Origin of the sequence: Pseudonocardia sp. DR1-2 (assembly GCF_023717215.1) — a bacterium.
Classification (GTDB): Bacteria; Actinomycetota; Actinomycetes; order Mycobacteriales; family Pseudonocardiaceae; genus Pseudonocardia; species Pseudonocardia alni.
Genome location: NZ_JAMQOF010000014.1, coordinates 1 through 57,671, shown reverse-complemented (window position 1 = coordinate 57,671; position 57,671 = coordinate 1). Strand labels below are relative to the sequence as shown.

The window sequence follows — 57,671 nt, the reverse complement described above, 5'->3', positions numbered from 1 at the left end:
CGTCGACCGCGAACGGCCCCACCGCCGACGACAGGTTCCCGCAGTTGGTCGAGTGGTCCACCACCGCGGTGCCCACGTCGACCTGGGAGAAGGCGTACTCGACGTCGACGTCCGGCTCCCCGGCCTGCCGCACGACGACGACCTTGGACAGCGACGACAGACCACCGCCCATCCCGTCGAGCTGGCGGCCGTGGGGGTCGGGGCTGCCCAGCGCCGCCAGGAACAGGGCGTCCCGCTCGGCGCCGTCCGCGGGCAGGTCACGGTCGTGGAAGAACAGCCCCTTGCTCGTGCCCCCGCGCACGAACACCGCGGGTACCCACCGCTGCGTCATCACGCTCCCCGTCCCACGGCCGCTCAGCTTCCCGGCCGGAACCGGAACGCCGCGTTCCAGATCGCGAGCGCCTCGTCCTTGCGGGCCAGCTGGTCGGCGAGGGTGAACGGCTCCACGCCCGGTGTCCCCAGCTGGGGCAGGCCGAACGGCACGTCGGGCAACGGGCCGAGGTCGGTGCGGGCCGGGACGTAGGCCTGCGCGGCGGCGAACCGCTGCGCCGCCTTCGACATCGACCAGTTCACGAACACCCGGGCCGCCGGGTTCTCCAGCCCCACCGGCGTCATCCCCAGGCTCAGCACCGCCAGCGACAGCTTCGCGTCGGGATCCTCGGGCACGACGAAGGTGATCGGGGCGCCCGCCCGCCCGGCCGCGAACGCCACGTCCGCCGGGAAGGTGCCGACCGCGATCTCCCCGCGGGCGAGCGCGTCGGCCTGCACCGCCACGCCGGCGTCGAAGACCCGGACCCCGTTCGCGGCCATCCGCTGCCAGTACTGCGGCCCGAAGTGCCGGTTCACGAAGTCGGTCGGCGCGGACCCCGCCCCGGTCGGCCGGGCGGTGCCCAGCCTGCCGTCGCCCCACCGGGGGTCGAGCAGGTCCGCCCACCGCCGCGGGGCCTGTTGCGGCGGCACGACGCGGTTGTTGTAGGCGAAGGCGTAGGCCATCGAGTAGCAGGAGATCACCGGACGACCGGCCTGCATCGCACCGGCGGCGACGAGCGCGTCGACCGACGGCGGATCGTAGGGCACGAGCACCCCGGATCGGGCCAGCCGGTCGGCGAAGGCCGGGTCGGCGGTCCTGATCACGTCGGCGTCGAGCCGGTCCGCGCCGGCCAGGCTCTGCACCCGCTCGGTCATCTTGGCCGTGGCGAGCCGGGTGAAGGTCAGCGGGATCCCGGTCTCCTCGGTGAACCGCTCGCTGATCGCGGTCTCCGACTGCTGGCTGCCCGACGTGTAGAGCGTGACCGAGCCACCCCGGGCCGCCTCGTACAGCTCACGGTCGGCGACCAGCTCCCCGTCGATCCGCAGGCCGTCGGACCGGTCCACCGCCGCCGGAGGGGCGATGTCGGTGGTGCTGGACGCCGCGGTACCGCACCCGGTCAGGCCGAGCAGCGCCCCGACCAGCACCGTCAGGACGACGCCGCGTCCGCGGAGGATCCGTGTGTCAGACATTGGTCTGTCCCCCGAAGCGCCGCGGCAGGTAGGAGAGCACCATCATGATCGCCACGTAGATCACGCTGAGCACGGCGGCCTGCTGCAGCGCACCACCGTTCTCGAATTGGTCGAAGATGGCGATGGACAGGATGTTGGTCCGGCTCGTGTAGATGAGCAGCGGCACCGTGAGCTCCCGCATGCTGAGCATGAGCAGCAGCAGGAACGTCGAGGACAGCGCGACCCGCAGCAGGGGCACGGTCACGTGCAGCACCGCCCGCGGCCGGTTCGCGCCCAGCATCACCGCGCTGTCCTCCAGGTCGCGGTCGGTCGAGCGGATGGCCGCCGCCATGCTGCGCAGGCCCTGCGGCATCTGGACCGCGACGAAGGCGATCATGAGCAGGGCGAGGGTCCCGTAGAGCGGGACCGGCATCGTCAGCCAGGTCCACAGCAGACCCATGCCGAGGACGATCGCCGGGATCGCCAGCGGCACCATCGACACCCCCTCGAGCAGGCCGCCGCCGGCGGCACGGGTCCGGTGGACCGAGTACGCGACGAGGAACGCCAGCACCGTCCCCACCGCGGCCGCGACGACGCTCACCAGCACGCTGTTGGCGGTGACCGTCGCGAACAGGCTGGAGCTCACGACCTGGGCGTAGGCCGTGACGTCCAGTGCTCCGGGTGCCGCCAGCTCGGCGAACGACTCCATGTAGGCCGAGCGGCGCACGGAGACCAGCACGAGGGCCAGGACCGGGAGCACGATCGTCAGGACGAGGTAGACGAGTGCTGCGGCCAGTGCGGGTCCGCGCCAGCGCCCCAGCGCGACCCGGCGGGCACGCACCCCCTTGCCGGACACCGTGGTGTAGGAGCGCCGCGCGAGGGCACGGCGCTGCAACCAGGTGACCACCGCCACGACCGCGACGAGGACGACCGCGATCGCGGCCGCCTCGTTGCCGCGCACCGGGGAGTCGTTCATCAGCTGGTAGAGGTAGGTCGGCATGGTGTCGACGCCCGCCGGCGTCGCGAGCACCTGCGCGACCGGGAAGTTCTCCAGGATCAGCACGAAGACCAGCAGCCCGGAGCCGAGGACCGCCGGCATCGCCAGCGGCACCGTGACCTCGCGCAGCATCCGGAGGGTGGACCCGCCGTGGATCGAGGCGGCGTCCTCCAGGTCCGGGTTCATCATCGACATCGCGCTGTGGATCAGCAGGAACGGGTACGGCGCGTAGAACAGCGCCAGCACGAACAGGGTGCCGCCGAGGCCGTACAGGTCCACCGACAGCGGCAGGCCGAGGTCCCGGAACCCGATGTTGAGCAGTCCAGAACGCGGGCTGCCCAGCATCGACCACGCCAGCGCCCCCACGTAGGACGGCAGGAACAGCGGCATCAGCCCGATCGCGAACACCAGGCCGCGGCACCGGATGTCGGAGCGGGCGGCGAGGAACGCCAGCGTCCCCCCGATCAGCAGCGCCAGCGCCGTCCCGCCCACGGCGATGACCAGGGAGTTGACCAGGCCGGCCAGGAAGGACTCGTCGGCCAGGATCGCGAAGTTGCCGAGGGTCGGGGCACCCGGCGAGCTGCCCGGTCGCGGTGAGTTCGTGCTGAACGCCGCGACCAGGATGTAGGCCGCGGGCAGCACGATCATGACGGCCAGCAGGAGCAGGAGCGGGCCGCTGAGCGCCCAGCGGCGCCGGTGCCGGGAGCCGCGGCCCGCGGCCCGCGGCGGCGGTGCCTGCCCAGTGGCGACGGCGGCCCCGGCCTCCGGATCGCCGGAGGCGCTCGAACGCGGGTCGGTCAGGGTCACGCCGCCCACCCCTCGACGGAGGTGCGGGCGTCGTCGACCTCGGCCGGCAGGACCTGGACATCGTCCGGGTCGACCGTGACCCGCACGGACGCCCCGGGCTCGATCCCGGCCACCGACGCGGAGGGCCGGACCGAGTCGACGAGCAGCCCACCGGGCAGGGCCACCGACATCCGGGTCAGCGCCCCCTGGTAGCTGCGGGCGCGCAGGACACCGTCCAGCTCGTTCACCCCCGGCGTCCCCGGCGCCGCTCCGGCGGCCACCACGACCGCCTCCGGCCGGACGCAGGCGCTGCGGTCCTCGACGGCGCCCCGGTGCGCGGTGTGCAGCGCGACGTAGTCGGCCAGCCGGACGACGCCGTCGCCGCCCTCCTGCACCGGGTACACGTTCGACACCCCGAGGAACTGCGCGATCGACACGCTCGCGGGCCGCGAGTAGAGCTCCTCCGGGCTGCTCAGCTGGGTGATACGGCCGCGCTGCATGATCGCGACCCGGTCCGCCAGGGCCAGTGCCTCGGTCTGGTCGTGCGTGACGTAGATGCTGGTCAGGTTCTGCTCCTGCTGGATGCGGCGCAGCTCCACCCGCAGGTCGTCGCGCAACCGCGCGTCCAGGTTGGACAGCGGCTCGTCGAGCAGCAGCACGGCGGGGCGCATCGCGATGCTGCGCGCGAGCGCGACCCGCTGCATCTGCCCTCCGGAGAGCTTGCTGGCGCCCCGGTCCGCCAGGTGGTCGAGTCCGACCGACGCGAGCACCTGCCGGGCGGTCACCCGCGCCGCCGCCCGGTCGACACCGGCCATCCGCAGCGGGAACAGGACGTTCTCCTCCACCGTGCGGTGTGGCCAGACGGCGTAGGACTGGAACACCATCCCGACGTTGCGCCGGTGCGCGGGTACCGAACTGCCGGCCGCGGCGTCGAACACCGTGCGGTCGCCGATCGTGATGGTCCCGTGGGTGGGTTCCTCGAGACCCGCGATGCAGCGCATGGTGCTCGTCTTGCCGCAGCCGGACTGTCCGAGCAGGACGATCGACTCCCCCGCGGCGACGTCGAGATCGAGATCCCGAACGGCCACGGCTCCGCCGTAGTCCAGGACGAGGCCCCGTACGGTTACCTCCATCGTGCTTCCTCCTCGAAGCTGCGGGACGGGCCCGTGGGCCGTCCCGTGTGCGGTGGTGGGTGGTGCTCGGACCGGCGGAGCCCCCGCCGGACGGCGGCTCAGGTGACGAGCCCCCGCACGAAGTCGGCGCCGATCCCGCCGTGGCGGAACAGCTCCCACTCCACGGGGGTGTCCAGCCGGACCAGCACCCGGAAGCTCCTGGTGCCGCCGGTCCCACGGGCGGTGACGGTCAGGTGGCGCGGGCGGGTGCCGTCCGCGAGGCCGGTGATCGCGTACGTCTCGCGGCCGTCGAGGCCCAGGGTGTCCGTGGATTCACCCCCGGCGAACTGCAGCGGCAGCACACCCGTCCCGACCAGGTTGGAGCGGTGGATACGTTCGAAGGACCGGGCGAGGACGGCCCGGACACCCAGCATCCGGGTGCCCTTGGCGGCCCAGTCCCGCGACGACCCGGTGCCGTACTCGCTGCCGGCCAGGACGACCAGCGGAGTCCCGTCCGAGCGGTAGCGCTGCGCCGCCTCGAACACCGTCGTCCGCTCGCCGGAGGGCAGGTGGACGGTCGTGCCGCCGGGGGCGTCAGGGGTCAGCCGGTTGTGCAGGTGCGGGTTGGTGAACGTGCCCCGCACCATGACCTCGTGGTTGCCGCGGCGGGCGCCGAAGTTGTGCAGCCCGGCCGCTCCGACACCGCGGCCGAGCAGGTACCGGCCCGCATCGGACTCCGGCCGGATGGGCCCGACCGGGGAGATGTGGTCGGTGGTGACGAAGTCGTCCAGGTGCAGGAGCGCCCGGGCACCCGTCAGGTCCTCGGGCACCGGATCCATGCGGTCGACGTCGTCGAAGAAGGGCGGCCTCCGGATGTAGGTCGAGGACTCGTGCCACCCGACGCCGGCCCCGGACGGCGCGAGAGCGTTCCACCGTTCGTCGCCGTCGAAGACGTCCCGGTACCGGTCGCGGTAGAGGTCGGCGCTCAGGACCTCGTCGGTCAGCCTGCGGATCTCGTCATCGGTCGGCCAGAGGTCGGCGAGGTGGACCGGCCGGCCGTCGCCGTCGACCCCGAGCGGATCGGTGGCGACGTCCACGACGGTCGTGCCGGCCAGCGCGTAGGCGACGACCAGCGGCGGTGACGCCAGGAAGCTCATCCGCACCTCGGGGTGGATCCGCCCGGCGAAGTTGCGGTTGCCGCTGAGCACCGCCGCCACGTCCAGATCACCCTCGCGCACGGCACGCCGGACCGACTCGTCGAGCGGACCCGAGTTGCCGCTGCACGTGGTGCAGCCGAAGCCCACGAGCTGGAAGCCGAGCGCGTCGAGGTCGGTCTGCAGCCCGGCGGCCGCCAGGTAGCCGGCCACGACCGCCGACCCGGGCGCGAGGGAGGTCCGTACCCACGGCTTCGGGCGCATCCCGCGGCGCACCGCGTTGCGCGCCAGCAGGCCCGCGCCGATCATCACCGCCGGTGCCGAGGTGTTGGTGCAGCTCGTGATCGCGGCGATGACGACGGATCCGTCGCCGATCGCCTCCGGCGGCGTCGCCCCCGCGGCGGGCACCACGCCGACCCCGCTCCCGGCCCGCGGTCGCCGGGCCCCGGCGACCGCGGCGGGCACATCGGACGGCGACAACCGGTCGTGCGGGCGGAACGGGCCCGCGACCGAGGGCCGCACCCGGGCGAGGTCCAGCTCGACGACCCGGTCGTAGTCGGCCTCGGAGCCGGGGTCGCCCCACAACCCCTGTTCACGGGCGTAGCGCTCCACGAGCCGGATCTGCGGCTCGGGACGCGCGGTGAGCCGCAGGTACTCCAGCGTGCGGTCGTCGACCGGGAACAACGCGCAGGTCGAGCCGTACTCGGGACTCATGTTCGCCACGGTCGCCCGCGCCTCGACCGGCAACGCGGCGACGCCGGGGCCGAAGAACTCCACGAAACCCGCCACGACGCCGACCCCGCGCAGGGTCTCGGTCACCGTCAGCACGAGGTCGGTCGAGGTCACGCCCGGCCGCGGCGCGCCGGTGAGACGCACGCCGACCACCGCCGGGACCCGCATCGACAGGGCACGGCCGAGCATCGCGGCCTCGGCCTCGATGCCCCCGACCCCCCAGCCCAGGACACCGAGCCCGTTGACCATCGTCGTGTGCGAGTCGGTGCCGACCAGGGTGTCGGGGAACGCCTCGCGCCTCCCGGCGCCGCCCGGGCGCCCGGTCACGACGGTGGCGAGGTGCTCGAGGTTGACCTGGTGGCAGATGCCGTGCCCGGGCGGGACGATCCGGAAGTTGTCGAACGCCTCCTGCGCGCCCCGGAGGAACGCGTAGCGCTCGGCGTTGCGCGCGTACTCCAACCCGGTGTTGACGGCCGCCGCGTCCGCCCGGCCCGCGACGTCGACGATCACCGAGTGGTCGACCACGAGGTCGGTCGGGACGCGCGGAGCGACCAGGGCGGGGTCCCCACCCAGCTGCGCCACACGTTCCCGCATCGCGACGATGTCGAGAACGACCGGGACACCGGACAGGTCCTGCAGCAGCACCCGCGACGGGGTGAAGGCGACCTCGGGACCCGGCTCACCGGGGCGCCACGCGCGCAGCGCCTCGATCCGGTCGGCGGTGACGTCCTCGCCGTTCTCGTTGCGCAGGAGGTTCTCCAACAGCAGCCGGAGCGACAACGGGAGCCGCGCAGCGGTGGAGAGCCCGGCGAGGCTACGGATCTCCCACGCCCCGCCGTCGACCTTGAGCTCCGAACGCGTGCGGAAAGAGTCACGCATCGACGCACCTGACGGGGCGGAAAAGGTGTCTCATCTGCTGTCTCCAGTCTGTATACAGCTTGGATGTAGGAGGTACCGCGATGGTGTACAGTTCCCGGGCAGATGTCAACGGTCGCCGGGGGGAAGCAGATGACAGCGGACCGCAGTCAGGGGCAGCGGACCTACGAACGGCTGCGCGACCTGATCGTGGACTGGGAGCTCCCGCCCGGTGAGCACCTCAGCGAGGTGCGGATGTCGCGTGAGCTGGGGGTGTCGCGCACCCCGCTGCGGGAGGCCCTGCACCGTCTGGACCGCGAGGGGCTGGTGCGCATCACGGCCGGCCGGGGTGCGGTCGTCAGCGAGATCGCCATGCAGGACGTGGTGCACCTGTTCCAGATGCGCGAGGCCGTCGAGCCCTACGCCGCGCGGTTGTGCGCCCGCCGCCCGCGACGCGAGGTCTTCACCGAGCTGGCGACCGCGTTCGCCGGGCAGCGGGCCGATCTCGGCGGCACCGGCCCCGGCGACGACTACCGGCGCTACACCGAGCTGACCTTCGCCCTGGACGAGGCCGTGGCCGACGCGGCGCGCAACCCCTACGTCGTCGAGGCACTGCGTGGTCTCCGCGGACACCTGCAGCGCCTCCGGTTGCTCGCCCGGCGGCGCCCCGAGCGGATGCTGCAGACCGTCGGCGAGCACGTGGCGATCTGCACCGCGATCGCCGACGGCGACGAGACCGCCGCGGCCGACGCCACCGCCACGCACATCGCCAACAGCCTGCAGAACATCCTGTCCGTGCTGGCGGAGGACACCGGGGTCGGCGCGTCGGTCGACCTGCACGCCCTCACGTCACGCGGCTGAGCCGAAGGAGACCCGCCATGAGCACGCCCCCCTCCGCAGCCGCCCGCCTGCGCTCGCTTCTCGCCCACCGCGGGGGCGTCCTGCTCCCGGGCGTCGCGAACGCGCTCGCCGCCCGGATCGTGGAGGACCTCGGCTTCGACGCCGCCTTCGTCACGGGCGCCGGGATCACCAACACCCACCTCGGGCTGCCCGACCTCGGTTTCCTGTCCCTGCCCGAACTGACCGCCCACGTCACGGCGATCGCCGAGGTGACCGACCTGCCACTGGTCGTGGACGCGGACACCGGGTTCGGCAACGCGGTCACCGTCGGCCGGGCGATCACCACCCTGGAGCGTGCCGGGGCGGCGGCGATCCAGATCGAGGACCAGATCAGCCCCAAGCGCTGCGGCCACTTCGACGGCCAGCAGGTCGTCCCGGCCGCCGAGATGGTGCAGAAGATCGCGGCGGCGGCCGACGCCCGCCGCGACCAGGACACGCTGATCGTCGCCCGGACCGACGCCCGCGCCGCCCACGGGCTGGGCGAGGCGCTCGACCGCGCCGGGGCCTACGCCGACGCCGGCGCCGACGTCCTGTTCGTCGAGGGCGTCCGCGACCGGGACGAGCTGGTCGCGGTCGGCGCGGTCCGGCCGGAGGTGCCCAAGGTCGCGAACATCGTCGAGGGTGGGAAGACTCCGATGCTGCCCCGGGCGGAGCTGCACCGGATGGGCTTCGCGGTGGTCCTGTACGCGAACGCCGCCCTGCAGGCCTCTATCCGGGGGATGCAGGACGTCCTCGGCAGGCTCCGCGACGACGGCACCCTGGCCGGCGCACACGGTCTGCTGACCCCGTTCGGCGAGCGGCAGCGCCTCGTGGGCAAGGCCGTGTTCGACGCAGCGGAGGCCCGCCTCGCCACAACGACGGGCGCAGCCCCCTCGGGCCCACCCGTGCGGTCCTCGGCCTGAGTCCGGCGCGGCCCCGGTTCACATCGGGTCCGGGAACATCCGCACGGCGGTGACGTCGTCGCCGGCCGGGACCCGGTCGAGGCCGACCATCCGGTCGACGACCATGTTCTGGAAGCGGTGGACGGGCTCCTCGAAGCGGAAACACATCCGGCCGCCGCGGAAGGCCGGGTCCGCCAGGCCCTGCTGGACCCGCTCGACGATGTCCAGGTCCTGGCGGTTGACCAGGTCCCAGAACGCCTCGAGCTGGTCGAGCCCCGCACGGCCGTCCTCGTCGTCGACGAACTCGGGATGGGTGAGCAGCACCGCGGTCTCCTCCGTCCGGTCGGCGGCCACCGGGCGGTTGAGCAGCACGAAGGCGTGGTTGGGCAGCACCACCAGCGCGCAGCTGGGGAACAGCCAGACGAAGCGGCCGCTGTCCGCGTCGTCGGGGCCGAGCGTGCTCAGCGGCGCCGGGCCGTCCCAGCCGCCTGCCGCGGTGTTGCGCGACACCGGGGTGGTGCACATGCCCGTGTACATGCCGGGGCCCTGCCAGCGGTAGTGGTCGGAGAACCGGGAGACCCGGTTGAGCTCGGGATGCACCCACGGCAGGTGGTAGTACTCCATGAAGTTCTCGCCGACGAGCTTGTAGTTGGCCGCGACGTCGTAGCGGCGGCGACGGCGGGGCGACCAGGCCTCCAGCCGGTGGTCGGCGAACCGGGCGGGCAGGTCACCGAGCTGCTCGCGCAACGGGCCCGGGTCGCGGCCGAGGTGGACGAACAGCAGGAACCCCCAGCTGTCGACGGCGACGGGGAGCAGCCCCTGGTCGGCGCGGTCGAAGCCGGTGGCGACCGAGGTGTCGAACACGGGCTCCTGCCCGGCCGGGACGTCGGAGCCCTCGAACAGCGGGGTGCCCAGGCACGCGCCGTCGGTGTCGTAGGTCCAGCTGTGGTACGGACAGCGGATGCGGCCGCGCCTGCCGACCTCGCGGGCGTCGGCGTCGAGCAGCCGGGTGGCGCGGTGGCGGCAGACGTTGTGGAAGGCGCGCAGCTCACCGTGCCGGTTGCGGGTGACGATCACCGACCGCCCCGCGACCTCGACGACGACGCAGGCGCCGTGCCGGTCGACGTCGGCGGTGAGGCCGACCGCGACCCAGCCGGTCCCGAACACCCGCTCCCGTTCGAGGGCGAAGAACTCCGGCGAGGTGTAGGCGTCGGGCAGCAGGGTCGACGCCTGGTCCACGGGGAGGCGGGTGTGCCGGTAGGTGGCCTCGTCGCCGAACGTGGCGGGGTCGACCGGCCGGGCGGGCAGGGCGTCGTGGGGGGCGGGCGCCGGGCCCGGGGTGACCGGGAGGTCGATGCTCACGGGGGTCTCCTCTCGTCGCGGGGCGGACGGGCTCAGGTGTGGAAGCTGCGTGGGAAGGCGGGGTCGGTCAGCGCGGGCCGGGTGACGGAGAAGGCGTCGACCGGATGCGCCGGCTCCGTGCCGAGAGCGAGGTCGGTGAGCAGCCCACCGATCAGCGCGGCGAACTTGTACGCGTGCCCCGCCCCGATGGCGACGACGACCTGCGGGGTGCCGGGCAGGGTGTCGAGGACGAAGTCCTGGTCCGGCGGGACGGTGTAGAGACAGGTCCTCGAGTACAGCTCCGGACCACGGAACCGCGGCAGGTGCCGGGCGAGGAAGGCGTCGTAGCGCGCGCGGCGGACCGGGTCGGGGTCGAACGAGCGGCCGTCGGCGGTGGTCTCCTCGCCGCCCATGTGCTGGCCGAGCTTGGTCGCGACCTCGCCGTACACCGGGAAGCCGTAGAAGTTGTGCTCGCCGTGCCACATGAACACCGGGAAGCGGCCGGGCGAGAACTCGGCCAGGTGCGGGGTCGCGTAGTAGGTGACCTGCTCGCGCAGCACGGTCAGCGGCAGCCGCAGCCCGACCCCGGCGAGCAGCTGGTTGGTCCAGGCGTCGGCGGCCAGCACGACGCGGTCGGCGCGCAGGGTGCCCCCGTCGGTGACGACCGCGACCCCGCCGCCGTCGGCCCGGATCGACCGGACCGGGGTGTGCGGGCGGACCTCGGCGCCGTGCGCTCGGGCCAGCGCGACGTGCACCGCGTTCGCCCGCGCGGCGTCGACGATGCCGGAGTCCTCCTGGTACAGGGCCTGCTCGCCACCGGAGGTCCGGAACTGGGGCCAGCGCCCGGTGAGGGCGTCGGCGTCGAGCAGCTCGTACGCGACGCCGTGGCGGTCGAACAGCGCGGTGTATCCCTCGATGTTCCGGGTGCCGGTCGCGGTGCCCGCCCGGGCGACCCGGTCCTCGATCACCAGCCCGCCGGTGCGGGTGACGAGTCGCTGGCCGGACTCCTCCTCGACGGCGGCCCAGGCCCGGTAGGCGGGTGCGGCCAGGGCGGCGTAGGCGTCCTGGTGCTGGGCGAGCCGGATGATCCGGGAGTGGTCCTGGGACGCGCCCCGGTGGTGGCCGAGCGCGAACTGCTCCAGACCCAGGACCCCCGGGCCGAGCTCGGTGGCGAGCCGGTGCAGCGCGGCCGAGCCGAGTCCCCCGAGGCCGATGACGATCGCGCGGTACGCACCCATCCGTCGTGCTCCTGCCGTTGCGCGGTGTGCTGACGACGACAGGGTGGGCGCCGGGAACCGTTCAGGTCCATCGCAGAATCGGACCCGGAATCTTGTACGTTCTGCGAATGATCGATCGGAGGCTGCGGGTGCTGGCCGCGATCGCCCGGCACGGGACGGTGACCGCGGCGGCCGAGGTGTGCCGGATGACGCCGTCGGCGGCGTCGCACCAGATGCAGGCGCTGGCCCGCGAGCTCGGGGTGACGCTGCTCGAACCCGACGGACGACGCGTGCGCCTGACCGCCGCGGCGCGGACCCTGCTGACGCACGGCGAGACCCTGCGGGCGCAGTGGGAACGGGCGCAGGCCGACCTCGCGGCCCACCGCGACGGCGACACCGGCGGGGCGCTGCGGTTCTGCGGGTTCTCCACCGCGGCGGCGGCCGTCGTGCCGGAGGTGCTGGGACGGCTGCGCACCGCCCACCCCGGGTGGGAGCTGCAGCTGCGGGAGTGCGAGCCGGCGCGGGCGTTCGACCTGCTCGCCGCGGGTGACACCGACATCGTGGTGGTCGTCGCGACGTCGAGCCTCCCGCCGGTGACCGACCCGGCGTTCGATCAGCGGACCCTGTTCGACGAGCCGCTGGACCTGCTGGTCGGCCCGGACCACCCGCTGGTCGGGCGCGCGGACGTGGCGCTGGCCGACACGGCCGCGGAGCGGTGGATCTGCAGCAATCCGGGACGGGCCTACCACCAGCTCGTGACGATGGCCTGCGCCGGCGCGGGGTTCGCGCCCGACATCGCCCACCACGCCGACGAGTGGGACACCGGCGCCGCGCTCGTCTCCCGCGGGTTCGGCGTCGCGCTGGTCCCCCGCCTGGCCGACGTCCCGGCCCGTCACGAGACCCGGCGGATCCGGATCGGCACGCCGCCGGTGCCGATCCGCCGGGTGGTCGCCGCGGTCCGCGCCGGTGCGCGGCACCGGCCCGCGGTGGCCGCCGGGCTGGCGACCCTGGACGAGGTGTGCCGCGAGCTGGCCGGCCGGCTCGCCGCGACCTGACCGCCGGACCCCGGCCTAGGGGCCCGGCCGTTCCGGTGGGACGACGTCCAGTGCGTGACGACGGCGGGCCCCCTCCGGACCGAGCATCGCCGACAGCGGGCCCGCGATCTCCTCGGCCGCGGCCAGCACCGTGCCCGCGAGTGCGCGCAGACCGTCGTCGTCGACGGCGTCCTGGGCCCCGGACAGCGACAACGCACCCGTCACGGCGGACCCGGACCGCAACGGCACCGAGATCCCCCGCCGACCGGCGTGGTTGTCGGCGTGGGAGAGGGCGAACCCGTCCCCGCGGATGCGGCGCAGCTCCGACCGCAGGGCACGCCCGTCCCCACCGGGCCGCGCGCGCAGGACGACGGCGACCTCCGCCGCGGACAGGTGGGCGAGGATGGCCCGGCCGCTGCATCCGCGGGGCAGCGGCGACCGCTCCCCGATCCGCGTCCGCCACGACGGGTCCTGGTCGTGCGGAGGGACCGCGGCCAGCAGCAGCACGCGGTCGTGCCCGCTGCGCACGTGCAGCCGGGCGCTCAGCGAGGTCCGACCCGCCAGCCTGACCAGGACCGGGCGGGCGAGCGCCCGCAGCTCGGGCCACGGGCCGAGCAGGGCGCCGAGACCGAGCGCCCGAGCGCCCAGCCGGTAGCCCTGGCGTCCCACGTGGTCGACGAAACCCTCGTGCTGCAACGCCCGCAGCATCCGGTAGATCCGGCTGACCGGCGCGTCCAACCGCTCCGCGAGCGCCGGGAGGGTCACCGGCTGCTCCATCCCGGCCAGGGTCTCCAGGAGCACCAGGGAGCGAACGAGCACAGTGTCGACCGGCGCAGTTGCCACGTGGTGCAACTTAGATCGTCCGGGTGCGGCGGCGACGCGAGACTGAATCCATGCATGACGCAACGATCAATGACCGCACCGCGCTCTTCGCCCACCTCGCCGACCCCGCCACCACCGCAGGCTTCTTCGACCGGGTGGCCGACGACGTGTCCTGGACGGTCGAGGGCACGCACCCGCTCGCAGGCCACTACACGTCCAAGAAGGACTTCACCGCCGCCACGTTCGACCGCCTCGGCCCGCTGATGCGGGACGGGATCCGCCTCGAGGTCCGTCACCTCCACGTCGCCGGGGAGATCACCGTCGCCGAGCTGCACGCGACCTCGGTGACCCTCGACGGGGCGCCGTTCGACAACGGCTACTGCTGGGTCTGCCGGTTCGACTCGGCCCGGCCCGACGCCCGGATCGTGGAGGTCCGCGCCTACCTCGACAGCGCCATGGTCGCCTGGACCGTCGACCGCAACGAACCGCTGCGGGCGGGCTGAGCAGCGGGAGGGACGGCGTGGCGGGCAGGGACCGCCGTCCCCTCCCGGCCGGGCCGCTCCGGCGACCGGCCCCGCCCACGATCAGGAGTGGCTCGCGCGCCGACCTCCTCGATCCTCTCCTCCGCCCGGTGTCGGGGCGGTGCCGCCGCGCGGGCCGGCGGCGAAGCTCCGCACCAGTCCGGTGACCCGCTCGGCCGCCTCCACGTTGGTGAGGTGCGCGGCCCCGTCGATGACGACGTAGCGCCCGTCCGCCACCCCGTGGGCGACGATCTTCGCCATCTCCGGCGGTGTGGCCGGGTCGGCGCCACCGGCGATCACGAGTGTCGGGACGGTGATCTCCGGCAGCCGTCGCCGGACGTCGAAGGCGCCGATCGCCTCGCAGCATCCGGCGTAGCCCTCCGGGTCGGTCGCCCCGAGCATCCGCAGCAGGCGGACGGCCTCCTCGTTGCGGGTGCGCACGAAGTCGTGGGTGAACCAGACCCCGGCCCGGCTCGTGATCATCGCGGCCGTCCCCTTCGCCCGGACCTCCTGCGCACGCGCCGGCCAGCTGGAGGGTTCGGCGAACCGTGCGGCCGAGGCGATCACCGTGAGGGTCTCGAGACGGCCGGGGTGGTCGAGGACGATCTGCTGGCCGATGGCGCCGCCGATCGAGACCCCCGCGTAGTGGGCGCGGCCGATGTCGAGCCGGTCGAGCAGCGCGACGACGTCGCGCGCGAGGCCGGCCATCGTGTACGGCCCGGCGGGTGCCGGGCTCGCACCGTGCCCGGGCAGGTCGTAGCGCACGATGCGGAACTCGTCGGCCAGGGCGTCGACCTGCTCGTCGAACAGGTGCAGGTCGGTGCCCAGCGACGGTCCGAGCACGAGGACGGGGGCACCCTCGCGACCGTCGATCCGGTGCGCGAGGTCGATCGGGGCGTGGACGAACTCGACCTCCGGTTCGGGCGCGCCCGTCCGGAAGGTCGCGGCGGCGTCCTCGACGCTGAACACGCCCTTCTCCCAGCCGTCGGCGAGCGGGGCGAAGTAGTCGAACGAGACGCGTTTGCGCCGGTAGCGCCACTCACCGTCGAGGCGCACGACGCGGTCGTCGTAGCGACCGGCGGCCACGTGCGGCACCCCGTCGCGGACGCAGGGCTGCCACAGCAGCGAGTGGACACGCGCCGCCGCGGGCTCGCCGTCGACGGCGTCGCCGTCCAGCTCGACCTCCAGGTTGGACACGTGGTGCCAGAACGACGTGAGCCCCTCCCGGGCCAGGCCGGCGAAGAACCGTCGCAGACCGACCGGGCCCCGTGCGTGGCGGAGGCCGACGAACTCGCCGTCGTCGGTGAACAGCGAGACCAGGGTGTCCCAGTCGCCGTCGTCGAGGGCCCGGCAGTAGCGCGCGTCGAGGGCCCGGATCTCCTCGATGGCCTCCAGCCGGGCGAGGCGCTGCTCCGCGGTGGTCATCGGGGCGCGCCGCCGTCCCCGGCGAAGACGACCGAGACCGGACCGTCCGGTGACGGCCGGTCCCCCGCGGCCGCGACGATCCGCACCCGCCCGTCGGGCAGCACCTCGACGTCGGCCGCCCTGCCGTCGACGAGGCCCTGGTAGCGGCCGGGCGGCGGGAGCGCCGTCCCGGGCTCGGGACGGACGACGTCACCGCAGCGGGCGCCGTCGACCCGGTGCGGGCGGCCGAGGGCCCGCGCCGCGGCGTCGAGCCGGCCCGACCGGATGCACCGCCGGGCGTGGGTGGACGAGCACGGGGTGTCGACCACGCGCAGCAGCGGCACCACGTGGGTGGTGAAGCCGAACCCCGTCCCCAGGGTCGCCAACGTGGTGACGTCGCCGGCGGCGCGGGCGCCGAAGGTGAAGTTCGCGCCGACGACGACCGCCGCGGCCCCCAGCCCGCGGGCCAGGACGTCGCGGGCGAACTCGTCCGGGGTCCGCGCGGCCAGCCCGGCGGTGAAGCGCAGGACGCAGACCGCGTCGACACCGGCGGCGGCCGCGAGCTCGGCGCGGTGGTCCACGGTGGTCAGGACGGCGGTGTCGCGGTCGACCCCGAGCACGCGGGCCGGATGCGGGTCGAAGGTGAGCAGCACGACCGGGAGCCCCCGCTCCCGCCCGACGGCCCGGGCGTGGTCGATGAGGCGGCGGTGGCCACGGTGGACGCCGTCGAAGACACCGACGGTCACCACGCAGGGGCCGAAGGAGTCGGGCACGGCGTCGACGCCCCACCACAGCGGGACGACGGGCCGGCTCGGGGTGCGGTCGGGTGCCTGGGCGGCGGTCATGACCGGGACCTCCACGTCACGGTTGCGCCGACGGGTGGGGCGGGCCCCGTGCCGGGGCCCGCCCCACCCGTTCGGACTACTCGGGTTCGAGGACGAAGTCGTGGTCCGAGCGGACCTCGTCGCCGTCGCCGGTGGGCTGCGGGTCGAGTACCAGCTCCGGCTTGGTCGCCGAGGCCACGTCGGAGTCCAGGTACGGGTCACCGGTGAAGAACAGCTGGGTGGTGACCGTGCGGTGCCCGGGGGCGGAGACCAGCAGGTGCAGGTGGGCCGGTCTCCACGGGCTCCATCCCGCGGTCGTGGTGAGCGTCCCGGTCGGGCCGTCCAGCGGGATCGTGTACGGGGCGGGCCTGCGGGTGTGGATCTCGAACCGGCCCTGCTCGTCGCAGGCGACGACGCCGCGCAGGTTCCCGGCCGGGGGCTTCTCCGCGAAGCCGGAGTACCAGCCCTCGTCGTCGGTGTGCCAGATGTCGACCGTCGCCCCGGGCAGCGGCGTGCCGTCGGTGCCGGTCACACGGCCGGCGAGGACGAGCGGGGTGCCGGGCTCGTCCGCGCGCATCGGCAGGGTCGCCGGGGACTGCAGCCGGACCTGGCCGTCGAGCCAGAACGGGCCGAGGATGGTGCCGGTCGAGCCCTGCTGGGACTCGGCGGCCACCCGCTCGACCTCGAACTCGAGGTAGACGTCGAGGAACAGCGGCCACTCGCCGGTGTCGGAGACCTCGATGAGCCAGCGCTTGAACGCGTCGAACTCGGAGTAGGTCACCTTGTGGTCGCGGATCGCCGCCCGGATCCCCTCCAGCGCGGCGCCCACGACGGCGGCGACGCGGTCGGCGTCGGCGCCGCCGCCCGCCGCGGTGCGCCTGCTGGACAGGCCGAGGCGGGCGGACTCGGTGGCGTTCGCGCCGGCGAGCCCGGCGCCGGAGGGGACGGTGTCGGAGGGGACGGTGTCGTGGTCGGTGGTGGTCATGGCGCGCCCCGGGTTCAGCGGCCGTTGCGGCCGAAGAGCCGCACGTCGTCGTTGTTGATCAGGTCGGGCACGGTCCAGCCGTTGAGGTCGTACTCGTCGAGGCACTGCTCGGCGAAGCCCTTCATCGCCGACGCGGTGCCCGACGCCTCGGCGGCGAACAGGAGCTCGGCACGCACGCCCTCGTGGTTGCCGGAGTAGTTGCGCTCGTAGAGCTCGTGGCGCCCGCCGAACTCCGAGCCGATCGAGTCCCAGATCAGCTTCATGAGCTTGACCCGGTCGACGGCCTCGTAGCCGTTCGAGCCGCGGACGTACTTGTCCAGGTAGGGCCGGACCTCCGGGGAGAGGAAGTCCGCGGAGTGGCTGGGCAGGTAGATCAGCGAGGCGCCCAGGTCCTGCATGATGATCTCCTTGACCCGCGGGTAGCCCAGGGTCATGAACCAGCGGTAGGCCAGGCCGTAGTCGAGCTTGGGCAGCTTCGCCCCGCCCACCCACTCGTCGGGGTTGGCGCACATGGCGTCCGACAGCGCCCAGAACATGTTGCGCCAGGCGATGACCTCGCCGACCCGGGTCTGCACGCCGCGGAAGTCCTTGGAGCCGGTGACCTCCAGGCCCTTCATCAGCAGGCCGGCGATGAAGTCGAGCTTGACCGCGAGCCGGGTGACGCCGTGGAAGGTGAAGCGGTGCAGGAAGCCGGACCCGGGGAAGAACGTCGACGCCTTCTCCGCGTCGCCGTAGATGAACACGTTCTCCCAGGGGATGAGCACCTTGTCGAGGATGAAGATCGTGTCGTTCTCGTCCATCCGCGAGGAGAGCGGATAGTCGAACGGGCTGCCCATCATCGAGGCCTGCTGGGCGTAGGACGGCCGGCAGATCAGCTTCATCCCGGGCGCACCCATCGGCACGGTGCAGACCAGCGAGTACTCGCGCTTCTTGATCGGCAGGCCGTAGTGGGCGAGGAAGTTGAAGTGGGTGATCGCCGAACCGGTGGCGACGACCTTGGCCCCGGAGACGACGACGCCGTTGTCGTTCTCCTCCTCGACGTGCATGAACACGTCGGAGACCTCGTCCGGCGGGCGGTGCCGGTCGACCGGCGGGTTGATGATCGCGTGGTTCCAGTAGAGAACCTTCTCCTGCGACTCCTCGTACCAGCGCCGGGCGTTGGCGGCGTAGGGGTCGTAGAACTCGGAGTTCGCGCCCAGGGTGCCCAGGAAGGCGGCCTTGTAGTCGGGGGACCGGCCCATGAAGCCGTAGGTCATCCGCGCCCACTCGGCGATCGCCTCGCGGTCCTTCCTGAGGTCCTCGACCGAGTGCGGGGTCCGGAAGAACGGGTGGGTGACGCCGGAGCTGCCGGTGTCGGTGGGGACGGTCAGCTTCTCCGACCGGGTCGGGTCGTGCAGCGCGTCGTAGAGCCGCGCGGTCATCCGCACGGCGTTGCGGAACGCCGGGTGCGTGGTCACGTCGGCGACCTTCTCGCCGTAGAGGTAGACCTCGCGGTCGTCGCGGAGGCTCTCGACGTACTCGTCGCCGGTCATGGGGCGGGTCACGCGGCCGTCCGCCCCGGTGGGGGTGGCGACCGAGTCCTGCTGCAGGGTCATCGTCGACTCCTTCGTCGTTCGGGCGTGCGGTTCGGGCCGTGCGGACGCACGGCGCCGTGGGGTCGTGGTCAGCGGACCGCCGCGCCGGTGATCCAGCTCTGGCCCGCCGGGCCGTCGGCCGAGTCGCCCCAGAGGACGGGCTCGTGGTCGTCGCCGAGGTGGTGGAACCGGCCGGTGTGGAACAGCAGCGGGGCTCCGTCGTGGATCAGGAACTCCTGGACCTCGCCCAGGTAGAGAACGTGATCACCGCCGTCGTAGGCCTGCCAGGGGGTGCAGGAGATGTGGGCCAGGGCGCCGGCGAGCCGGGGCGCGCCGCACGCGCTGTCGGGCAGCCAGCCGACGTCCTGGTTGGGGCGGCCCGCGAAGTGCAGCGCCAGCTCCTTCTGCCCCGAGGCGAGGACGTTCACGGTGAACGGCCGCCGCTCCTGCTCGACGAGCGCGCACAGCCGGGACCGCCGGTCCAACGACACCAGCACCAGCGGCGGGTCGAGCGACACCGCGGTGAACGCGTTCACCGTCGCGCCGTGCGGCGTGCCGTCGGCTCCCTGACAGGTGATGACGGTGACGCCGGTGGCGAAGTGCCCGAGGCACCGGCGCAGCTCTCGCGGGTCGATCGCCATCGATCGCTCCTTCCTGTACGCTCTGCGTACGTACTGCCCGCTTTGCGTTCACGACCACTGTGTCGGGTGAGTTCGCGCTGGTCAACGCCCCTGCGGCACCCGCACGGACCGGGTCGCGATCAATTGAGAGGAATCCCGTCCCAATGACCCACGTGGCCGACGGTGCCGGCGACCGGGACCGCATCCAGAGCATCGAGCGGGGTTTCGCCGTACTGCTCGCCTTCGACGCCGACCGGCCCCGGCCGACCAGCTCGGACGTGGCGGCGGCGACCGGCCTGTCGCGGCCCGCCGTCCGCCGGATCCTGCTGACCCTGGAGCACCTCGGCTACGTCGAGCAGGCGCACGGCCACTGGCGGCTGACGCCGCGCGTGCTGTCGGTCGGACAGCGGTACACCGCGACGCACTCGATCGTCGACGCCGCCCGCCCCTACCTGACGCAACTGGCCGAGCAGACCGACGAGTCCGCCTCGCTGACCGTGCTGGACGGCACGGACGCCGTCTACGTCGCCCGGGTGCCGGTACGCCGGATCATGCAGGTCGACGTCTCCCCCGGGACCCGGGTCCCGGCCACGGCGACCGCGATGGGGCGGGTCCTGCTGGCCTGGGCCGAGGAACCGACCATCGCCCGGGTGCTCGCCGCGGGGCCCCCGGCCTGTACCCCGCGGACCGTCACCGACCCGAAGGCGTTGCGCGGGATCCTGCGGGAGGTGCAGACCCGGGGCTGGGCGCTGGCCGTCGGCGAGCTCGACCCGGACCTCATGGCCGTGGCGGTCCCGGTGCGGGACCACACGGGGACGGTCGTCGCGGCGCTGGCGTCCGCGACCAGCGTCGGCCGGTGCTCACCGGAGAGGCTGGTCGAGACCGTCCTGCCGCACGTGCTGGCCACGGCCGAACGCCTGAGCCGGAGCCTCGGACGGCCCTCGGGCGCCCGGTTCGGCGCCACCCGCGACGGGTTCTACTGACCGCGGGCCGGTCCTGCGCGACGGCGTTGACGGAGATCCGGGTCAGGGCGTTCCCGACGGGTCACCGGACGCGTCCAGGTCCGGGACGACGGCGCCGCGCAGCTGCGCCTGGACGAGGCGGGCGGAGACCACGGCGGCACTGTCGAGCAGCGCATCGATCTGCCGGCTGCCCGGACGCTCGTGGCCGAAGGTGAGGGCCAGCGCACCGATGGCCCTGCCGGGCGCGGAGCGGATGGGGGCGGCGACGCTGCCCTGGTGCTCGATGACCTCCCCGAACGTCACGACGTAGCCCGCGGCGCGGCCGCGGGTGACCTCGGGCCGTTCGTCCGGTCGCGCCTCTCCCCCGGCCAGCACGGCCAGGCCCGGTGAACCGACCTCCAGGGGGTGGCGCGCGCCCGGGCTGTAGACGACGTTCAGCCGGGCGCTGCTGGTGTCCACCGAGATGAGGGTGACCACGTCCGGCCCGTCGCGCACGACCAGGAACGCGGTCAGGTCGGTGCGGCGCGCGAGGTGGTAGACCTCGCCCTTCGCGACCTGCTGCACCACGGGCAGCGCAGCCCGTCCCAGTGCGGTGGTGCCGGTGCCGAGCACGTACCCGGTGGGCGTACGGGCGATGAGGTGGTGCGCCTGGAGCGTCCGCACCAGGCGGTGGGTGATGGAACGGTGGACACCCAGCCGCGCCGACAGGTCGGCGAGAGTCAGCGGATACCGCGCCTGGGCCAGGACCTCCAGGATCGTCAGCCCCCGGTCGAGGGTCTGCAGCAGCCCGGTGTCTCGCATACAGAGACAGTGCCATTCTCTGCCGGGTCCGGTCGACCTAGCGTCCCCGCTCGCACCGAAGGACAACGTCCGTCCGTCGAGAGGAACGCACCGATGCGTCACCACGGTCCTGACGACACCGTCGTCTCCGCACAGATCCGCCGCAGTCTGACGACGGGCGCCATCGCCTTCGCCCTGCTGCTGGTGCTGGTCGTACTCATGCTGTTCACGCCGCTCTTCGCCGGCACCGTCGGGGGGATCGGGATCGGCTACGTGATCGGTTTCCTCGACTTCGTCCTCGTCGTGGTCGCGGCCGGGCTGTACGTCCGCGCGCAGAACCGCGCGGAGACCGCCGGGGAGATCGCCCCGTGAACATCACCTCCATCGCCGTCGCCGGCTCGATCATCGCCGTGACGCTGGTCCTCGCGTTCCTCGCGGCGCGCCGCACGGCGGACGCGGGCGACCACTACGTCGCCGGTCGTCGTGTGTCGGGCCTGGGTAACGGGCTGGCACTGGCCGGCGAGCAGATCTCGTCGGCGGCCCTGCTGGGCATCACCGGTGCGGTCGCCCTGACCGGCTTCGCCGGCTTCTACCTCGCGATCGGCATCCCGACCGCGTTCCTGCTGGTGCTGCTCGTGGTGGCGGTCCCGTTGCGCAACCTCGGCCGGTTCACCCTCGCCGACGTGGTCGCCTTCCGGTTCGAGGGCCGGCTGCTGCGCGGAGCGATCGCGTCGACGACGCTCGTCACCAGCGTCATCTACATGACGATCCAGTTCGTCGGCGCCGGTGTGCTGGCCCAGCTGCTGCTCGGAGTGCCCTACGAGCTGGCGGTCGTCCTGCTCGCCGTGCTCATGACGGTGTACATGGTGATGGGTGGGATGGTCGCCGCGACCTACATCCAGATCTTCAAGACCGTCCTGCTGCTCGCCACCGTCTTCCTCCTGCTGCTGTTCGTCGTCGCCCACTACGACTGGAACCCGTTGGGGCCGCTCCAGGTCGCCGCCGAGCGGTTCGGGGACGACGTGGTGAGCGCGCACCCGCTGCCGCTGACGAAGTCCCTGAACAACGTGTCCCTGATGATCGGCCTGTGCCTGGGCATCATGGGGCTGCCGCACGTGATGCTGCGCTTCCTCACCACCCGCGACGGGCGGGCGGCGCGGACGTCGGCCTTCTACGGAATGATCATCTTCTCGGTGTTCTTCCTGCTGCTGCCGGTCTTCGGCTACGCCGCGCTCGACATCGTCGGACGGGAGCAGATCGTCGCCGACAGCCCCGGCGGGAACCTCGCCGTCGCGCGGCTGGCCGAGCTGCTGGGCGGCAACCTGCTGTTCGCCGTGCTGGCGGGCGTCGTCATCGCGACGATCCTCGCGGTGCTCAGCGGCATCGCCATCGCGGCGTCCGGGGCCGCGGCGCACGACCTGTACACCAACGTGGTCAAGCGGGGCGAGGTCGGCGCGAAGCAGCAGCTGCTCATGGGCCGCATCGCCGGCGTCGTGCTCGCCGTGGTCGCGATCCTGCTCGCGTTCGGTGCCCGGAACCTGAACATCGCGTTCCTCGCCAACGTCGCGTTCGCGATCGCGGCCAGCACGCTCACGCCGGTCCTCGTGCTGAGCATCTACTGGCGCGGGTTCAACCGGCTGGGAGCCGAGGTGGCCATCATCGGCGGCCTGCTCATCTCGCTGGTGCTCGTGGCACTGGGCCCGGACGTCCTCGGCGCCGAGAACGCGATCTTCCCCCTGTCCATCCCCGCGCTGGTCTCGGTCCCCGCGGCGTTCCTGCTGGCCGTGGTCGGCAGCGCCGTCGGACGGTCCCGGCCCGGCGTCGCGGGCCGCCCCTACGACGAGGTCCGCGCAGCGGCCTTCCCCCGGCGGGCGGACCGCCCCACCACCCAGGAAACGGAGCCCACCTCGTGAAGGTCGTCATCGTCGGCGGCGCAGGCGGCATCGGGTCGTCGCTCGCCTACAACCTCCTCCGCACCGACACCCCCTACGACGTCGTCCTCGTCGACTCCCGGCCCAACATGATCACCAGCCACGTCATGGACCTGCAGGACGTGCTCGCGTTCGGCGGGGCACGGTCGGTCCGCGGGGGCGAGCCGCACGACGCGCTCGACGCCGACGTGGTGGTGCTGAGCGCCGCCGTCCCGCTGCGGCTCAACGCCTCGCGGTCGGTCTTCCTCGCCGAGAACGCCGCGCTCCTCGACGGCATCGTCGACCCGCTCGTCGCAGCGGGCTGGGGCGGGATCCTGATGGTGCTGACCAACCCGGTCGACGCGCTCCTCACGCGCCTGCAGCAGCGGACGGGCCTCGATCCGCGGCGGATCATCGGCTACACCGTGAACGACGGACTCCGCATGCGGACGGGGGTGGCCCGGGCGCTCGACGCCCGGCCCCAGGACGTGGAGACGTGGGTGCTCGGCGAGCACGGCGAGGCCCAGGTCCCGCTCTACAGCCGGGTGCGGCTGCGCGGCGAGCCGGTGGTCCTGACCGATGCGCAGCGCGCCGTCGCGGACGAGTACATGACCACCTGGTACTCCCGGCACGTGGCGCTCGACTCCGGGCGCACCTCCACGTGGAGCTCCGGTGCGGGCGCCGCCGCTCTCGTCGAGGCCGTCGCCACCGGATCCGGCGAGCCGTGGCCCGCCTCGGTCGTGCTCACCGGCCAGTACGGCATCGACGGCGTCGGGATCGGGGTGCCGGTGCGGCTCGGCCCGGGCGGGGTCGAGGAGGTCCTCGAGTGGGATCTCGCCGACGAGGAACGGTCCGCCCTGCGGCACGCCTCCGAGCGCGTCCGCGCCGCCGCGGCGAGCATCGGCGAGCCCGCCGCCGACGTCGCGGTCGCGGCCGGCACCGGGACGGGTGCGCGATGACGACCGTCCGCGACGCCACGCTGGCCGTGCTGCGCCGCCAGGGGGCGACGACGCTGTTCGCGAACCCCGGCTCGACCGAGATCTCCCTGCTCACCGACCTGCCCGACGATCTGGAGTTCGTGCTGGCCCTGCACGAGGGCTCGGTGGTGGGGATGGCGACCGGGTGGGCGCTCGCGCGGCAGCGGCCGGCGGTGGCGATCCTGCACACCACGGCGGGCCTGGGCAACGCGGTCGGCGCGCTGGCGACCGCACAGGTCGACCGGGCACCGCTGGTGGTCGTGGTCGGGCAGCAGGACCGCCGCCACCTCGCGTTCGAGCCCTTCCTGGCCGGGCAGCGCCTCGACGAGCTCGTCCGTCCCCACGCGGTCTGGGTGTGCGAGCCCGTCCGGGCCCAGGACGTGCCCGGAGCCGTGGCGCGGGCCTGGCACGAGGCGAACCTGCACCGCGGCCCCGCCGTGGTGATCGTGCCGATGGACGACTGGGACGCCGAGCACGACGGCGCCGCCGAGGCCGCCCCGGTGCGGTCGCTCCGCACGGCCGCTGCCGATCCCGCAGCGTGCGACGCGGTCGCCGAGCTGCTCACCGGGTCGCGTTCCCCGGCGCTGGTGGCCGGGGCGGGCGCCGACGACGAGCAGACCTGGGCGGCGCTGGTGGCGCTCGCCGACCGGCTCGCGATGCCGGTCTGGCAGGAGCCGTTCGGCGCGCGGGCGGGCTTCCCGCAGGACCACCCCCGCTTCGCCGGGCACCTGCCGGCCGGGCGCGCCGGTGTGCGCTCGTCGCTGGCCGGGCACGACCTGGTGCTGGTGGTGGGCGCGGCGGCGTTCCGCCAGTACCCCTTCGAGAACGGGGCGCTCGTCGAACCCGGCACCCGGATCGTCGTGATCACCGACGATCCGGACGAGGCACTGCGCAGCCCTGCCGAACTGGCCGTCGTCGCGGCGCCCGCGGCCGTGTGCGCCGAGCTGGCCCGGCGGGTCCCGGCCCGGGACGCGGCACCGGCGGACGTCCGCCGCACCCGGGTCGTCGCGCCGCCCGTCGCCGGCGAGCCGCTGCGTCCCGAGCACGTCTTCGCCGCGCTCGCGGAACGGCTGCCGCGCGAGACCGTCGTGGTCGAGGAGACCCCGTCGAGCCGGGCGTTGCTGCACGAGCTCGTGCCCGCCCGGGCTCCGCTGGGGTTCCTCAGCGCCGCCATGGGCGGACTGGGTTTCGGACTGCCCGCCGCCGTGGGGGTGCGGCTGGGTTCCCCGCAGCGACCCGTCGTGGCGGTGATCGGGGACGGCTCCTCCCTCTACGGGATCCAGGCGCTGTGGAGCGCGGCCCACTACGGCGTCGGAGTGCTCGTGATCGTGCTGTCCAACGGTCGCTACGCGATCATGGACCGGCTCGCCGGGGGCCGCGGTTCGGCCACCGGCACACCGGGCGCGGCCCCCTGGCCCGCGTTCGAGGAGATCAGCATCAGCGGGCTGGGGACCTCCCTGGGCTGCGAGTCCCACAGGGTGGTCGACCACGGCGACCTGACCACGGTGCTGGACAAGGTCGTACCGACGCTGGAGCGGCGCACGACACCCCTGGTGCTCGACGTCGCCGTCGCACCGTGATCCGCCCCGACCCCGGTTCCACCGGACTACCACGACGAGGTGACAGCATGAGCTTCTTGGACGCCGCCCGCTGGCAGGGGCGGATCTACTCCGGGGGGTGGGCCGAGGGCGGGGCCGGGACCTACCCGTCCGTCGAGCCGGCCACCGGCGCGACCCTGGCCGAGGTGGGCGCGGCGTCCGCCGCGGACGTCCGCACGGCGGCGGCCACGGCCGTCGCCGCCCAGCGGGAGTGGGCCGCGCAGCCGTACGACGCCCGCGCCGCGGTGCTCCGGCGCGCGGCGGACCTGTTCGTGGAGCACGAGGACGAGATCCACGACTGGCTCATCCGCGAGTCCGGGGCGATCCGACCGTTCGCCGGCTTCCAGACGCGGGCCGTCGCCGCCGAGGAGTGCCGCGAGGCGGCCGCACTGGCCGCCCACCCCTACGGCAGGCTGCTGCGGTCGACCCAGCCGCGGCTGTCGATGGAGCGGCGGCGCCCGGTCGGGGTCGTCGGCGTCATCGCGCCGTTCAACGCCCCCATCATCCTGGCGATCCGGGCCATCGCGCCGGCGCTCGCCCTGGGCAACGCGGTGGTCCTCAAACCGGACCCCCGCACCGCCGTCAGCGGCGGCGTCGTGTTCGCGCGGGTGTTCGAGGAGGCGGGGCTGCCCCCCGGGCTGCTGCACGTGCTGCCGGGCGGAGCGGACGTCGGTGCGGCGCTGGTCGACGACCCGGAGGTCCCGGTCATCGCCTTCACCGGCTCGACCCGGGCCGGGCAGGCCATCGCCAGGGCCGCGGCGGACCGGCTCAAGCGGGTGCACCTCGAGCTCGGCGGCAACTCCGCCCTGGTCGTGCTCGACGACGTCGACCTGGACCGGGCCACCTCGGTCGGGGCGTTCGGCTCGTTCAACCACGCCGGCCAGATCTGCATGGCGTCCAGCCGTCATCTGGTGGCGTCCGGCATCGCGGCGGACTACGCGGCGCTGCTGGCCGAACGGGCCGAGAAGCTTCCCGTCGGCGACCCCGCCTCGGACGCGGTCGCCATCGGCCCGCTGATCGACGCGGGCCAGCGCGACCGGGTGCACGAGATCGTCACCGGAAGTGTGTCGGCCGGGGCACGGGTGCTCGCGGGCGGCAGCTACGAGGACCTGTTCTACCGCCCCACCGTGCTCGGCGACGTGCCCCTGACCGCACCCGCCTACGCGGACGAGATCTTCGGGCCGGTCGCGCCCGTCGTCCCCTTCGACGACCTCGACGAGGCGGTCCGGCTGGCGGCGGGGACCGGGTACGGCCTCTCGCTGGGGATCCTGACCCGGGACGTGATGAAGGGCCTCGCGCTGGCCGACCGGATCCCGTCCGGACTGGTCCACATCAACGACCAGACGGTCAACGACGAGGCGGTCGCCCCCTTCGGCGGGGTCGGGGACTCGGGCAACGGATCGCGCCACGGTGGCGCCGAGGCCAACATCGAGGCGTTCACCGAGACCCAGTGGGTCACGGTCCGCGGTGACCTGCCGCAGTACCCGTTCTGAGCACCGTCCCGCGCCCGAGCGGATGGTCCGGGGCCGCCTCGCGACCTGCGACCTCCGCTCGGCCGGGTCGAACTCGACGGACCGGACCCGGCTCGTCGTCGAGCAGGGCTCGACATCGGCGTGAGCGAGCGACCGGGCCGTCTCGGCCGCGGTCGGCCGGCGGGCCCCGGGACCGGTCCGGCACCGGCTTGCGCTCGGCCGGCTGGCCGGAGGACGCGCGATGGGGCGGAGTACGGTGCGCCGGTGCGTGGGAACCCGGCGGTGAGAGCCCTCGTCGGACTGGTGCTGGTGGGTGCCGTCGGATGCGCTCCGTCCGTGCCGGTACCGCCACCGGCGACCGCTCCGGCGCCGCCGGCGCCGCTCCTGTCACCGCTGACCGGGCTGCCCTCCGAGCCCGGGGCGAGAGTCTTCGCCGTGAAGATCGACAACACCGCGCGGGCGCGCCCGTGGGACGGCGTCGAGTTCGCCGACGTCGTGTACGTCGAGCCGGTCGAGGGCGGTCTCACCCGGCTGCTCGCCGTGTTCGCCTCGCAGCTGCCGGGCTCGGTGGGGCCGGTGCGCAGTGCCCGGGAGACCGACATCGGCGTGCTCGGCGCCTACGGCCGTCCGGCCCTCGTCTTCTCCGGCGCCGCACCGCCGGTCCTGGACCAGCTCGTCGCCGCGCCGCTGGTCCCGGCCGTGCCCCGCGGGTTCCCGGCGGCGTTCCGGCGTGACGAGCGGCGGCCGGCGCCGGTGAACGTCTACGTGGACCTGGCGGACCTCCGCGGCCGGGTGCCGGAGGCGGGGCCGGTCCAGGACGTCGGCCTGCGCTTCGGGCCGGCGCCGGACGGGGGTGCCCCCGCCCCGGAGCGCACCGTCCGGGTGGGTTCCACCGCCGTCACCGTCACCTGGAGCGCACCCGACCGCGCTTGGACGATCGCGACCGGCGGCGAGATCGCCGTCGCCGGTCCGGACCGGCGGCCGGTGCGGGCGGACACGGTGGTCGTGCAACGGGTCGGGGTCGTCGAGTCCTCGGTCCGGGACAGCGCCGGCTCGGCCTCCCCGATCGCGCTCACCGTCGGTGCGGGCGACGCCGAGGTCCTGCGTGACGGCCGTTCGTTCCCCGCCCGGTGGTCCCGCCCCGCCGTGGGCGACCCCACCCGTCTGACCGCGCCCGACGGTCGCGAGGTGCCCCTGCACCCGGGGCGGACCTGGGTACTGCTCGTCGCGTAGGCGGTCCGTCCGGGGCATCGGGCGGCGTCGTTCCACGGTCCGGGGCGCAGGTCTCACGACGGCATCGTCGATCGCAGGGGATTCCCGCTGGACTCCGCCCGGGTGAACCGCGTCGTGGCCGCCCCGACGTGCCGTCCGGCCCGTGGACCCGGGTGCCTCACGACTCGGCGCACCGCCGGGACCGACCCCCGAACCGGACGGGACGAACGGCCCCGCGACGTGCTCCTGCAGCGGCTGTCCGGCGTGTACGCGGCGCCGTGACGCTCGAACGCGGACCGGTCGCCCACGCCGGACGCGATGCCGCGCCCCGATCCAGTGGTGGAGGACGCCCGGGGGCGGTCATCGACACCGCAGGTGGACTTCTACCGGTGCTCACCACCTGGACCCGCACGGTCGTCGCGGCCGGCCTCCCGAGCGGCTTCCACTTCCACGACCTCCGCCACACCGGCAACCACCTCGCGGCCACGGCCGGAGCCAGCACCCGCGAGCTGATGCACCGGATGGGGCCACGACTCGATGCGGGCCGCCCTGATCTACCAGCACGCCACCAGCGAGCGGGACCGCGCCATCGCGCGACGCCTCGACGACCTGGTCCAGTACGACGAGCACGACGACGGCCAACTGCACGCCAGTTGCACGACAACGACGACGGCGCACCTCCCAAGACCGGGAGTGGGCGCCGTTTCCGCTGGTAGACCTACCTGAGCGGGCGACGGGAATCGAACCCGCGTAGCCAGTTTGGAAGGCAGCCGTGACTTCCCACACGGGCCTCCGACCTGCAACAACAGCAACGTTCGCCAGTGCAGGAGGTGCAGGAATCTCAGCGGTTCGACGCTAGTTCGCACCACGCTTGATGCACATCCGACCCCATGAGTGCTCGCACCGTCGGTCATCAGTAGTGATGATCGACGTTAACGCACGACAGGCCTCGATCGTCTTCTCACGCGTCACCGCCGTGGTGACGCGAACCGCAGGAGAAGGAACCGTGAAGAAGATCAGCCGTCGCACCGCCGTTCTTGTGGGTATCCCCCTCGGCCTCCTGCTCGCCGGCGGGATCGCCTTCGCGATCGTCGTCCTCACCACTGTCATCAGTGGCACGACCGGCTTCATCGACTCCACTGCCTCGGCCCGAGTCGCGAGTGCCATCGGCACCAAGTCCTCCGCGGACTGCTCCAACATCACCGCCGACGGCTCCAGCGTGACCATCAACCCGCTGGTGTCACGCACACTCGTCGAGGGCAAAACCGCCGAGGTTCTTCCCGGCAACTGCACCGTCACCATCCGGCTCGAGAACACCGGCCAGGTAGCACTCACCTCCTCGCGCTGGGTGTCGGAGAAGACCCCCACCGGCTGGTCCATCACCCAGCCCTTCAGCTCCGCCGTGACCATCAACCCCGGCCAGTCCGCGAGCATCCAGCTGTCCGTGACCGCGGACTCCACAGCCGCCGCCGGGACCATCGCGGGGCGCATCGTCTCGGCCACCTGATACGGCGACCTAATCCAGCGCACCGTCACTGCAGCCTCCCATCGGTCTGAACCGCCTCGGGTTCAGTGGGGGCTATGGGGTGCCCCGGGACCTGCTCGACCGTGGCCGGGCCGCGCTCCATCGGCGCCGCGAGCAGCACGACCTCGGCGCCGCCGGCCAGGTCTACGAACGGCCGGGCCCGCTCACGACGGGAGCCACGGGCCGGCAACGTCTGCGCCGTGCCGTCGCCCTTGCCGCACCGTCTGGTGCGCGGGCGGGCTCCGGGACCGGGCCATCGTCCTGATCGCCGGGCCGGGTGAGCCGCCGTTGGCGTCCGCTCCCCTGTCTCAGCGGCTGTAGCGCTGGGGCAGCACGTCGCGGATCCCGGTCAGCTCGAGCTCACCATCTAGGGTTTCTCCGGGGAACACATACGCCTCGTTCTCCGCGACCTGGACCCGGAACTCTCCGCGCCCCTCGGCCAGGACCCGCGCGTGCAGCGCGGCAACCGCGGCGTCCCGAGCGGAGTCCCAATCCTGGCCTTCTCCCTGGTCGGTCCAGGCCACGATCTCCGCACCCGACCGCAGCACTCCCACGCGCCAACGCTCCATGGACCCGAGGGTGACGCAGAGGGGCCCGGCTGCACCAGCAGCCGGGCCCGACCATCCACAACCGTGGCCGCACAGACCTACTCGGTCGAGGTCTGTCCACAGGCCAGCAGGTCCTCGGCGATCCGCCACGCGTTCAACATCGAGGTGTAGGCGACCGCGTCGGCCAGCTCCCAGGTCACCGGGCCGACCTGCATCCGCAGCAACGGCGGCACATCCCGACCCGGCGCCGGGGTCAGCATCGACGCCGTCACCGCCGGGGTCCCCGCGAAGCGCACCATCGCCGAGAGCAGCCACGGCCCCGCCGCCACCGTCGCATCACGGCGGCTCTGGGGCAGGGCATGGGACAGACCCCGGGCCAGCGGAGCGGCGGCGGCCCACTTGTCGGCGATCGTCGCCGCGGTGCGGTGCATGTTCACGTAGACCAGGACGGTGCCCAGGGTGATTCCGAGCTGCTGCTGCGGGGTTCCGGCGAAGCGCATGTCGACCCGGGTCGGGACGAACCCTGCGACCCGCACCGCCAGCGTGCACACCGAGGACAGTCCGCGTCCGGCGTTCTCCTCGGCGATGGTCTTGTCGGTGGTGGTGATGGTCTGCTGCGCCTTGCCCATGTCGGCCTCCAGATCAGAAGGGGCCTGTCGGCCCGGGAACCCCGAAGGGGTGGCGGGGAGCTGTTCCCCCGCCGCCCCTTCGGGCGACCCAGCGCGGCCGGCGAGGCTCGCGGTCAAGGGCCGGACGAAGTCCGGTCGCGCAGCGACGCGCAGCGCCCTTGACCGGGAGACCGGCTGCGCTAAGCCACCGGGCCGACAGGCCACGCCGCAGGCGTTCCATAAGGGCTCTTGGCCGCGCGGCCATGAGCGGAACTGGACCCGGCGGATCCTGGGTCCTGTTCGCGCGGGACATATGCCAAGAACCACGCTGTTTGTTTGGCAGCCCAGTGCACTTGACAATCATCAGGGGTGCGGTCGCATAGCGGGATACGAAGCGATGAGCGTCGCACACAAGTATCGGGGTGGACCACACGACGCTAGATCGAGGCTTCTCGCTCCGATCCAATGACCTCCTCTGCCGTAATTAGCACCCTCGCCAACACCGCTGGGCCGAGGTGCCAGAGGTCGCCCGAGCTTCTCTGCGATAGCTCGATCACCCGGCAAGTGCAAGCGTGGCCTTCAAGTTTGAGCCTGAGATCGCCGAACGTTCGCCAAGAAACAAAAGTTCATGCCATCGAGCGAGCGGATGCGCGGGCCCTAAAGTGCTACTGTTTGATGGATGACAGTCCGGTCGAAGACGAGCACATTGCTCATCACACGTCACTGAGTCGATATGAATGAGAAGGTCTGCGCAAATTGCGGTATCTCACTCGGGGTCTCCGTCAAAAAAAGGGGTGGAGTCCGAGCAGTCGCCTGGATGAACCATTGCGACGAGTGTGCTGAGAATATCGCCACACAGATGGTGATCGTCGAGGAGTTCCGCACCGTCCAGATCTGGCAGTGCTTCGAGTGTGGGCTCACCCGGACCTGCAGAAGAGGCTGGTCCACACGCTGCCATGCCTGCCTCGACGACCGCACGAATCTCGCCGATCTGGATCTCGGTGGGCTCGCGACAGCGTTCGAGGCAGATTTCCCCGAGTACGTGCCCGACGCGAAACGGTGGGTCGATGCCGACATGCTCGACGACGCCGACGTACATGAGTACCTCTCCGCCGCCGCCTACGAAGAAGAGCTCGAGTTTCGCGCTCACCCCGGCTGGACGGTCATTGCCGGTGACGTCAAAGGACTCCCCTACCAGCGCTGGGGCAGCGAATCTCACGGCTTCTGGGGTGCCCACGACAAGTGCGGCACTGTCCAGAACCTCAACGTTCGCGAATGCCAGAACTGCGACCCGGAGCCGGGCTCGAGAACTCACCGCGCCCGCAAGGACGACCCGCACCTGCTCTACCTCGTCGCCAACGGCGGCAGGCTGAAGATCGGCCACGGCGACCGCAAGCGGATCCTCACCCACACCCGCGGCGGCGCCGCGATCGTCTCGGTCCGCCGGGCGACCTTCGCCGAGACGACCGCGGCCGAGCGGGAGATCCTCCGCCGGCACAGCAAGATGATCAGCAGGAGCCACAAGAACCTCCCGAAGAGCTTCGGCTCGGGCACCGAGGTCCTCCCCGGCGACACGGACATCGACTTGAGCGAGTTCCTTCCGGACGCCGAGGACGTCACGACGTACTACGCACTCCACGCCTTGGGCATCAAGGTGGCACCCGACACGAACGGGACCGCCCACTCACCCAGCGTGGGCAAGCACTACGGTCAGAAATCCTGACCGGCAAGGGGGTTCACTGGTGGCGGCAGCCTTCGCGGCAGGCAGCACGGTTCTGGTACGGGACGAGGAGTGGGTGGTCTCCTCGTGCGAACGCGCAGGAGAGGGCTGGAAGCTCCGCTGTACGGGCAGCTCCGAGCTGGTCCGCGGCGTCACCGCGACCTTCTACGATTCGCTCGACGACGTCATCGCCCTCGATCCCGCCGAGGCCACCCTCGTGCTCGACGACTCCCCGCGTTTCCGGCGCAGCCGCCTCTGGGTCGAGTCCGTGCTTCGCAAGACTCCGGTCCCGCTGCACGAACCGGGCCTGACCGTTAGCGCGGACATGCTGCTCACCCCTCTGGAGTACCAGCGCAAGGCCGTCGCTACCGCGCTCGACGCGAATCGTCTGCGTCCCCGGCTGCTGATCGCCGACGCCGTCGGGTTGGGCAAGACCCTGGAGATCGGCATGATCCTCGCCGAGCTCGCCCGCCGCGGCCGCGCCGAACGGGTCCTCGTCATCACCCCACGGCAGGTCCTCGAGCAGATGCAGTACGAGCTGTGGACCCGCTTCTGCCTGCCGCTCGTCCGCCTGGACTCCGACGGCATCCAGCGCGTCCGCCAGCAGCTCCCGTCGAGCCGGAACCCGTTCACCTACTTCCCCAAGGTGATCGTGTCCGTCGACACCCTCAAGTCAGCTCGCTACCGAGCCCACCTCGAGAACCACGACTGGGACGCCGTCGTGATCGACGAGTCTCACAACGTCACCAATGCCGCCGCCCAACGCAGCGAACTCGCTCGCTTGGTGGCAGGTAAGACGGACGCGCTGATCCTCGCCTCCGCAACCCCACATAACGGCAAGCCGGACTCCTTCGCCGAGCTCATCAACCTGCTCGACCCCACGGCGATCGTCGACCGCGAGCAGTACGACGTGAAGGACATCGAGCACCTGTTCGTGAGGCGGCATCGGCACTCGCCCGACGTCGCACGCGAGGTCGGGCATCTGTGGGCCGAGCGCCCCGAGCCGCAGGTCCTCGCCGTGGCCGCGAATCCGGCCGAGGACGCCGTCGCCACCGAGCTGTCCACCGTCTGGCTGCACCCCGGACCGGGCGGATCCCCCATGACGGGCGGCGGCCGGCAGCTGTTCTCGTGGAACCTGGCAAAGGCGTTCCTCTCCTCCCCTGCTGCGCTGCTCGAGACGGTCGAAGCGCGGCAGAAGGCCATCGCCACCGACCCGAACGCCCACGCCGAATCCGCAGCGCTCACCCGCCTCGCCGAGCTCGCCAGCAACGCGCGTGGATCCGCCAAGCTCGACAAGCTCGTCGAGCACCTCACGTCGATCGGGATCGGCCAGGGCAGCGACACGCGCGTCGTCCTGTTCAGCGAGCGCCTGGCCACGCTCGACTGGCTGCGCGCCCGGTTGCCGAGGCTCCTCGGACTGCCGGACGAGGCCTTCGCCGTGCTGCATGGCAAGCTGCCGGACAAGAAGCAGATGGAGGTCGTCGAGGCCTTCCAGCTCGCGACGACGCCGGTGCGGGTCCTCATCACCGGGGACGTCGCGAGCGAGGGCGTCAACCTGCATAAGCGCTGCCACAACCTCGTGCACGTCGACATCCCGTGGAGCCTCATCCGCATCGAGCAGCGCAACGGACGCATCGACCGCTTCGGCCAGAAGGAAGTGCCGACGATCGTCGCGCTGGCACTCACCACCTCCGACGAGAAATTCAGTGGGGACGTCCGCGTCATCACCCGGCTTCTGGAGAAGGAGCACGCCGCCCACCAGGCCCTCGGCGACGCCGCTTCGCTCCTCCACCTCCACGACGTCGATCTGGAGGAGAGCGCGATCCGCCGCGCCCTGCAGAACGGCACTCCGCTCGACGAGGTCATCCCCGAACCCACAGCGGAGGACGAGTTCGCGGGCGACGACGAGTTCGATGACTTCGACATCTCTTTCCTCACCCACGGGGAGACCACCGCCGAAGCACCGCCCCCTGAGGCCGAGCACAACGGTCTGTTCGATCACGAGGTCGACTTCCTCCGTGAGGCGCTCCACGAGGCCTTCGACGGCAACCCCAGCGGCCACGGCGGGGTGGGTTGGGCCGAGCATCCCGACGAGGGACTCGTCGAGCTCGTCCCGCCGAAGGACCTCCTGGCCCGCCTCGGCGCGCTCCCGCAGAGCTACCTCGCCCAGCGGAAGATCAAGGAGAAGTTGCTCCTGGCCGTCACACGCGAGGCGGGCGAGGACCACCTGCGTCTGGCGACCGAAGGGCGGGTCGGCGAGAAGGGGGACAAGGAGACTCAGTGGCCGCTGGCGCACTTCCTCTCCCCGCTGCATCCCGTCCTGGACTGGGCGGTGGACCGGGCGCTGACCCGGCTGGGCCGCAACCAGGTGCCGGTGGCCACCGCCGCGGTCGACAGGCCGACCGCGATCGTGCTCGGCACGCTGACCAACCAACGCGGGCAGGTGGTGCTGCGCTCCGTCGTCGGCATGCAGTTCCCGCCCGGTGGTGATCCCATCGTGCTCGACGACGCCGAGGCCATCCTGCGGTCAGCGGGCTTCCGCAGCGACGCAGTGAACCCGCAGACTCCGCTGGATCTCAGTGCGTATGCGAGCCACGTCCCGGCCGCGGTGGAACGCATGCGTTCCCACATGGCGTGGCTCAAGCTGCAGCGCGCCGCGATCGTGACCGAGCCTCTTCGGACCGCCGCGCGTGGGGTCGCGCAGTGGCGCAAGGACTCCGAGGCCCTCGCCGAAAAGCTCGACAACCCCCGCCAGGCGGCGCGAGCCCGCCAGCGCATCGCTGATCACGGCACCCAGGCCCAGAAGCTCGTCGAGTCGCTCAGCGCCCGCAAGGAGCCGATGGTGCGCGTTCTGCTCCTGCTCGTCCCGAACGGAGACCCGCGATGAGCGCCTTCGACACGATCGTCGTCGAGAACGACTTCGTCTCCGAGCACTGGCTCGCCGAGCAGTTCCCGGCCACCGTCCGGGCCCGCCGCGCCGAATGGAAGGAGCGGGAGGACCACGCCAAGGTCACCCCGCGAAGCGGCCTGATCTCCCTCGCAGGCGACTTCGGCCGGGACCTGGTCCGCTACCGCGAGGCGGAGTCGCAGCACCACGACCAGCTCGCGCAGAAGAGCCAGAAGCAGATCCAGGCGGAGCGCACGCAGCTGGACGCTCAACTCAACGCGCTCCACCAGGCCATCCGCGCGGCGCTGCTGCTCCCGGCCGAGGAGACCACCTGGATCGGCTCCCGCACCGACACGGAGCTGACCGTGCGGGCCGCCGTTCCGCAGTCACCCGACGGGACTCCCCTGGTCGTCCTCCAAGCCCGAGACGCTGCTGACATCGAGGACCTGCTCAACGCGAACGGCGCCGGTCATCTGCTCACCCCGGCCACCGTCGACGGCGTCGAGGTCAGCGCAACCTCCGAGGTCCTGTCCGGCCTGTTCCACACCGAAGAGAAGCCTGCCCTCATCCTGGTCACCGCGGGGGGCTGGCTCCTGCTCGCCGAACGCGGGACCTGGCCGGAGGGCCGCTACCTCGCGATCGACCTCGCCACCGCCCTCGAACGCCGCGACACCAAGGCGATCGGTGAACTCGAGACGATCGCAGCACTCGTCGGCGCGGAGGGCCTCGTCCCTGACACCGGAGAGGACAAGGCTCGGCTCCTCACCCTGCTGGAGGAGTCGGTCAAGCACGCCGAGGGCGTGTCCAAGGGCCTCCGTGACGGCGTCCGCGAGTCGATCGAGCTCATCGCCTCCGACGTGCTCCACCGGCGCCGCGACAACGGCCTCCCGGACGACGTCGACGGTCTCGCCGCCGACCTCACCCGCCAGAGCCTCCGCTACCTCTACCGAATCCTGTTCCTGCTCTACGCCGAGGCACGTCCTGAGCTCGGCGTGCTTCCGATCAAGACCCCCGAATACTCCGAGGGCTACGGACTCGACCGGCTCCGCGAGCTGGTCCTCACCGAGCTCACCAGCTCCGCCGCTCAGACAGGCACGCATTTCTACCGCTCGCTCGGCGTGCTCTTCCGCCTCGTCAACGACGGCTACCCGCCCGAGACGCTCGGCCCGGACGGCACTCCCGTGTTGGAGCCCGACGACAAGGGTGAGCTCAAGTTCGAGGCCCTCCGCGCCGACCTCTTCAGCCCGAAAGCGACGATGCTGATCGACGAGGTCGGGCTCGGCAACGCCTGCCTGCAGAAGGTCCTCGGCCGCCTGCTGCTGTCGAAGAACCAGCGCGGCCGCGATCGCGGCTTCGTCTCCTACGCCCAGCTCGGCATCAACCAGCTCGGTGCGGTGTACGAGGGCCTCATGTCCTACACCGGCTCCATCGCTCGGGACTACATGGTCGAGGTCGCCAAGGACGGCGACCCGGCCAAGGGCAGCTGGGTCGTCCCCATCTCCAGCACTGAGGGTTTCGACGACAACTGGTTCGTCATGCGAGACGACCCGGACACCGGCGACCGCAACCGGGTCGAGTACGAACCCGGGGACTTCGTCTTCCGACTCTCCGGACGCGACCGCCAGCGCAGCGCCTCGTACTACACCCCCGAGGTCCTCACCCGCTGCGTCGTCACGCATTCGTTGGCCGAGCTCCTCGACCAGAACGACACGACGACGCTCGCCGCGGACATCCTCAAGCTCACGGTCTGCGAGCCCGCCCTCGGCTCCGGGGCCTTCCTCGTCGAGGCCATCAACCAGCTCGCCGACCAGTACCTGACGCGCCGGCAACGGGAGCTCGGCGAGGACATCCCACCCGAGCAGTACGCCGCGGAGAAGCAGAAGGTCAAGGCGTACCTGGCACTGCACAACTGCTACGGCGTCGACCTCAACGCGACCGCCGTCGAGCTCGCGGAGATCACCCTCTGGCTCGACGCCATGCACCCCGGCCTTCGCGCCCCCTGGTTCGGCCTCCACCTCCGGCGCGGCAACTCACTGATCGGCGCACGCCGCGAGACCTACACCCCGGCTCAGGTCGCGAAGAAGGGCTGGCTCAAGACTCCCCCCACTCCCCGCCCGCTCTCCGAGCCGATCGCCGCCACCGAGATCCACCACTTCCTCCTCCCCGCGGCGGGCTGGGGCGCGGTCGCGGACACCAAGGAAGCCAAGGAACTCCGCCCCGAGGAGACCAAGGCCCTCAAGGAGTGGCGCAAGCAGATCACCAGCACGCTCACCAAGGCCGAGGTGCAGAAGTTCCAGGACCTCGGCCGCCGGGTGGAGGCGTTGTGGGCCCTGGCCCGCCGCCGGCTCGAGATCGCCGAGCAAGAGGTCCACCGCGACATCGACGTGTGGGGCGCTGACGACCTGCCGGTCGGCACAGGCGCTGTGCAACGCGAGCAGATCGAGCAGTCCCTTGCCGATCCAGACAGCGCTTACAGTCGCCTCCGCCGCGTCATGGACGCCTGGGCTGCCCTCTGGTTCTGGCCCGTCACGAACGGCGAGACACCACCGACCCGTGAACAATGGCTTAACACCCTCGAAGGTCTCCTCGGCCACACCAGTAAGGCCGAGGTCAAGAAGGGGCGAGGCCTCTTTGCCGAGGATGCCACCTGGGCCGAATTAGACGATGCGGAGCATAACGAGCGATCATTCTCAGGAATGAAATCAATTTCTGAAATGCTCGAACTGCAACCCTGGTTGACAACCAGCGCCACTATAGCCAGCCGGGAAGGCTTCATGCACTGGGAGCTTGACTTTGCCCCAGTATTCGCCGGTAACAGCGGATTCCATCTTCAGGTGGGGAATCCTCCCTGGGTCCGGCCAGATTGGGACGACAGCCTCACCCTGGCAGAGGAAGACGCTTGGTTCGCCCTGACCGACGACTCCTCCGATGACTGCTATAAAAGTCGGCGCCGGAAAGCACTAAGCGAATCTGCGGTCGCATACCTTAGCGAACGAACCTCGGTCGCGGGAACATCGCGCCACCTGGGAGACTCTATCGAGCGACCTCTGCTTTCCGGAACACAGCCAGACCTTTACCGCTGCTTCATGGACAGGACATGGCGAATCGCAGCGCAAACCGGAATCATTGGCCTCATTCACCCAGAATCACACTTCACCGAGAAGAGGGCGGGCAAGATCCGCCGCCAGGCATACCGCCGACTGCGCCGGCATTGGCAGTTCCGAAATGAGCGGAAACTCTTCGAGATCAACAACACCCGATCCTACGGCGTCCAGATCTACGGATCTCCGCGAGATCCCCAGTTCCTCAATGCGGCCAGCCTATACATTCCGGAAACAATTGATCGAAGTTTCACCGACGATGGCTCTCGCCCTGATCCGGGCGTCAAGGATGACCACGACAAGTGGGATGTCAGACCTCACCGTTCGCGGATCGTCTCCGTCAATCTTGACCAGCTCCGCACGTGGGCGCTACTCGACGCCGAGGAGGCCGCGCCTGAAGAGGCCCGGATGCTACGTCCAATAACCGTCGCCAGCCAGAACGTCCTAGACAAGTTGGCAATCGCTCCGCGCTTCGGCTCGATAGAGAGCCGAGCCACCTCAGGCTGGCACGAGAAGCAGAAACGCGACGCGGGATTCTTTGCAAAAGAGTCAGCTGTCCCAGGTTCAGCATCGGACGTGATCCTTCAGGGACCACACATAGCGACTGCAAACCCGTTCTTCCAGAACGGAAACCCATCAATGAAGAGCAATAAGGACTACAGCGAGATTGACCTCGAGCTACTGTCGTCAAAAGCCTACCCGCGGACAAATTATCAGCGAAGAAAGGATTGGCACGAGTTCATAGCCGGCTACCAGCGATGGGACGGCGCGACTACAAACACTTTCTGGCGACTTGCGTGGCGAGGAATGGCTGATCTTGAGATGGTCAGAACACTCAATGCCGCACTACTTCCGCCCGGCCCAACGCACGTACACGGAATTAACTCACTTAGCGCAAGTTCACCTCTAGACCTTGCCATAGCGGCCGGATTCTGGGCGTCACTTCCGGTCGACTTCTTCGTAAAACTGGCGGCAGGATCTGGAATCAGTGAAGCAACATTCTCACAGTTTCCGCACCCACGCAAACATGCACTCATTCCGGATCTTGTCATCCGTGCACTTCGCCTCAACTGCCTCACTGAGGATTACGCTCCTCTGTGGCAAGAGCTCTTCGACGAGGTGTGGCGGCTAGACCGCTGGACAGCCACCGGAATGCCGACGCCGGAGGTGGGCGACGTGAACGAGTCGTGGAGCATGCGAACTCCGCTCCGGCGGGACCAGGAGCGCCGGCAGGCTCTCGTCGAGATCGACGCTCTTGCAGCCGTCATGCTCGACATCACCGCCGAGGAGCTCTGCGCGATTTACCGGACCCAGTTCGGTGTGCTTCGCAAATACGAGCGCGTGTTGCAGTTCGACGCGAACGGTCGTCAGGTGCCGAAGGAGGTCGTCAAGGAGTACGAGAAGCACGGCTCCCGCGCCGACCTCGGCCGCTACGAGTTGCCGTTCACTGGTGTCGATCGCGAAGCTGAGATGACCGTCGCGCACGAGGAGTTCAGCCGCCGCGCCATTGAGCGCAGCACCGCCACCACCGTCAATGAGACCGGGAGTGTTCAAGGATGAAGGCGGACACTCTCAGCCTGAGGCAGTTGTTCAGCAAGGACATCCGCTACGTCGTCCCCAGGTTCCAGCGCTCGTATGTCTGGAACCAGGAGGATCAGTGGGAGCCCCTTTGGGACGACGTCCGGAACACCGCCGAGCGCTACCTGGAGTTCCTCGACGAGCTGGGCGGCGACATCGCCGATCACGGCGCGAAAGCGGCAGAGCAGGTCGAACGACACTTCATGGGTGCGGTCGTGCTGCAACAGCGCCCCAACGCGGTCGCGGAGCTGGAGACCCGCGACGTCATCGACGGTCAGCAGCGTCTGACCACCATGCAGCTTCTCGCCGATGCAGCCCAGCAGGTCACTGAAGAGGACGGATTCGTCCAGGAGTCGAAGCGGCTACGCCGCATCGTGATCAACCGCGACGTCGAGGGTGACGACGAGTTCAAGCTCTGGCCCACCCAGCTCGACCGCGATGCGTTCCGCGCGGCCATGCGCAACGGTGACGAGGATCTGGCATTCGTGGGCTCGGCAGTGGCTCAGGCTCACGCCTTCTTCCGTCTCCAGATTCGGGAGTGGATCGCTGCCGCCGACAGTCCGAATGAGCGCACCCGCCTCGTCCATGGTCTTGAGACAACCCTGTTCTCGCTCCTGCAGCTCGTCGTGATCGACCTGTCGACGACGGACGATGCGACTGTCATTTTCGAGACCCTGAACGCTCGCGGCACACCTCTGCGCGAGTCCGATCTGATCAAGAATTACGTCCTGCAGGGAGCGACGGCTGCGGGGCAGAGCGCGGACGCGCTGCACGATGAGCAATGGGCTCGGCTGGAGGACGACTGGTGGCGGGAGGACGTTCGCCAAGGTCGTCTCTACCGCCCCCGTCTGGACACCTTCCTCGGCCACTGGCTCGTCATGCGGACCGCTTCCGAAGTCCAGGCACAGAACTTGTTCGATCGCTTCCGCAAGTACGTCCAGGACGGCGAGCAGGAGGTCGCGGGTGTCGTCGCCGACGTCGTCAACGTCGGGACGAGCTACCGGATGCTGGAGAGCCCGGCCGCCGACAAGGACTTGGAGCGCTTCCTCTACCGCTGGAAGGTCATCGACGCTGGCGTAGCCACGCCGGTGCTGCTCTGGCTGTACTCCCAGCCGGGGATCACGCCTGAGACACGTGTGCGCGCGTGGACGGCGATCGAGAGCTTCCTCGTGCGCCGCATGGTCTGCCGCCTCACCACGAAGGACTACAACCGCGTCTTCATCGACCTTGTCGGGCGTCTGAAGGACGATCCGACACTGGAGAACGACGCGATCGTCGCCTACTTGGCGAGCCAGGAGGCTGACGCTCGCCAATGGCCCGACGACCGCCAGCTGCAGACGGCATTCACTGAGCTGCCGTTGTACCGGCTACTCACCCTCGGCCGACTGCGGATGGTTCTGGAGGCGATCGAGGAGTCGCTTCGGACGCCGTACACGGAGTCCACCGAGGTCCCGAAGAAGCTGACGATCGAGCACATCCTCCCTCGGGCGTGGACGACGCATTGGGCGCCCCCGGCGGGCGACGACGCGCAGGAGGCGACGTCCCAGCGCAGCCGCTTGCTGCACAGCATCGGCAACCTCACCCTGATCACCGGGAAGCTCAACACCAGCCAGTCCAACGGACCGTGGGAGAAGAAGCGCGTCACGCTCGACCAGCACTCGATCCTCCACCTCAACAAGCAGCTCCTGACCGAGTACGGCGGCCAGGACTGGGATGAGGCAAGCATTCGTGCCCGCGGCATCGACCTGGCACAGCGGGCGAGCAGAATCTGGCCGTCGGCATCCGCGATGTCGGCGAAGGGCTGAGTCGAAGTGTCTGCCGGGTGGCCCGCGAGTCGGTTCGTCGTGGCGCAGTCCTGGTGGATCGCGAGCCAGCTTGTTCGGCGTCACCCAAGGCTAGCGATCATCGAGACGAAGCCCGATTTCACGGCGCAGGACAACCTGGCACTCATCGACAGCGTCGTGGCGCCGTCCTCGCGCGGAGCCGTGCTGGAGATCGACCGCAACGGCTCGCTCGGCCGATCGTCCGAGCCGGAGCTCCCGTCGATGACGTGGCGCGAGGTCTTCGAGGCGGGTGATCCTTTCGAGCCGCTCACGCGGCTCGAGGCGACCGCAGGCCTCGCCTCCCCGGCTGGAAATCCGCGGTCCGGTCGGAAGGCAGTCGCCTACCGGCTCATTGCCCGTCTGCTCTCCACGACGCTCAACGACCGGCGCCCTCTCCAGGTCAGGAGCGGCTACCTCCAGACCTTCCAGCTGGGGTCCGGCTGTTGGCCTGAGCTGAGGCACTTTCCGGACGTCGCCGCGGCACTGGACGACGTGCGCACCGACGACGTCGACGGCCAGCCCGGCTACCGCTTCTGGATGCTGGAGCACGACCACCGTCTCGTCGCGGTGCTCGACACCGATGCGCGCCTCTACTACGCCGACGAGACCTCGACCGACGTCTACAAGCGCTATCGACGCACAGGCTCGCTGACGAGGACGCTCGGCGACACACTCGGGCAGTTCCTCGGATGAGCGAGCCGGCGCGCAGATTCGTCATCGCGCAGTCGTGGTGGATCGCGAGCGAGATCGTCCGGCGGAACCCGGCTCTCCTGCTCATCGAGACGCATCCGGGCGGCGGCCAGTACGACTGCCTCAGCCTCATCCGCCGGATGCCGTCAGCGACGACCACCCTTATCGACCTGAACCGAACTGGCCGTGCGCATGTGCACGTCGCCGACGACTTCAAGCCGATCCCGTGGACGGAGGCAATCGCGGCATCGGGCGGTCACGATGTCGTGCACTCGCTAGAACGAGCTGCAGGGCTCAACCCGCCGGCGAAGGCTCCGTCAACTGGCCCGCGCGCCTTGACCTTCCGGGTCATCGCCCGAGTGCTCGCCTCACTCGTCGACGATCGCCACGAGTGGGACGCCCGCAACGGGCAGCTCGACTCGTCCGGAATGGACGCGACGGAAACCCACCGACCCGAGCTCTTGCGGTTCCCGACCGTCGTCGAGGCGCTCCGCGACAAGCGGCCTGACGATCTCTTCGGTCGCCCCGGATATCGCTTCTGGACGCTGCTGCGAGACGCGGACCCAGTCGCCGTCCTCGACACCGACGGTCGCCTCCACCTGCCGGATCAGCCCCCGAGCGAGCTACTTCCGGCGTACAAGCGGACGCGCTCGCTCACAGCTGTCATCGGCGAGACACTCGGCCACGTCCTTCCCTGACGCGAAGTCCATACGACACGCCCACGTCACCCAGTAGAGCGTCGGATCCCACCTGCACTACGTTGAGTAATCGTGCAGGTACTGGGGGGCACCTCTGTGGAGGTACTGAGTGAAGTCACGCTGTCGGAACTCCACCATCTGGTCAGCAAGGAGATAGCGACCGGGAACGAGTCAGACAAGCAGGAGGGTCGCAGGCGGCTCCTCAAGGCGGTCGAGGACTGCGTCGCGGCGGCGGCTACAGAAGGCGACGCTGCGGGTGCTCTTCTCCACGAACGGTCTTGGCGGATCGTGGAGGTTCGAGTCGAAGGAATCGGCGGAATCGCCTCGCTCGATCCGCCTGCTCTGACTCTCTCCCCCATACCTGGGATCACCGTCATTCGAGGCTCGAACGGGCAAGGCAAGACGAGCCTTGCACGAGGCATCGACTGCGCACTGCGCGGCAACGCCGACCTGACGACAGGTACGACGAACACGCTCTGGGCCGCCGAACTACTCACGGAGGGCGCCGGCTCGGGGACGGTCGGCCTCACGCTCGCCAGCGGTGCGTCTCGGCTCGTGATCGAGGTGGACTTCGCAGCCGGGACCGACACGCCGACCGTCACCGGCCGGCTCACCGACGGCGATGCCGAGCCACAGCTGATCGAGCTCGACGGCTCATGGAGGCAGGCTCTAGAAAGTACCCGAGCGCACTACAGCTACGACGCCATCCAAAGTCGGCTCATCGAGAGCAAGGCGCTTCAGGTCTTCCTCGAAGAGCTTCTCGTCCTCGGCCCGGAGTGGCAGCGCGTGCGGGATGTCGTCGACAGCCGCGCGGAGCGCGCGACGGCAGCGCAGAAGGTCTTCGAGAAGGCGGTCAAGGATGCGCGGGCAGCAGAAGCCCGGCTCGCCGCCAAGTACGAGACCCCCGGCGAGGGCGCAGCTCGACCCGCCGCCGTCAGTTGGCCCCGGGCCCAAGACGCAGCCGACATCGACTCGTGGCTGCAGGCCACCGGTCTCTCGGTGACGGAGCCACAGCCGGTGATCACCGTAGGGGTCGACCACGAAGATCGGCTCGCGTCGATCCGAGGTCGTCTGTATGCAGCGGATGAGCGACTCGCGTCGGCCGAGTACACGATAGAGAGCCCGGGCATGGCCGCGGCGCTCCATCACCTGGACCAACTCCTCGACATCGGAGAGTTGGACTCCACGGTCTGCCCGCTTTGTGGGTCGTCCACGGACTGGCGCGGACATCTCCGGCGGTTCACCAGTGGTCTCCTGGAGCGCGCCGCGGCCGCGCAGGAGGTCCTCGACTCAGTGACGGAGCTGCGGGACTGGGCCGAGTCGGAGCTGACACCGCTTCTCGACGCCGGGGTGCACGGTGGACCCGATGAAGAGACCGCTGCGTTGAGGGCCGCGGTCGCGCGCGGATGCCACGCCCACTCCGACGCGCATGTTGCCGGGCGGGCCCTCCTCCAACGGCTCAGCTCGGACGATTACCGGCAGTGGCTCGACAGCCTGCGGGCAGCGACGAACACCGCGGCCAGGTGGCGTTCCGACCTCGCCGCCGTCGTTCACGGGTTCGCCGCGGCTGTACGCGGGACGACTGCGGACGCCGCCGACGCCGTCATCTGGAAGAAGGCTCAGGAGACTCTGAACGACCTGCAGGTCGCACTTCGCCAGGAGCGGCAGGACGCGGTGACTGCACGCCTCAACGATGCACTCGCCCGTCTCTTGCCCGATGCCGGCGTCGAGCTACCGGCCATCCAGCATCAGGGCGGGGTCAAACAGCAGCGCGGGGTGAAGGTCGACCTGATGATGGGCGGCCGAGACGCCACCCTCGGGATGCTGAGCAGCGGCCAACGGAACGCGTTGCTGCTCACGCCGCTGCTGGTGCACGACGTACCCGGGCCCTTCGGGTTCCTCATCGTCGACGACCCCGTCCACGCCCTCGACGACACTCGCGTCGATCTTCTTGCGCGCGAGCTCGCCAGACTCGCAGAGACCCGTCAAGTGATCGCGCTGACCCATGATCCTCGGCTCGAGGAACATCTGCGCGCCCGACATCCGGACATGAGCGTCGTCGAGCTCCAGCGCGATGCGGTGACACGAACGGTCTCGTGGACGACGCACACCCTGCCGTGGCAGTCGTTGCTCACCGACGCACGCGAGATCCGGAAACTGGCGACGAGCACCGAATGGAGCTACTCGGAGGATCTGCACTCCGTCGTCGCCGGGTTGTGCCGGGCCGCGGTCGACGGCGCCCTACGGCAGGCAGTCATCTCGTGTGCGGTCACCCGTGGCGAGGACGTCACCGCGTCGTTGTCCGACCTCGGGTCGTGGCACACCACGAGAGAGAGGATCGCGCACGCCACAGCCTTGGCCGGCGGCGAGGACCGCCTGCCTGTCCTGGACCGCTCGCGGCGCGGGCACCTGACGTTCTGGAACAAGGGCGCTCACGGCCAACTTCCACCCGACGCTGACTTGGAGTCGACCATTGCGGCCGCCGAAGCCGCGTGTCAGGAGTTGGCGGACCACGACTGGACGAGGCTCTGAATGCGCGACTCGGTACGACGGCGGATCCGAGTCATGGTCGTCCGGAGGCGCCTCGAAGAGACGGCCGCCTCCCTCGTCGAGGCGGCCATCGGCACACGACCTGGATCCCACAGCGTCGTCGCACGCCGGCTCATGCTTCTCCCCGCCCATGCGCCCGACGACCGCTGGTCAGATCTCTGTGGCCTCGCGCGTCGCGCCTCCAGGGTCTACGAGCTGACCTCGGCGGTCCTCCACAGCAACCGCGCCTTCGGCGACGTTCCGGAGCACCTGGTCCAGGAGTGGGAGCAGACCGCCGCCGAAGCCGCGGACGCCGTGCAAGACCGGACTCGGCGCGAGCTCACGCACGCTCCCAGTCCCCGCAGTTCTGCGAGGTGAAGCTCCCATCGCTTGCACGGATCGTCACCGTCACCGCGGTGCCGTGCGTGATGAACTTGTTCGCGATGATGTCGCCGCCCGCCGAGGTGCGCTCCCAGTAGCAGTCGTCCGCGGTCCCGGTCAGGCGGAAGGTCCCAGGGGCCACGGAGCCCAACTGCCGTCCGATCTCATAAGTTCCGTCATCGAAGCCGGTCTCGCCGGACTTCGCAAGGTCGAGTGCTGGGACGAACTCGGGGCACATCATCGGCAGGACGATCTCGTAGGCACGGAGCTCGTCGCCGCCTTGAGCGCCGAAGTGACGGGACAACCACAGCTCGGGAGCGATGCTTCCCGATCGCAATGTGCCGCAGGCGTCCTTCGCCAGGTTGTAGCCGCTGTCGTAGTAGTTCGAGGGCAAGGTGAGCCCGGCCGCCTTCACGGCATCGTTGATCGCGGCCTCCTGGGGATCCACCGCGGGAGCGGTTGTCGTGGCGACGGCCGGTGCGCCTGCCACCCGCCACACCTGGATCTTGACCAGGTCCGAGTGCGACTTCACCGGGCTTCCCGCGGCGGGCACGGTGCCGGAGACGACCCAGTACTCGGGGTGGTTCTGCTCGGGAACGTTCGTGCCGGACGGAGCAGGAGGCGCCAGCTCGAGCCCGACGAGCTTGAAGCCTCGGCCCTCCAGGATGTCGCGGGCGTCATTCATGGGCAGGCCCGTGAGTCCGTCCGGAACGGTGGGGCCTGCTGGCTTCACCGGGGCAGCCGCACACGCTGCCAGGGCGGCGATCAACAGCACCACCAGCGCAGCTGTGCGGGCGAGCTTGGGAGTCGGGTCGAGCCTCATGATGTCTCCGACGGGCGAGCGGCAGGTCGTGTCAACCCCGGGATCGCCCAGCATGGAGCACCTCGTTACGCCGAATCATCAGTTCTGCTGACCGTTCAGCCCAACGCTCTTACGCTGAAAGGCGGACAAGAAGGCAGTCAGAGCAGGCTCAGGCGCGGAGCTCCGGCGTAGATGCCGTCGAGGGCGATCAGTGGCCTGGCCAACGCGACCGCCGTCGCTGCGACCCATCGGTCCGCGCCGTGCACCTTCTGTCCGAGCGCGTGGCCTCGAGAGGTGCACTCGACCCGCAGCTCGACATAAGCATTGACGACGTCGTCGGTCACCGGCACCGTCAGGGTGGAGCGGAGGATGCGATGCAGGCGCTCCGTCCGCGCCTCGCCCCAGCTACGGAGGCCCGGCCAGGCCAGCAGCTCTGCACGGGTCTGGGTCGCGATGATCGGAACCCGGCCGACGAGCCGGTCGCTGAGTTCGCGGGACGCGCGGTTCAGCACGAACAAGTGGCTGAACGCGTCGGTGTCGATGACCACCGCCGTCGCCGGGACCTCGGAGGTCACCTGCCGATCAGCTCCAGGAAGGCGGCGACCTCGTCCTCATCCACGCCCTCGACGCCACCGGTCAAGGGCGTCCGCGAGAAGTCCATGCCGTCGAGCGACGGCGCCGTCCAGCTCGGCATCTGCAGGCGCTCAACAGTGGCGTCGACCAGACTGACCACCTGCCCACGAGCGCCGAGCACTGCCTCGCCGGTCGCCGTGACCTGACCACCGACCAGCCGAGCGGCCTCGTCCACGTTCGCCACGGTGTCCAGCTGAACGTCGTTCCCGAACGCGTCCCGAATACGAAGCCGTCCTCGACGGAGATCGACGAGATCCAGATCGCCCGACACGGACACGTCGGCGCGGCGGTCCGGTTCCGGAACACGAAGATCCGCCCAGACTTCACGCGATACCGACGCCGCAGCGAACTGGATCGGCGGCCCCACCTGACGGGGCAGTGAGAAGGCGCAGGTGGTCGAGATCGCCTGCAGGGCATCAAGCACGGACACGGTCGCCTGCCCCAGCTGCGGCGTCACCCACCCGGGTGCCTCGTCACGAGCGGCCCCGCCGAAGATCTCCATCATCGCGTTGAGGCTTCGGTGCTCCAGCCCCTCGCCCAACACCCCGTCCTCGCCGATCTTCGCCTGGAGGATCGTGCTCCCCTGCGCGATCCCTCGGAACTTCAGCGTGGTAGCCCGTTCGACTGCCGAAGGGGACCGTCCGGGGCCGACGACGCCGGCCAGATGGCGCCCGACCCGCGTCGCGAGCGCCTGAAGGGCTTCAGCCAGATCCGCGAGGCCCGCGAACGTGATCTCACCGTCGGACAGGCCGGTGCCGGACAGCCGTACTTCCCACTCGTCCACGACCGACACCTCCCCCATAGCGATCTCGAACACGAGACGATGAGGATATCGCCGAACCACGACATTCCGTTGCCGCACACGATCGGGTTCCCCGGTGGAGTGCTCGCGATCACTGCTACTACCGTGAGTCACTCTGCACGTCGAGGGGGGACTTGAGTGCTGCCGTCTTTGGTCGCCGAGGACCTGCGTGCGTCGTTGACGAGCTTCCTGGGCACCACCTTCGCCCTCGCGGACGACGAGGTGCGGGCGGAGCTCGAGCGATTCATCGCGAACCCTCAGGACGGCGTGTTCCGCGGCCCGTACGTGCGACTGCGCACCCCGTTCCGGCCCGCTGACGACGAGTGGCGGCGCTTCGTCGACTGGGCACCGACGGGCTTCCACCCGCACAAGCACCAGGCCGAGGCGTGGATTCGGCTGTCGTCGAAAGAGCAGCTGCCGCAGCCGACGCTCGTGACCACCGGGACCGGCTCCGGCAAGACCGAGAGCTTCCTGATCCCCCTGCTCGACCACTGCCGCCGCGAACGACAGAAGGGCCGCCGCGGGATCAAGGCTCTCGTCCTCTACCCGATGAACGCCCTGGCCAACGACCAGGCTCGACGCATCGCGAAGCTCGTCCACGGCCACCGCGAGCAGCTCGGCGACCTGTCGGTGGGGCTCTACACGGGCGACTCCGGGACGGGAACCGTGATGACCGAGACGACGGTCATCGAGGACAAGCACCACATGCGGAAGAACCCGCCGGACGTGCTGCTCACGAACTACAAGATGCTGGACATGTTGCTGCTCCGCAGCGAGGACCAGCCGCTGTTCGCGGAGTCCGCCGACTCTCTGCGCTACCTCGTGCTCGACGAATTCCACACCTACGACGGCGCGCAGGGCACAGACGTCGCGATGTTGCTGCGCAGGCTCGGAATGAGCCTCGGGGTCACGACGGACGAGCAGCCGCTCGGCGCGATCACGCCGGTGGCCACGTCGGCGACCCTCGGCAGCGGAGCGCAAGCCGGGCCTTCTCTACGCAAGTTCGCCCACACCGTGTTCGGTTCGGAGTTCGACGAGTCCTCTCTGGTCGGGGAGGACCGGCTGACCGTCGACGAGTGGGCGGTCTCTCCAACGACGGGCACCGTGCCGCTGCTGGACCGCGTGACGAAGGCGCTCACGAGCGCGGGTTCTCACCGGGAGCAGGTCCGCGAGGGGATTCGGCTCTTCTTGGTCGACACCGAGAACCGCGAGGATCCTCGGATCGACGCTCTGCTCGACGACGCTCAGGCGCTCGGGCGTCAGCTGGCCGCTCACCCCCTGACCCGGACACTGCTCACACGGTGCACGCTGCCGGTACCGCTGACGGCACTCGCGACGGACGCGGAGCCGAGCTGGGGCGCCGGGACCCCGCAGCGGCAGGCGGCGGCCCGCCATGCCGTTGCGCTGTATCTCGCGCTGCTCTCGCGAGCCCGAAGCGCGGGCGGGCGACCGCTGCTCACCGTCGACGTCCAGCTTTGGCTGCGCGAGGTGAGCAGGCTCCTCCGCCAGCTGAGCCGATCGCCACGGTTCCACTGGTTCGAGGGCGCGCCGCCCGAGGACGGCGAACGCTCACTCCCCTCGATCTACTGCCGCCACTGTGGCCGCTCCGGCTGGGGTGTCATCGCCACAGCGGGCGGTGGGAACGCTACGTCGCCGAACGCGGTGTGGCGCAAGTCCGTGTCGGACAACAGCTCCCAGCGCGCGTGGATCTTCGCTCCCGGGGAGGCTCAGCAGGACTCGCCGCTCGTGCGCTGGGTCGATCCGGACAACGCGGACTTCGTCCCCGGGCCGTCGGGAAAGCACAGCAACGAGGTGCCGGTGCTCGTCACTCCGGACGCCGAGGCGGCGAAGGAACAGCGCTGCCCCGCGTGCGGGCACGACGATGCGATCCGATTCCTGGGGTCACGGGTGGCCACGCTCGCGTCGGCCACCCTCGGGCAGCTGTTCGGGAGCCCGGATGTCGCCCCTGCCGAGAAGAAGACGCTGGTCTTCACCGACAGCGTCCAGGACGCCTCGCACCGGGCGACGTTCGTCGAGAACCGTGCCTATGCGCTGAACCTGCGGGCCCTGCTCCACCGGGCCATCGGACCCGCGGGCAGTTCGCTCGACCACCTCGGCGTAGCAGTCGAGGCCGCGGCCGCGAACCCGGCTGAGCGCTTCGCGATGCTCCCGCCGGATCTCCGCCTGCACGAGACCTTCGCCCAGTACTGGACGGACGACCCGAGCGACCGGGTCCGAGAGGCGGTCACCAGGCGAATGGGCTTCGCAGCGACGCTGGAGTTCGGGCTGGCTCCGCCCTCCGCACGAACGCTGGAGCGGACTGGCGCGGCGACTGCGCAGGTCGTCGTACCCGATCTCGACGCCGCGGTGCGCGCCGCGCTCGATGCCGCGGCAAGACAGGACACCCAACTCACCCTCGATGGCCGGCCGCCGGAGGCGACTCGCGCATGGGCTCGTGGCGTCCTCGAACGAATGCGGTCGCAGGGGGCCATCGCCCACGAGTGGTTCCGCACCTACGCCGAGACGGACGACCGCTACCCCATCTGGGGCGGACGACCGCACCGCCAGGGAATGCCGGCGTTCCCCGGTAAGGGCAGGGACCGGCCGGGCCGCCCCGCGCCCGCCTACCCGACGAGTGCGCGCACGTCGAAGAACCTGGACCTGATCCTCGGACCGCGCAGTTGGTACACGGCGTGGACGGCGAAGGTCCTGAAGGTCCCGACCTTCGATGCCCACAAGTACGTGTTGGCGCTCCTCAAGGCGCTCACCGCGGACGGCGTCCTGACAACCCTCGGCGGCGTCGGTGGCTCCACCGTCTGGCAGATCCCACCGGAGAACGTGTGGGTCGAGCGCACCGACGGTGTCCCGGACCGCCTGCGCTGCACCGTGTGTTCGACGATCCTCCCCGGCCCCGAGACAGTCCTGGCCGAGCTGGCCGGGGCACTGTGCATGCAGGACCAGTGCACGGGCACCTACCGCTGCGAGCACGCCGACCTCGACTACTACCGCGACCTCTACCGCGGCGAGGAGGTCCGGCGGATCATCGCGCGCGAGCACACATCGCTGCTCAAGGCGAAGGAGCGCGTCGAGCTCGAGAACAGGTTCAAGGCGGGCGCCTCGCCGGACGCCCCGAACGTGCTGACCTGCACGCCGACGCTCGAGCTGGGCATCGACATCGGGGACCTGTCCACGGTGGCGTTGACGTCGTTGCCGCGGTCCACGGCGTCCTACCTGCAGCGGGTCGGTCGCGCGGGCCGACTGACCGGCAACGCACTCGTCGTCTCCCTGCTCCCTGCCCGGCCCCTGGAATTGCAGCGACTCGCCCAGCCGCTATCGATGATCGCGGGCGAGGTCGTGCCGCCTGCGTGCTACCTCGACGCGACCGAGATCCTGCGCCGCCAGTACCTGGCGTCGCTCGTAGACCGACGCGCCCGCGGCGGTCACCCGACGACGCGGCTCGCCAAACAGGTTTTCCGCGACGGGCTGGCGCCGACATCCTGGCTCGGCACCCTCGTCGCAGACGCACGCGGCCATGCCGCCGAGTACATCGACGAGTTCCTGCGCGGTTTCGGCGACGAGGTCTCCAAAGACAGCGCCCAGGCTCTGCGGGAGTGGGCGGGCGATGGCAGCCCCGAGGGCGAGCCGCCGGCGATGGAGCGGGCGGTCGAGGCGGCGGTGACGGCCTGGATCGCCGAGGGCGACGAGCTCGCCGGACGCGTCACGCTGCTGAAGGCCGAGATCGAGGCGATGGAGGCCCGCCCGTCACTGGACGACGCGGGCAAGCGCGAGCTGCGCCGACTGAACGGCGAGATCGCGGTCGCGCGAGCCACCAGCCGAGAACGCGACCGGATGTACTGGATCTCCGCGCTCGAGGCGAAGGGGCTGCTGCCCAACTACGCGCTGCTCGACGACACCACCCGACTCGACGTCGGGCTCTGGTGGACCGACGAGGAGACCGGCGCAAGTCAGACCTCGGAGGAGCAGTACATCCGCGGCAGCAGGACGGCGCTCGGCGAGCTCGCTCCAGGCGCGGTGTTCTACGTCCGTGGCACGGCTGTCCAGATCGATGGACTGGACCTCGGCACGAGCCGCAACCCGGCCACGATCCGGCGTCGATTCTGCCCCGCGTGCGGGTGGTCCCGTCCGCTCGACGGCGCACCGGCCGGATCGTGCCCGCGCTGCGGCGCGGTCGCTGCTGCTGACGCCGGTCAGGTGCTCACCACGTTGCCCTTCCGCGGCGCCTCGGCCTACACCTCCCGCGAGAGCGCGATGCGTGAGGACGACATCGAGGACCGGCGGAAGACGCGCTTCGAGATCGTCGCCACCGTCGACGCTGAGCCCGACGCCATCGCAGCGGCGTGGCAGCTCACCGACTACCCCTTCGGCGTCGAGGTGCTGCGCACCGCCGACATCCGCTGGGTCAATCTGGGCCCGGCCGAACGCGGCGGCAGCACGCTGCACGTCGCCGGCAACGAGGTGGCTGCACCACTGTTTCAGGCCTGCCGACACTGCGGCGTCGTCCCCGCAGCTCAGCGGGTCGATGCCGCACGAGCCCGGCACCGTGGTTGGTGCCGACAGCGGAAGGAGCCCGACGAGCAGGGCTGGGTGACCGTCGCGCTCACGCACGACCTCCGGACCCAGGCGGTCCGGCTCCTCGTGCCGCCGATCGTCGTGGCGGACGCGATCGTGCGGACGTCCTTCCGCGCCGCGCTGCTGCTCGGGCTCCGTCAGGTGCTGGGCGGCGAGCCCGAGCACCTCGACGTCGTCGAGGCTGCGGATCCTGTGCCCGGCAGCGGCGAGCGCTGGGTCATGGTGCTCCACGATCTTGTCCCCGGCGGCACCGGTTACTTGGGACGATTCGCGGAGCCCGATCAGGTCCGCGATCTCCTGGCTGCCGCACTCGACGTCCTCCAGACGTGCGAGTGCCGCACGGAGGGTCTGGCGGCCTGCCACCGCTGTCTGCTCCCCCACGTTCCGCCGCACATGGCGGCGGATGCCCGCAGGGAGTCGGCGATCAGCCTGATCACGGAGATCTTCCAGCAGTGGAGCCCGGAGCCGATCGAGACGCTCAGGGACATCGTCGTCGGGCCGCACGACACCCCCATCGAACGTCGCTTCCGCCAGCTGCTCGTCCGCTGGGCGAAGAGTCGTAGCGCGGCGGTGACCCTCACCGCTACGGGCGTCGGCGATGCCGCCGAGATCCGGTTCCCGCAATCCCTGGGCGGGCAGGTCTGGCGTGCCACCCCGCAGGTCGCGCTCGGTGGGGTGCAGCCGGACTTCGTCCTGGAGTGCGGCGACCGGACCGTGCCGCACGTAGCGGTGTTCTGCGACGGGCAGAAGTTCCACTCCTCCACCGACCACAACCGGGTCGCCGACGACGCCGAGAAGCGCGCCGACCTCCGCGCCAAGGGTTACCTCGTGTGGGCGGTGACCCATCAAGACCTCGACGCGTTCACCGACGTGCTCGACGGCGTCGCGCCCGAGCCCGTCGCCTGGATCGACCCCCGCTACCGCCAGGGGGCGCTGAGCACGTTCGAGAAGCACCCCCCACCGGGCAGCGTCCACATACGCGAGCTCCTCGTCGACCCGCTCTCCCTGCTGACGGCGTTCGTCCTACGGCCCTCGCTGACCGAGTGGCGGCCTGCCGCCCATGCTCTGGCACTCACGTACGCGCTCGGCGGCGAAGGGCTCGTCAAGACGACGCCGGACGCCGTGCCGGACCTTCTGCAAGCTGCAGTCACCGGAACCGCCGCGACTGCCCTCCCCGGAGACCTCGGCGTCGTGACCAAGCAGACTGTGCAGGGTGCAGCTCTCGTCTTGGAGCGGCGGAGCAAGGCCGACATCCGGGCCTGGCTGAGTGTCGACGATCGCGACGGTGTCGTCGGAAGTGACAGCCAGGTCGCCGCATGGCGGGACTGGCTGGCACTCGGCAATGTCCTGCAGTTCCTCGAGGCCGGACGCTTCCAGGCCCACAGTCTCTCCACCATTGAGTCGGCGCCCGCGGCCCCGGACACCGCAGTGGTGCCCGCGTGGCAGGAGATCGCAGAGACCTTCGATGGCAGCCCGAAGGAACTCGTCCTGCATCTTGCAGTCCGCGGTCTGCCGCTGCCCATCGCGGGCTTTGAGGTCGACGGCGGCGACCTCGTCATCGACCTCGCGTGGCCCGATCACCGGGTCGCCGTCCACTTTGACGAGGACGACGAGCTCGCCGCCTGGCTCGACGAGAACGACTGGACGCAGGCGGAGCCGGACGGGGACCCCGTCGCCACCGCGCTGGGTACCGAGGGAGGCCGCTGATGGGCGTCATCATGTCCAAGGAGTTCCATAAGGCGATCGATGTCGACGGCTCGATCAAGGCCAAGGCCTGGGACTTCGTTACGAAGCTCAACCAGAACGCCGACCTCACCGGGCTGGACCTCAAGATCCCGAAGAACCCGGCGGACAAAAGAGTCCGCACGGCGCGCGTGGACTTGAGCTATCGCGCAGTGTTGTTCGCCGTTTCCGACGACCCCGAGCCGATGTGGGTCCTCGCCGCCATCCGCACCCATGACGAGGCCTACGAGGAGGCGCAGAACCTCGTCCTCGACATCAACCCGGCCAACGGCGCGATGGAGGTGCTCCGGCCGAAGGCGATCATCAAGCGCGTCGAGGAATTTCGCGCCAAGCCGACCACGCCGGACGCGCACCAGGTCCTGCCGTTCAAGCCCGCTGAACTCGTCGCGCTCGGGATCAACGCCGAGGTGGCGGAGGAGGCCGTACATGCCGCGACGGACGACGACCTGCTCGTCCTCGCCGGCGATCTCCCCGAGTGGCAACAGCAGGTCCTGCTCGATCTGGCCACCGGCACCTCGCTCGACCAGGTACGCACCATCTACGACCTCGACCGTCCCGCGGACGCCGACCCCGTCGCCGCAGCGCAGCGCCCGACAAGCCGCATGCAGTTCGTCTACCTGCAGACGGACGACGAGCTGCGGCGCATGCTCGAAGGCGACTTCGCCGCGTGGCGGACCTACCTCCACCCGACCCAGCGGGCCGTCGCCTACCGCCCGACCTACAACGGCCCCTACCGGCTGGCCGGCGGCGCCGGCACCGGCAAGACCGTGGTCGCCCTACACCGCGCCGCGTTCCTCGCGCGACCGCAGGACGTGCAAGTGCTGCTGTGCACGTTCACACGCAACCTCGCGGCGAACCTGCAGGCGGACATCCATGGTCTGCTCTCCGCGGACGAACTGTCCCGTGTCGAGGTAGGCGGTGTGGATCAGATCGTGCGCTCTGTCGTCCACGCCGTCGACGGGCCGCCCGGGCAAATACTCGGGGAACGAGATCGCGAGTCGCTGTGGGAGGAGTCCGTCGCCGGCAGCGGTGTGCCCGCGGACATCGCGGAGACCCTCACCCCGACCTTCCTCGATGGCGAGTACCGGGCCGTGGTTCTCGCACTGCCCGCACACACGCGAGACGCGTATTTCAAGGCGCGGCGGACCGGACGCGGGATCCGCCTCAACCGGGTCCAGCGCGCCGCCGTCTGGCGAGTCGTCGAGTCCTTCGAGCGCGGCTTGGCGAGTCAAGGCCGGACGACCTTCGAGCGACTCGCGGTCCGCGCTGCGGAGATCCTCGCGGATCCCGCGACGCGCGAGAAGGCACCGACCTTCGACCACGTCGTCGTCGACGAGGGCCAGGACCTGCACGCCGGGCACTGGCGGGTGCTGCGTGGCCTCGTCTCGCCGGGGCCGAATGATCTGTTCATCGCGGAGGACGGCCACCAGCGCATCTACGGCGAGCGGATCGTGCTGGGGCACTACGGAATCGAGACTCGCGGCCGTTCCCGACGGCTCACCCTCAACTACCGCACCACTCGCCAGAACCTCGCTTTCGCCCTCGGCGTCATCGGGAACGAGCCGGTGGTCGATCTGGAGGGCGACGACGAGTCGGTTGCCGGATACCGCTCCCTCTACGGCGGCCCGACCCCCCAGCTTCGGGGCTTCGCCTCTGAGGACGACGAGGTCATGCACGTCGTCACGACGATCAAGGCGTGGCTCGCCGCTGATGTCTCCGCCCCGACGATCGCCGTGCTGGCTCGACGAACGCGCGAGCAGGAACGCGCACGCATTGCGCTCAAGGAGGCTGGGATCCCCGTCGAGCTCCTTCAGCGAGACGGCCCCGGCAACGACGACGCCGTCAAGGTCTCCTCGATGCATCGTGCAAAAGGCACGGAGTACGAGCGTGTCATCGTGATCGGCGCCGCCGAGGGCGTGGTCCCCCTCGACTTCGTTTTCGAGGGCAAGCCGGAGTCAGAACACGGCGCGATCCGCGGTCGGGAGCGCTCGCTGTTCTACGTCGCCTGCAGCCGAGCTCGGGAGCAGTTGCTGGTCACGTGGTCGGGCAAGCCCAGCCCGTTCATCCCTCAACTCGCTTAAGAGCCGCCATCACAACGTCCGCATCATCATCGAACCCGATCGGGCTGCGAAGATCGTTCTCCTCGTCGTCAGTCTGCACGAGATAGTTGACGGCAACGATCAGGGCTGCTCGCTGCTCAGCGTCGTACGTCGACCAGGAGCCGAGGGCCGCCCTGAGTCGGCTGTGCAGCTGCTCGGCGAGCTCAAGGTCGACGAACTCATTGTCTTCTGCCGCAGCTCGAACCTGCGCGAGGTGATCACGAAGGCACAACTGAATTCGCTCGACGTCCACGATCAGAAGCAGATCACGAAAGAGAACGTAGACCCTCCGCAACACGCGCCATACGCGGACTGGTAACAGCGAGGCAAGGAAGATCGGCGGAGTGGACGCGTCACCAGGTTTCGAGGTGCTGGTTGGGCCGCGTCACTCGCGAACGGGTCCGTTCAATGCGGCTGCCATCTTGTGCAGGCGCCACCCGATCACCCCGGTCCAGCGCCAACCCCAGCCTCATCGCCTCGTCGACCAGCCCCGGCCGATGTCCGATCGCGCCGGCGATGGCGTGCACGAGATCGGTAACGCTGCGGACGACGTAGTTGGGTGGGGTGATCCAGATCTGGGGGCCATCAGAATCAGACGCGTCATTACGGGTCAGCTGGGCGTAGTAGATGTCGTGATCGCGACCCCAGGTGCTGAGGTCTTCCCACCCCTGGAGGTGGAAGGCGTAGATGCTCATGATCGTCGTCCTGCTCGGTCGTCGGTGCGGTGGGCGTGGAGGACGCGGTCCGCGGTGCGGGATCGCTGTA

The 57,671-nt window shown here is 70.7% G+C and carries 42 protein-coding genes (1 of these 42 running past the window's edge); 21 read left to right on the top strand and 21 right to left on the bottom strand.

What is annotated here, in order from left to right:
• The 5 genes from ND486_RS27935 to acnA all read right to left on the bottom strand — a co-directional run.
• A protein-coding gene (locus ND486_RS27935; protein ID WP_251787297.1) for a 2-methylaconitate cis-trans isomerase PrpF family protein crosses the window boundary here: on the bottom strand, window positions 1–331 show its 5' end (the start). It extends 797 nt beyond the left edge of the window; 331 of the gene's 1,128 nt are visible here — the first part of the coding sequence; its start codon is at window positions 329–331; its stop codon lies beyond the left edge, outside the window.
• Window positions 332–354: 23 nt separating this feature from the next.
• Window positions 355–1,500 (bottom strand): ABC transporter substrate-binding protein, encoded by a 1,146-nt coding sequence (locus ND486_RS27930; protein ID WP_251787296.1) that lies wholly within the window; start codon window positions 1,498–1,500, stop codon window positions 355–357.
• Window positions 1,493–3,283, bottom strand: coding sequence for an iron ABC transporter permease (locus tag ND486_RS27925; RefSeq protein ID WP_251787295.1), 1,791 nt, complete (start codon window positions 3,281–3,283; stop codon window positions 1,493–1,495). Before ND486_RS27925 ends, ND486_RS27930 begins: the two co-directional genes overlap by 8 nt.
• A complete protein-coding gene (locus tag ND486_RS27920; protein WP_251787294.1) occupies window positions 3,280–4,395 on the bottom strand; it encodes an ABC transporter ATP-binding protein in 1,116 nt (371 codons plus the stop codon). The genes ND486_RS27925 and ND486_RS27920 overlap by 4 nt, the downstream gene beginning before the upstream one ends.
• A gap of 98 nt (window positions 4,396–4,493) precedes the next feature.
• On the bottom strand, window positions 4,494–7,139 hold the full coding sequence (gene acnA / locus ND486_RS27915; protein ID WP_251787293.1) for an aconitate hydratase AcnA: 2,646 nt from the start codon (window positions 7,137–7,139) through the stop codon (window positions 4,494–4,496).
• A 102-nt stretch (window positions 7,140–7,241) separates the two neighbouring features.
• On the opposite strand from acnA, the gene ND486_RS27910 reads away from it, so the two are divergent.
• Together ND486_RS27910 and ND486_RS27905 are read left to right on the top strand one after the other, a co-directional pair.
• Window positions 7,242–7,976 carry a GntR family transcriptional regulator gene (locus ND486_RS27910; protein WP_251787292.1) on the top strand — a complete coding sequence of 245 codons (735 nt, stop codon included), beginning with the start codon at window positions 7,242–7,244 and terminating at the stop codon, window positions 7,974–7,976.
• 17 nt (window positions 7,977–7,993) lie between these two features.
• Window positions 7,994–8,917: an oxaloacetate decarboxylase gene (locus ND486_RS27905; protein ID WP_251787291.1), complete on the top strand. Its 924-nt coding sequence runs from the start codon at window positions 7,994–7,996 to the stop codon at window positions 8,915–8,917.
• A gap of 18 nt (window positions 8,918–8,935) precedes the next feature.
• Here ND486_RS27905 and ND486_RS27900 read toward each other — a convergent pair whose 3' ends face one another.
• Together ND486_RS27900 and solA are read right to left on the bottom strand one after the other, a co-directional pair.
• Window positions 8,936–10,258, bottom strand: a complete 1,323-nt coding sequence (locus tag ND486_RS27900) for an aromatic ring-hydroxylating dioxygenase subunit alpha (RefSeq protein WP_251787290.1) — start codon at window positions 10,256–10,258, stop codon at window positions 8,936–8,938.
• A 32-nt stretch (window positions 10,259–10,290) separates the two neighbouring features.
• Window positions 10,291–11,475, bottom strand: coding sequence for an N-methyl-L-tryptophan oxidase (gene solA / locus ND486_RS27895; RefSeq protein WP_251787289.1), 1,185 nt, complete (start codon window positions 11,473–11,475; stop codon window positions 10,291–10,293).
• A gap of 107 nt (window positions 11,476–11,582) precedes the next feature.
• On the opposite strand from solA, the gene ND486_RS27890 reads away from it, so the two are divergent.
• Window positions 11,583–12,509 (top strand): LysR substrate-binding domain-containing protein, encoded by a 927-nt coding sequence (locus tag ND486_RS27890; RefSeq protein WP_251787288.1) that lies wholly within the window; start codon window positions 11,583–11,585, stop codon window positions 12,507–12,509.
• Window positions 12,510–12,524: 15 nt separating this feature from the next.
• Here the strand turns inward: ND486_RS27890 and ND486_RS27885 are convergent, their stop codons facing one another.
• Entirely contained in the window at window positions 12,525–13,307 is a 783-nt protein-coding gene (locus ND486_RS27885; RefSeq protein ID WP_251787287.1) for an IclR family transcriptional regulator, read from the bottom strand.
• A gap of 74 nt (window positions 13,308–13,381) precedes the next feature.
• On the opposite strand from ND486_RS27885, the gene ND486_RS27880 reads away from it, so the two are divergent.
• On the top strand, window positions 13,382–13,813 hold the full coding sequence (locus ND486_RS27880; protein ID WP_251787286.1) for a nuclear transport factor 2 family protein: 432 nt from the start codon (window positions 13,382–13,384) through the stop codon (window positions 13,811–13,813).
• An 81-nt stretch (window positions 13,814–13,894) separates the two neighbouring features.
• On the opposite strand, the gene pcaD is transcribed toward ND486_RS27880, so the two are convergent.
• The 5 genes from pcaD to ND486_RS27855 form a co-directional block, all read right to left on the bottom strand.
• Complete coding sequence (pcaD, locus tag ND486_RS27875) at window positions 13,895–15,256, bottom strand: 3-oxoadipate enol-lactonase (RefSeq protein WP_251787285.1); 1,362 nt, start codon at window positions 15,254–15,256, stop codon at window positions 13,895–13,897.
• Window positions 15,253–16,080, bottom strand: a complete 828-nt coding sequence (locus tag ND486_RS27870; protein ID WP_251787284.1) for an adenylyltransferase/cytidyltransferase family protein — start codon at window positions 16,078–16,080, stop codon at window positions 15,253–15,255. Before ND486_RS27870 ends, pcaD begins: the two co-directional genes overlap by 4 nt.
• Before the next feature lie 76 nt (window positions 16,081–16,156).
• Window positions 16,157–17,044, bottom strand: coding sequence for a dioxygenase (locus ND486_RS27865; RefSeq protein ID WP_251787283.1), 888 nt, complete (start codon window positions 17,042–17,044; stop codon window positions 16,157–16,159).
• Window positions 17,045–17,058: 14 nt separating this feature from the next.
• Window positions 17,059–18,639 carry a 4-hydroxyphenylacetate 3-hydroxylase family protein gene (locus tag ND486_RS27860; RefSeq protein ID WP_208823085.1) on the bottom strand — a complete coding sequence of 527 codons (1,581 nt, stop codon included), beginning with the start codon at window positions 18,637–18,639 and terminating at the stop codon, window positions 17,059–17,061.
• A 68-nt stretch (window positions 18,640–18,707) separates the two neighbouring features.
• Window positions 18,708–19,259, bottom strand: a complete 552-nt coding sequence (locus ND486_RS27855; protein WP_208823083.1) for a flavin reductase family protein — start codon at window positions 19,257–19,259, stop codon at window positions 18,708–18,710.
• 143 nt (window positions 19,260–19,402) lie between these two features.
• Here ND486_RS27855 and ND486_RS27850 point away from each other — a divergent pair, with 143 nt between their 5' ends.
• Window positions 19,403–20,221 (top strand): IclR family transcriptional regulator C-terminal domain-containing protein, encoded by an 819-nt coding sequence (locus ND486_RS27850; protein WP_251787282.1) that lies wholly within the window; start codon window positions 19,403–19,405, stop codon window positions 20,219–20,221.
• 42 nt (window positions 20,222–20,263) lie between these two features.
• On the opposite strand, the gene ND486_RS27845 is transcribed toward ND486_RS27850, so the two are convergent.
• Entirely contained in the window at window positions 20,264–21,001 is a 738-nt protein-coding gene (locus ND486_RS27845; protein WP_251787281.1) for an IclR family transcriptional regulator, read from the bottom strand.
• A 93-nt stretch (window positions 21,002–21,094) separates the two neighbouring features.
• Between ND486_RS27845 and ND486_RS27840 the strand changes: the two genes are divergently transcribed.
• From ND486_RS27840 to ND486_RS27810, 7 genes are all read left to right on the top strand, one after another.
• Window positions 21,095–21,352 (top strand): hypothetical protein, encoded by a 258-nt coding sequence (locus ND486_RS27840; protein WP_251787280.1) that lies wholly within the window; start codon window positions 21,095–21,097, stop codon window positions 21,350–21,352.
• Window positions 21,349–22,893, top strand: coding sequence for a cation acetate symporter (locus ND486_RS27835; protein WP_251787279.1), 1,545 nt, complete (start codon window positions 21,349–21,351; stop codon window positions 22,891–22,893). Before ND486_RS27840 ends, ND486_RS27835 begins: the two co-directional genes overlap by 4 nt.
• The gene (locus ND486_RS29990; RefSeq protein WP_251787278.1) at window positions 22,890–23,849 is read left to right on the top strand and encodes a hypothetical protein; all 960 of its coding nucleotides are present in this window, start codon (window positions 22,890–22,892) and stop codon (window positions 23,847–23,849) included. Before ND486_RS27835 ends, ND486_RS29990 begins: the two co-directional genes overlap by 4 nt.
• Entirely contained in the window at window positions 23,846–25,447 is a 1,602-nt protein-coding gene (gene mdlC, locus ND486_RS27825) for a benzoylformate decarboxylase (protein WP_251787277.1), read from the top strand. Before ND486_RS29990 ends, mdlC begins: the two co-directional genes overlap by 4 nt.
• Before the next feature lie 47 nt (window positions 25,448–25,494).
• The gene (locus ND486_RS27820; protein WP_251787276.1) at window positions 25,495–26,958 is read left to right on the top strand and encodes an aldehyde dehydrogenase family protein; all 1,464 of its coding nucleotides are present in this window, start codon (window positions 25,495–25,497) and stop codon (window positions 26,956–26,958) included.
• 120 nt (window positions 26,959–27,078) lie between these two features.
• Entirely contained in the window at window positions 27,079–28,170 is a 1,092-nt protein-coding gene (locus ND486_RS27815) for a DUF3048 domain-containing protein (RefSeq protein WP_308215891.1), read from the top strand.
• Window positions 28,171–29,155: 985 nt separating this feature from the next.
• Entirely contained in the window at window positions 29,156–29,656 is a 501-nt protein-coding gene (locus tag ND486_RS27810; RefSeq protein ID WP_251787274.1) for an NEW3 domain-containing protein, read from the top strand.
• Between the two features lie 326 nt (window positions 29,657–29,982).
• On the opposite strand, the gene ND486_RS27805 is transcribed toward ND486_RS27810, so the two are convergent.
• Both ND486_RS27805 and ND486_RS27800 read right to left on the bottom strand, forming a co-directional pair.
• The gene (locus tag ND486_RS27805; protein WP_251787273.1) at window positions 29,983–30,243 is read right to left on the bottom strand and encodes a hypothetical protein; all 261 of its coding nucleotides are present in this window, start codon (window positions 30,241–30,243) and stop codon (window positions 29,983–29,985) included.
• A gap of 77 nt (window positions 30,244–30,320) precedes the next feature.
• Window positions 30,321–30,851: a hypothetical protein gene (locus ND486_RS27800; RefSeq protein ID WP_251787272.1), complete on the bottom strand. Its 531-nt coding sequence runs from the start codon at window positions 30,849–30,851 to the stop codon at window positions 30,321–30,323.
• Between the two features lie 838 nt (window positions 30,852–31,689).
• Here ND486_RS27800 and ND486_RS27795 point away from each other — a divergent pair.
• The 7 genes from ND486_RS27795 to ND486_RS27765 all read left to right on the top strand — a co-directional run bounded on the left by ND486_RS27795 (window position 31,690) and on the right by ND486_RS27765 (window position 45,859).
• Window positions 31,690–32,553 carry a hypothetical protein gene (locus ND486_RS27795; RefSeq protein WP_251787271.1) on the top strand — a complete coding sequence of 288 codons (864 nt, stop codon included), beginning with the start codon at window positions 31,690–31,692 and terminating at the stop codon, window positions 32,551–32,553.
• A gap of 19 nt (window positions 32,554–32,572) precedes the next feature.
• Window positions 32,573–35,437 carry an SNF2-related protein gene (locus ND486_RS27790; protein ID WP_251787270.1) on the top strand — a complete coding sequence of 955 codons (2,865 nt, stop codon included), beginning with the start codon at window positions 32,573–32,575 and terminating at the stop codon, window positions 35,435–35,437.
• Complete coding sequence (locus ND486_RS27785; RefSeq protein ID WP_251787269.1) at window positions 35,434–40,098, top strand: Eco57I restriction-modification methylase domain-containing protein; 4,665 nt, start codon at window positions 35,434–35,436, stop codon at window positions 40,096–40,098. Before ND486_RS27790 ends, ND486_RS27785 begins: the two co-directional genes overlap by 4 nt.
• A 26-nt stretch (window positions 40,099–40,124) precedes the next feature.
• On the top strand, window positions 40,125–41,921 hold the full coding sequence (locus ND486_RS27780) for a DUF262 domain-containing protein (protein ID WP_251787268.1): 1,797 nt from the start codon (window positions 40,125–40,127) through the stop codon (window positions 41,919–41,921).
• A 39-nt stretch (window positions 41,922–41,960) separates the two neighbouring features.
• The gene (locus ND486_RS27775) at window positions 41,961–42,632 is read left to right on the top strand and encodes a hypothetical protein (RefSeq protein WP_251787267.1); all 672 of its coding nucleotides are present in this window, start codon (window positions 41,961–41,963) and stop codon (window positions 42,630–42,632) included.
• Window positions 42,629–43,327, top strand: coding sequence for a hypothetical protein (locus tag ND486_RS27770; protein ID WP_251787266.1), 699 nt, complete (start codon window positions 42,629–42,631; stop codon window positions 43,325–43,327). The genes ND486_RS27775 and ND486_RS27770 overlap by 4 nt, the downstream gene beginning before the upstream one ends.
• A gap of 72 nt (window positions 43,328–43,399) precedes the next feature.
• Complete coding sequence (locus ND486_RS27765; protein WP_251787265.1) at window positions 43,400–45,859, top strand: hypothetical protein; 2,460 nt, start codon at window positions 43,400–43,402, stop codon at window positions 45,857–45,859.
• A gap of 337 nt (window positions 45,860–46,196) precedes the next feature.
• Here the strand turns inward: ND486_RS27765 and ND486_RS27760 are convergent, their stop codons facing one another.
• The 3 genes from ND486_RS27760 to ND486_RS27750 form a co-directional block, all read right to left on the bottom strand.
• Entirely contained in the window at window positions 46,197–47,114 is a 918-nt protein-coding gene (locus ND486_RS27760; RefSeq protein ID WP_251787264.1) for a PASTA domain-containing protein, read from the bottom strand.
• Window positions 47,115–47,197: 83 nt separating this feature from the next.
• A complete protein-coding gene (locus ND486_RS27755; RefSeq protein ID WP_251787263.1) occupies window positions 47,198–47,614 on the bottom strand; it encodes a PIN domain-containing protein in 417 nt (138 codons plus the stop codon).
• Window positions 47,611–48,489: a hypothetical protein gene (locus ND486_RS27750; protein WP_251787262.1), complete on the bottom strand. Its 879-nt coding sequence runs from the start codon at window positions 48,487–48,489 to the stop codon at window positions 47,611–47,613. The genes ND486_RS27755 and ND486_RS27750 overlap by 4 nt, the downstream gene beginning before the upstream one ends.
• A gap of 123 nt (window positions 48,490–48,612) precedes the next feature.
• On the opposite strand from ND486_RS27750, the gene ND486_RS27745 reads away from it, so the two are divergent.
• Together ND486_RS27745 and ND486_RS27740 are read left to right on the top strand one after the other, a co-directional pair.
• The gene (locus ND486_RS27745; RefSeq protein ID WP_251787261.1) at window positions 48,613–54,771 is read left to right on the top strand and encodes a DEAD/DEAH box helicase; all 6,159 of its coding nucleotides are present in this window, start codon (window positions 48,613–48,615) and stop codon (window positions 54,769–54,771) included.
• Window positions 54,771–56,888 carry a 3'-5' exonuclease gene (locus ND486_RS27740; protein ID WP_251787260.1) on the top strand — a complete coding sequence of 706 codons (2,118 nt, stop codon included), beginning with the start codon at window positions 54,771–54,773 and terminating at the stop codon, window positions 56,886–56,888. The genes ND486_RS27745 and ND486_RS27740 overlap by 1 nt, the downstream gene beginning before the upstream one ends.
• Here ND486_RS27740 and ND486_RS27735 read toward each other — a convergent pair.
• Window positions 56,869–57,159: a hypothetical protein gene (locus ND486_RS27735; protein ID WP_251787259.1), complete on the bottom strand. Its 291-nt coding sequence runs from the start codon at window positions 57,157–57,159 to the stop codon at window positions 56,869–56,871. The genes ND486_RS27740 and ND486_RS27735 overlap by 20 nt on opposite strands.
• 100 nt (window positions 57,160–57,259) lie before the next feature.
• Complete coding sequence (locus tag ND486_RS27730; RefSeq protein WP_251787258.1) at window positions 57,260–57,601, bottom strand: hypothetical protein; 342 nt, start codon at window positions 57,599–57,601, stop codon at window positions 57,260–57,262.
• Window positions 57,602–57,671: the final 70 nt, after the last annotated feature.

Coding starts and splice junctions, on each gene's coding strand:
- ND486_RS27760 (WP_251787264.1), bottom strand. CDS start 47,114: ATGCTGGGCGATCCCGGGGTTGACACGACCTGCCGCTCGCCCGTCGGA.
- ND486_RS27910 (WP_251787292.1), top strand. CDS start 7,242: ATGTCAACGGTCGCCGGGGGGAAGCAGATGACAGCGGACCGCAGTCAG.
- ND486_RS27880 (WP_251787286.1), top strand. CDS start 13,382: ATGCATGACGCAACGATCAATGACCGCACCGCGCTCTTCGCCCACCTC.
- ND486_RS27800 (WP_251787272.1), bottom strand. CDS start 30,851: ATGGGCAAGGCGCAGCAGACCATCACCACCACCGACAAGACCATCGCC.
- ND486_RS27785 (WP_251787269.1), top strand. CDS start 35,434: ATGAGCGCCTTCGACACGATCGTCGTCGAGAACGACTTCGTCTCCGAG.
- solA (WP_251787289.1), bottom strand. CDS start 11,475: ATGGGTGCGTACCGCGCGATCGTCATCGGCCTCGGGGGACTCGGCTCG.
- ND486_RS27740 (WP_251787260.1), top strand. CDS start 54,771: ATGGGCGTCATCATGTCCAAGGAGTTCCATAAGGCGATCGATGTCGAC.
- ND486_RS27870 (WP_251787284.1), bottom strand. CDS start 16,080: ATGACCGCCGCCCAGGCACCCGACCGCACCCCGAGCCGGCCCGTCGTC.
- ND486_RS27905 (WP_251787291.1), top strand. CDS start 7,994: ATGAGCACGCCCCCCTCCGCAGCCGCCCGCCTGCGCTCGCTTCTCGCC.
- pcaD (WP_251787285.1), bottom strand. CDS start 15,256: ATGACCACCGCGGAGCAGCGCCTCGCCCGGCTGGAGGCCATCGAGGAG.
- ND486_RS27840 (WP_251787280.1), top strand. CDS start 21,095: ATGCGTCACCACGGTCCTGACGACACCGTCGTCTCCGCACAGATCCGC.
- ND486_RS27795 (WP_251787271.1), top strand. CDS start 31,690: ATGGTGATCGTCGAGGAGTTCCGCACCGTCCAGATCTGGCAGTGCTTC.
- ND486_RS27920 (WP_251787294.1), bottom strand. CDS start 4,395: ATGGAGGTAACCGTACGGGGCCTCGTCCTGGACTACGGCGGAGCCGTG.
- ND486_RS27730 (WP_251787258.1), bottom strand. CDS start 57,601: ATGAGCATCTACGCCTTCCACCTCCAGGGGTGGGAAGACCTCAGCACC.
- ND486_RS27855 (WP_208823083.1), bottom strand. CDS start 19,259: ATGGCGATCGACCCGCGAGAGCTGCGCCGGTGCCTCGGGCACTTCGCC.
- ND486_RS27770 (WP_251787266.1), top strand. CDS start 42,629: ATGAGCGAGCCGGCGCGCAGATTCGTCATCGCGCAGTCGTGGTGGATC.
- ND486_RS27860 (WP_208823085.1), bottom strand. CDS start 18,639: ATGACCCTGCAGCAGGACTCGGTCGCCACCCCCACCGGGGCGGACGGC.
- mdlC (WP_251787277.1), top strand. CDS start 23,846: ATGACGACCGTCCGCGACGCCACGCTGGCCGTGCTGCGCCGCCAGGGG.
- ND486_RS27890 (WP_251787288.1), top strand. CDS start 11,583: ATGATCGATCGGAGGCTGCGGGTGCTGGCCGCGATCGCCCGGCACGGG.
- ND486_RS27820 (WP_251787276.1), top strand. CDS start 25,495: ATGAGCTTCTTGGACGCCGCCCGCTGGCAGGGGCGGATCTACTCCGGG.
- acnA (WP_251787293.1), bottom strand. CDS start 7,139: ATGCGTGACTCTTTCCGCACGCGTTCGGAGCTCAAGGTCGACGGCGGG.
- ND486_RS27930 (WP_251787296.1), bottom strand. CDS start 1,500: ATGTCTGACACACGGATCCTCCGCGGACGCGGCGTCGTCCTGACGGTG.
- ND486_RS27845 (WP_251787281.1), bottom strand. CDS start 21,001: ATGCGAGACACCGGGCTGCTGCAGACCCTCGACCGGGGGCTGACGATC.
- ND486_RS27850 (WP_251787282.1), top strand. CDS start 19,403: ATGACCCACGTGGCCGACGGTGCCGGCGACCGGGACCGCATCCAGAGC.
- ND486_RS27805 (WP_251787273.1), bottom strand. CDS start 30,243: ATGGAGCGTTGGCGCGTGGGAGTGCTGCGGTCGGGTGCGGAGATCGTG.
- ND486_RS27865 (WP_251787283.1), bottom strand. CDS start 17,044: ATGACCACCACCGACCACGACACCGTCCCCTCCGACACCGTCCCCTCC.